32 protein-coding genes and 1 pseudogene are annotated in these 40,803 nt (G+C 58.1%); 24 read left to right on the top strand and 9 right to left on the bottom strand.

Annotated elements, in window-relative coordinates:
- Positions 1–33: 33 nt before the first annotated feature.
- Both ACM6J5_RS13310 and gabP read right to left on the bottom strand, forming a co-directional pair.
- Positions 34–1,149: a GlxA family transcriptional regulator gene (locus ACM6J5_RS13310; RefSeq protein WP_414928688.1), complete on the bottom strand. Its 1,116-nt coding sequence runs from the start codon at positions 1,147–1,149 to the stop codon at positions 34–36.
- Positions 1,150–1,260: 111 nt separating this feature from the next.
- Positions 1,261–2,661: a GABA permease gene (gabP, locus tag ACM6J5_RS13315; protein ID WP_414928689.1), complete on the bottom strand. Its 1,401-nt coding sequence runs from the start codon at positions 2,659–2,661 to the stop codon at positions 1,261–1,263.
- A gap of 499 nt (positions 2,662–3,160) precedes the next feature.
- On the opposite strand from gabP, the gene ACM6J5_RS13320 reads away from it, so the two are divergent.
- The 7 genes from ACM6J5_RS13320 to ACM6J5_RS13350 all read left to right on the top strand — a co-directional run bounded on the left by ACM6J5_RS13320 (position 3,161) and on the right by ACM6J5_RS13350 (position 11,743).
- Positions 3,161–4,438 (top strand): cystathionine gamma-synthase family protein, encoded by a 1,278-nt coding sequence (locus tag ACM6J5_RS13320; protein ID WP_095945812.1) that lies wholly within the window; start codon positions 3,161–3,163, stop codon positions 4,436–4,438.
- Between the two features lie 150 nt (positions 4,439–4,588).
- On the top strand, positions 4,589–6,019 hold the full coding sequence (locus tag ACM6J5_RS13325) for an amino acid permease (RefSeq protein WP_414928690.1): 1,431 nt from the start codon (positions 4,589–4,591) through the stop codon (positions 6,017–6,019).
- A 60-nt stretch (positions 6,020–6,079) separates the two neighbouring features.
- Positions 6,080–6,970: a LysR substrate-binding domain-containing protein gene (locus tag ACM6J5_RS13330; RefSeq protein WP_095945810.1), complete on the top strand. Its 891-nt coding sequence runs from the start codon at positions 6,080–6,082 to the stop codon at positions 6,968–6,970.
- Positions 6,971–6,986: 16 nt separating this feature from the next.
- On the top strand, positions 6,987–8,366 hold the full coding sequence (thrC, locus tag ACM6J5_RS13335; protein WP_414928691.1) for a threonine synthase: 1,380 nt from the start codon (positions 6,987–6,989) through the stop codon (positions 8,364–8,366).
- Between the two features lie 22 nt (positions 8,367–8,388).
- Positions 8,389–8,826 (top strand): Lrp/AsnC family transcriptional regulator, encoded by a 438-nt coding sequence (locus ACM6J5_RS13340; protein WP_008003746.1) that lies wholly within the window; start codon positions 8,389–8,391, stop codon positions 8,824–8,826.
- Positions 8,827–9,275: 449 nt separating this feature from the next.
- Complete coding sequence (locus tag ACM6J5_RS13345; protein WP_095945807.1) at positions 9,276–10,325, top strand: homoserine dehydrogenase; 1,050 nt, start codon at positions 9,276–9,278, stop codon at positions 10,323–10,325.
- A 5-nt stretch (positions 10,326–10,330) separates the two neighbouring features.
- The gene (locus ACM6J5_RS13350; RefSeq protein WP_095945806.1) at positions 10,331–11,743 is read left to right on the top strand and encodes an aldehyde dehydrogenase family protein; all 1,413 of its coding nucleotides are present in this window, start codon (positions 10,331–10,333) and stop codon (positions 11,741–11,743) included.
- 147 nt (positions 11,744–11,890) lie between these two features.
- Here the strand turns inward: ACM6J5_RS13350 and ACM6J5_RS13355 are convergent, their stop codons facing one another.
- Positions 11,891–12,766, bottom strand: a complete 876-nt coding sequence (locus tag ACM6J5_RS13355) for a LysR family transcriptional regulator (RefSeq protein ID WP_095945805.1) — start codon at positions 12,764–12,766, stop codon at positions 11,891–11,893.
- A 100-nt stretch (positions 12,767–12,866) separates the two neighbouring features.
- On the opposite strand from ACM6J5_RS13355, the gene ACM6J5_RS13360 reads away from it, so the two are divergent.
- From ACM6J5_RS13360 to ACM6J5_RS13375, 4 genes and pseudogenes are all read left to right on the top strand, one after another.
- Positions 12,867–14,036 carry a mandelate racemase/muconate lactonizing enzyme family protein gene (locus ACM6J5_RS13360; RefSeq protein WP_095945804.1) on the top strand — a complete coding sequence of 390 codons (1,170 nt, stop codon included), beginning with the start codon at positions 12,867–12,869 and terminating at the stop codon, positions 14,034–14,036.
- Between the two features lie 102 nt (positions 14,037–14,138).
- Positions 14,139–15,446, top strand: a complete 1,308-nt coding sequence (dctA, locus tag ACM6J5_RS13365; protein WP_095945803.1) for a C4-dicarboxylate transporter DctA — start codon at positions 14,139–14,141, stop codon at positions 15,444–15,446.
- Positions 15,447–15,570: 124 nt separating this feature from the next.
- On the top strand, positions 15,571–16,443 hold the full coding sequence (locus tag ACM6J5_RS13370; protein ID WP_095945802.1) for an isocitrate lyase/PEP mutase family protein: 873 nt from the start codon (positions 15,571–15,573) through the stop codon (positions 16,441–16,443).
- Positions 16,444–16,568: 125 nt separating this feature from the next.
- A pseudogene (locus ACM6J5_RS13375) lies at positions 16,569–16,685 on the top strand (IS66 family transposase); the annotation flags it as partial.
- Positions 16,686–16,742: 57 nt separating this feature from the next.
- Here ACM6J5_RS13375 and ACM6J5_RS13380 read toward each other — a convergent pair.
- From ACM6J5_RS13380 to ACM6J5_RS13390, 3 genes are all read right to left on the bottom strand, one after another.
- Entirely contained in the window at positions 16,743–17,285 is a 543-nt protein-coding gene (locus ACM6J5_RS13380) for a histidine phosphatase family protein (RefSeq protein ID WP_414928704.1), read from the bottom strand.
- Positions 17,286–17,364: 79 nt separating this feature from the next.
- Entirely contained in the window at positions 17,365–18,408 is a 1,044-nt protein-coding gene (locus ACM6J5_RS13385; RefSeq protein ID WP_414928692.1) for an SDR family oxidoreductase, read from the bottom strand.
- Between the two features lie 3 nt (positions 18,409–18,411).
- Positions 18,412–18,831: a nuclear transport factor 2 family protein gene (locus ACM6J5_RS13390; RefSeq protein ID WP_414928693.1), complete on the bottom strand. Its 420-nt coding sequence runs from the start codon at positions 18,829–18,831 to the stop codon at positions 18,412–18,414.
- Positions 18,832–18,948: 117 nt separating this feature from the next.
- Here ACM6J5_RS13390 and ACM6J5_RS13395 point away from each other — a divergent pair, with 117 nt between their 5' ends.
- From ACM6J5_RS13395 to ACM6J5_RS13440, 10 genes are all read left to right on the top strand, one after another.
- A complete protein-coding gene (locus tag ACM6J5_RS13395; RefSeq protein WP_414928694.1) occupies positions 18,949–19,836 on the top strand; it encodes a LysR family transcriptional regulator in 888 nt (295 codons plus the stop codon).
- A gap of 539 nt (positions 19,837–20,375) precedes the next feature.
- Entirely contained in the window at positions 20,376–21,833 is a 1,458-nt protein-coding gene (locus ACM6J5_RS13400; RefSeq protein ID WP_414928695.1) for a serralysin family metalloprotease, read from the top strand.
- 86 nt (positions 21,834–21,919) lie between these two features.
- Positions 21,920–22,324: an AprI/Inh family metalloprotease inhibitor gene (locus ACM6J5_RS13405; RefSeq protein ID WP_414928696.1), complete on the top strand. Its 405-nt coding sequence runs from the start codon at positions 21,920–21,922 to the stop codon at positions 22,322–22,324.
- A 111-nt stretch (positions 22,325–22,435) separates the two neighbouring features.
- Positions 22,436–24,211: a type I secretion system permease/ATPase gene (locus ACM6J5_RS13410; protein ID WP_414928697.1), complete on the top strand. Its 1,776-nt coding sequence runs from the start codon at positions 22,436–22,438 to the stop codon at positions 24,209–24,211.
- 11 nt (positions 24,212–24,222) lie between these two features.
- The gene (locus ACM6J5_RS13415; protein WP_414928698.1) at positions 24,223–25,557 is read left to right on the top strand and encodes an HlyD family type I secretion periplasmic adaptor subunit; all 1,335 of its coding nucleotides are present in this window, start codon (positions 24,223–24,225) and stop codon (positions 25,555–25,557) included.
- A gap of 2 nt (positions 25,558–25,559) precedes the next feature.
- Complete coding sequence (locus tag ACM6J5_RS13420; protein WP_414928699.1) at positions 25,560–26,927, top strand: TolC family outer membrane protein; 1,368 nt, start codon at positions 25,560–25,562, stop codon at positions 26,925–26,927.
- A 42-nt stretch (positions 26,928–26,969) separates the two neighbouring features.
- A complete protein-coding gene (locus ACM6J5_RS13425; RefSeq protein WP_414928700.1) occupies positions 26,970–29,951 on the top strand; it encodes an autotransporter domain-containing protein in 2,982 nt (993 codons plus the stop codon).
- A gap of 23 nt (positions 29,952–29,974) precedes the next feature.
- The gene (locus ACM6J5_RS13430) at positions 29,975–31,672 is read left to right on the top strand and encodes a polyurethanase (RefSeq protein ID WP_414928701.1); all 1,698 of its coding nucleotides are present in this window, start codon (positions 29,975–29,977) and stop codon (positions 31,670–31,672) included.
- A gap of 105 nt (positions 31,673–31,777) precedes the next feature.
- Positions 31,778–33,631 carry a polyurethanase gene (locus ACM6J5_RS13435; RefSeq protein WP_095945790.1) on the top strand — a complete coding sequence of 618 codons (1,854 nt, stop codon included), beginning with the start codon at positions 31,778–31,780 and terminating at the stop codon, positions 33,629–33,631.
- 279 nt (positions 33,632–33,910) lie between these two features.
- A complete protein-coding gene (locus tag ACM6J5_RS13440; RefSeq protein WP_095945789.1) occupies positions 33,911–34,192 on the top strand; it encodes an excalibur calcium-binding domain-containing protein in 282 nt (93 codons plus the stop codon).
- 67 nt (positions 34,193–34,259) lie between these two features.
- Here ACM6J5_RS13440 and ACM6J5_RS13445 read toward each other — a convergent pair whose 3' ends face one another.
- Positions 34,260–34,601, bottom strand: a complete 342-nt coding sequence (locus ACM6J5_RS13445; protein WP_095945788.1) for a hypothetical protein — start codon at positions 34,599–34,601, stop codon at positions 34,260–34,262.
- A 106-nt stretch (positions 34,602–34,707) separates the two neighbouring features.
- On the opposite strand from ACM6J5_RS13445, the gene ACM6J5_RS13450 reads away from it, so the two are divergent.
- Positions 34,708–35,016 (top strand): hypothetical protein, encoded by a 309-nt coding sequence (locus ACM6J5_RS13450; protein WP_414928702.1) that lies wholly within the window; start codon positions 34,708–34,710, stop codon positions 35,014–35,016.
- Here ACM6J5_RS13450 and ACM6J5_RS13455 read toward each other — a convergent pair.
- Positions 35,003–35,209, bottom strand: coding sequence for a hypothetical protein (locus ACM6J5_RS13455; protein WP_414928703.1), 207 nt, complete (start codon positions 35,207–35,209; stop codon positions 35,003–35,005). The genes ACM6J5_RS13450 and ACM6J5_RS13455 overlap by 14 nt on opposite strands.
- A 746-nt stretch (positions 35,210–35,955) precedes the next feature.
- On the bottom strand, positions 35,956–37,347 hold the full coding sequence (locus tag ACM6J5_RS13460) for an aldehyde dehydrogenase family protein (RefSeq protein ID WP_095945785.1): 1,392 nt from the start codon (positions 37,345–37,347) through the stop codon (positions 35,956–35,958).
- 100 nt (positions 37,348–37,447) lie between these two features.
- Between ACM6J5_RS13460 and ptrR the strand changes: the two genes are divergently transcribed.
- Together ptrR and ACM6J5_RS13470 are read left to right on the top strand one after the other, a co-directional pair.
- Positions 37,448–38,326 (top strand): putrescine utilization regulator PtrR, encoded by an 879-nt coding sequence (ptrR, locus tag ACM6J5_RS13465; protein WP_008047600.1) that lies wholly within the window; start codon positions 37,448–37,450, stop codon positions 38,324–38,326.
- Between the two features lie 77 nt (positions 38,327–38,403).
- The gene (locus ACM6J5_RS13470; RefSeq protein ID WP_095945784.1) at positions 38,404–40,608 is read left to right on the top strand and encodes an OsmC domain/YcaO domain-containing protein; all 2,205 of its coding nucleotides are present in this window, start codon (positions 38,404–38,406) and stop codon (positions 40,606–40,608) included.
- Positions 40,609–40,803: the final 195 nt, after the last annotated feature.

Here is a 40,803-nt window from a genome sequence, read left to right on the forward strand (position 1 = left end):
TTGCGGATGAATGGGGGTGGCAGGGAAGGCCGATCAGCACGATTGCGCCAATTTGGAACGATCAATCATTCGAACACTGGCAAAAGTCGATTCGTTGCGGGCCTGGTCCAGGGCTGTCAGCGGTCTGGTCGATGACTGCTGCGCAGTCGCAAGCGTTGCCGGTAGGCGACTCATTTCAGAGCCGGAACGCTCGTCGCTCGGTGGAACACCAAAGTACTCGCGGTAGCATTTGGAAAAGTGGGGTGTGGACACGAAACCGCAGACATACGCCAACTCAATGATCGACAGTGATGTTTGCTTGAGCAGTTGTCGCGCTCGAACAAGACGTAACCTCATGTAGTAGCGTGACGGCGTACAGTGCAGGTATTTCTGAAATAGCCGCTCTAGCTGTCGACGTGACAGATCAACGTATTGCGCAAGGTTATCCAGGTCGAGCGGTTCCTCGAGGTTGGCCTCCATCAACGCAACGATCTCCTGCAGCTTGGGCTGGTGAGTTCCCAACACGTGCTTGAGCGGAACGCGCTGATGGTCCTGTTCGTTGCGGATGCGCTCGTAGACAAACATCTCAGAGATGGCAGTCGATAATTCACGACCATGATCGCGACCGATCAGATGCAACATCATGTCCATAGGGGCCGTTCCGCCGGAGCTTGTGAAGCGGTTTCGGTCAAGGGTGAACAGACTCGAACTGAGCCTGACTCGCGGAAAAGCTTCTTGCATGGCGGCCAGAAACTCCCAGTGCACACTGCATTCATAACCGTCGAGCAGCCCGGCCTTGGCCAGTGCCCAACTGCCCGTGCACACGCCTCCCAGCCGTCTGGATTTACGCGCAAGGGCTTGCAGCCAGGTAATGTGCTCGCGGGTAATCACGTTCTGGATTCCAACGCCGCCGCACACGATTACAGTGTCCGCCACCAACGGATTGCTCCACGAAGCATCCGGAGTGATCGGCACGCCATCACTGGCCCAGACAGCCTCTCCACCGGGGCTGAACGTATGCCAGCGATACAGCTCTTGTCCCGACAACTGATTGGCCATGCGCAGGGGCTCTACGGCTGACGCCAGGGAAATCAGCGTGAATTTATCCAGCAGCAGAAAACCAACTGATTTTGTAGGGGTACTGTCGGACACGGTGGATTTCGATGACATCGGGGGGCATGCCCTCACAAAGAGCGATTACGGACTGAGACACAGGCGCTTGCAATACCCCCAGCCTTGGCGCGTGGGGGTATCAGGTTCGGCGCAACTACCGCCCTGTTTTTATCCCACCGACGTCGCCCTTGCATCCCGCGCAGGTTGACGCGATGTCACCAGACCGATAAAGGAAATTGCCAGCGCCAGGCCAATGGTCGAGCTCACTTCGCTACGGTGTTCCGGGGTGATCATCATCACCGCCAACGCTGCGCAAATGAACGCGATCACCAGCCAGGTGAGCCAAGGGAACAGCCACATGCGAAAGGCCAGTTCGACATTCCGCCGACGTAGCATCCGGCGCATCCGCAGCTGCGACACCGCAATGGCCAGGTACACCAGCAAGGCAATCGCACCGGAGCTGGCCAGCAGGAAGTCAAACAGCCCGGCGGGCATGAAGTAGCTCCACACGGTGATCGCTGCGCCCAGCACGGTGCTGGCGATGACGGCTGCCCGCGGCACGCCTTCAGAGGAGGTCGCCTTCAGCGCCTTCGGCGCATCGCCCCGACGGCCCAGCGAGTACAGCATGCGCGAGGCAATGTAGATCGAGGAGTTCATGCAACTGGCCACGGCGATCAGTACTACGACGTCCACCATGAACTTGGCGTGGGGAATGTTCATGATTTCCAGGGCCCGTTGATAGGAACCTACCGAGGCCAACAGAGGATCATTCCAGGGCACCACGGAGATGACCACGAAAATCGACAACAGGTAGAACACGCCGATGCGCCAGATCACCGAACGCGTGGCCTTGGCAATGTTCTGCGACGGGTTGTCGGATTCGGCGGCGGCGATGGTGACCGCTTCAGTACCAATGAAGCTGAACATGATGGTGATGAAGGCGCCGACTACCGCCGACAGGCCGTTGGGGGCGAACCCGCCATGTTCGGCCATCAGCCCGCTCAGTCCGCTGACTTCCCGATCGGGCACCCAGCCCATCAGCACGGCAAAACCCACGCCGATGAAACCGATGATCGCCACTACCTTGGCCATGGCGAACCAGAACTCGAATTCACCGTACTTGGAGACACTGAACAGATTGGTGATCACCAACGCAATGATCGACACCAGGGCGAACAGCCAGGCATCGATCTGGGGAAACCACTGGTTCAACACATGGCCGGCGGCCAGTGCTTCGATAGGAATCACCAGCACCCAGAACCACCAGTACAGCCAACCGATGGTAAAGCCCGCCCAACGTCCGATGGCCTGATCGGCATAGGTGGAGAACGAACCGGTGTCCGGGTTGGCCACCGCCATTTCACCGAGCATGCGCATGACCAGAACGACGAGCAGGCCTGAGAATAGATAGGCCAGCAGGACGGCCGGCCCGGCAGCTGCAATGGCATGTCCTGAGCCAACGAACAAACCGGCGCCGATGATACCGGCGATTGACAGCATTGTGACGTGACGAGGCTTGAAGCCCTGCGCCAATTGGCCACTCGAATCCTTGGAGCTCGGGCTGATCATTTTTTTTACTCTTTGGCGATCGACATTCAAGCGTTCTGAGTGAGGGGTGGGCGATCATGGGGGCTTGCTGTTGCCCCTCCTGAAAGCGACAGTCCTCAACGCTACTGTTCTAGAAGCTCTGTCACCGCGATGTGGCCACCGCAGTGAAAAGTTGCGCCACCTTACCCGGCTTGTCCGACAATCCAGATACCTGATCGCGCCACCTCCGTGCCTGATATCGACACGGGAAACTTTGCACTCGCCGTTGAGGCCGGGGGGGCGGAAGGCGCGCGCGACCAAGGAAAAATTCACGTTATCGGAGTATTGAATGCCGATGTCGCTCCTGAAAGAGATCGTTTCGCTGCCGCGACTGACCTGAATCCGCGCCATCACAGCCATTAAAAAAAGCGCCCCTTTGGCACCGATAACATCGTTTCTCGGCGGCGCTGCATTTCACTATATTGGCCACCAGATCCGGTGAGTGACTCAACATTCGCCACCCTCAGTGCGAGTAGTCTTTATGAATAAAAAACCAGACAACGCAGGGTTTGTTAATGCAGGTGCGGGAACCCGTGCCGTGTGGGGCGGGGAGCAGGTCAGGCATCCCTACAACGCCACTCAAACCCCCATCGTGGTCAGTGCCGCCTATGGTTATGACGACATCGATGTCTGGTACGACGTTGCGTTGGGTAAGGCGCCCGGCTTTATTTACAGCCGCATGAGCAACCCGACAGTCGAGACCCTCGAGGCAAAGATTCGCGAGTTGGAACTGGCCGAATCGGCCGTGGCTTTCAGCAGCGGGATGGCGGCGATCAGCAGCGTGCTCTACACCTTCCTGGCCCATGGCGATCGGGTGGTCTCGACCAGGGACAGCTATGGCGGCACCAACAAGATTTTCGAAGAGTTCCTGCCGCGCACCGGTGTGAACGTGACGTTGTGCGAGACGTTCGATCACGAAGAGATCGAATGCGAAATCGCCAAGGGTTGCCAATTGGTGTATCTGGAAACGCCAACCAACCCGACGCTGAAAATACTCGATATCGAGCGTCTGGTGGCTGCAGCCAAGCGCGTCGGTGCCATTGTGGTGGCGGATAACACCTTCGCCACGCCATTGAATCAGAACCCGCTGGCGCTGGGTGTGGACGTGGTCATTCACAGTGCCACCAAGTTTCTCAGCGGCCACGGCGACGTGCTTGGCGGCCTGGTGTGCGGTAGTGAATCACTGATGGCCAAGGTGCGTCATTACCGGGAAATCAACGGTGCGACGCTCGACCCGTTCTCCGCCTACATGATCATTCGCGGCATGAAAACCCTGGTGCTGCGCATGCGTCAGCAGCAACGCAGTGCCCGCGCGCTGGCCGAGTACCTCTGCGTCGAACCCTTGGTGGAGTCGGTCAATTATCCCGGTTTACCCGGCCATCCGAATCATGCGGTGGCGTGCGCGCAAATGTCCGGCTTCGGTGCCATCGTCAGCTTTGTCGTGGCGGGCGGCATGGACACGGTCAAAGTGCTCTTGCCACGACTGCGATTCGCCCACTGCGCGGGCAATCTCGGTGCGGTGGAAACCATCTACGGTCCGGCCCGCACCACCAGCCATGTCGAGAACACGCTGGAGGAACGCCTGGCTCTGGGTATTTCAGAGGGGCTGGTGCGGATCTCTGTCGGCATCGAAGACACCGACGATCTGCTCGACGACCTGAAACAGGCGTTCGCATTTGTCAGGGAGACGGGCAACGCACCCGCACCATCAAACACGCAATTTTCAATCGATGAAAGTTGCGCCGAAGCTGCAAACTGAAGCGTTAGCGTTAAACCTCACTGCAAGGATGTGAGTGGGGCGTTCATGAAGTGGAATAATAATAAAACTTAGTGGCGATCTGTTTTTTCTCTGCCCAGTCAGTCATCGCAGACGTTAATTCGCGCCCTAATAACTTTCATGAGAACAACCATGTCCATAAAAGAAGAACAACTTCATTCGCGTTCCGGTTTTAAACAGGAAATGCAAACACGGCATATTGTCATGTTGGCATTAGGTGGCGTCATCGGTACCGGGCTGTTTCTCACGTCTGGATATACGGTTAACCAGGCCGGTCCTCTGGGAGCGGTGATCGCTTACATCATTGGCGCGCTCATGGTTTACATGGTCATGATGTGCCTGGGCGAACTGGCGGTACAGATGCCGGAAACCGGTTCGTTCAGTACCTATGCCACCCGCTTTCTGGGGCCTGGCACCGGGTATACCGTCGCCTGGCTGTATTGGCTGACCTGGACGGTGGCCATCGGTTCTGAATTCACCGCCGCCGGTATCTTGATGGTGCGTTGGTTCCCGGATACACCGGTATGGATCTGGAGTGCGTTATTTGCCGGCCTGGTGTTTGTGACCAATGTGATTTCGGTGCGCTTGTTCGCTGAAACCGAGTTCTGGTTGTCTCTGGTTAAAGTGGTAACCGTCATCGTGTTTTTGATGATTGGCGGTGGCGCGATTCTCGGTTTGCTGCACATCGATCAGAGCCACAGCATCGGGTTGAGCAACTTCACTCGCGAAGGACTTTTTCCTACCGGCGTCATGCCGATCGCCATGACGTTATTGGCGGTGTCTTTTGCGTTCTCCGGTACTGAGTTGATCGGTATTGCCGCCGGGGAAACCAAGGACCCGCAACGCAACGTGCCGCGTGCCATCCGCACGACGGTGCTGCGCCTGGCGATCTTTTTCGTGGGGACCATTTTTGTCCTGGCGACGCTGTTGCCCCGTGAGCAGGCCGGCCTGGTAGAGAGTCCATTCGTGACTGTGTTCACCTACATCGGGATTCCCTATTCGGCAGACATCATGAACTTCGTGATCATCAGTGCCTTGCTGTCGGCCGCCAACTCCGGTTTGTATGCCGCGTCACGGATGATCTGGACGCTGAGTGATCAGGGTCACCTGCCCAAGCAATTCTCGGCACTGACGCGTATGGGCACGCCGCTCAACGCGATTATCATCAGCATGGCGGGCGGGGCTGCCTCGTTGCTCAGCAGTGTATTTGCCGCCGACACCATCTATCTGGCGCTGGTGTCGATCTCCGGATTGGCGGTGGTGGTGGTCTGGATGAGCATCGCCGCAAGCCAGATTGCTTTCCGCCGTCACTATGTGGCCAACGGCGGTGACATCCGCGACTTGAAATTCCGTGTCCGGGGTTATCCATGGGTGCCGTTGGGAGCGCTGGTCTGCTGCAGTCTGGCGTGTGTCGGGATTGCGTTCGATCCGGAGCAGCGAGTGGCGTTGTACTTCGGTTTGCCCTTCATCGCCTGGTGCTATTTCGTGTATTACATTACCCGCAAAAGCCGCGAGCGACGCTTGTCGGTTGCCCCCTTGGCACAACCGTCCGATGCGTTCTAGTCAGCGTCGACGGGATGGGCAAGCGTGCTCGGTGGAGGGGGCGTCCAAGAGGTTCAAGTCATGAAGCAAAAGACGCTACCCCCATTGAACTGGCTACGGGCATTCGAGGTGTCTGCCCGCTGCTTGAACTTCACCCATGCCGCCGAAGAACTGTTTTTGACCCAGGGCGCGGTCAGTCAACAGATCCGCCAACTGGAAAGCCACCTTGGAGTGGCACTGTTCAAGCGCTTGCCCCGTGGCTTGGGACTGACCGAGGAAGGCCAGGCTTATCTGCCGGTGGTGCAGGATGCGATCACGCGACTGGCCGTGGGGACCAACGAGATTTTTGGTCAGCACAAACGTCGACCGATCAAGGTGCGTGGCAGCCTGGCGTTCTTCGTGCACTGGCTGGCACCCAAGCTGGCGGGGTTCAGCCAGGCGCATCCGCATGTCGATATTCGCTACATCAGCAATATCTGGGTCAAGGAGCTGGACGGTGAAGATGACATGGAGATTCGCTGGGGCCACGGTCAATGGCCCGGCCTGGTGTCGCAGCGCCTGACCTGGGACACGTTGTTCCCGGTCTGCTCGCCGGACCTGATGGCAAGGTCGCCGCTGACGGTCCCGGCGGACGTGTCGCACCATCCGCTGTTGCATGTCCTGGGTTACGAAGAGGGTTGGGGTTACTGGTTGAACATGGTCGGAGCGGACAGCGTCGACTCCTCGACCGGCATGCAGTTCGACACATTGATTTCCACTTTGCGCATGGCCGAGTTAGGGCAGGGGATCGCCCTGGCGCGGTCCTCGATGGTGGAGGAGATGCTTCAGGACGGACGGTTGGTCGAACCCTTTACTCAGCGTATCGAAGCCAGCGAGTCTTTTTACCTTGTGCGCGGTTCCGGGGCCGAGCAGCACCCCGACGCGGTGATGTTTTCCACCTGGCTGGTCGAGCAGGCACATCGTTTCAAATGAATGGCCGGAGCCAACCATGCGTTATGTGAGTACCCGAAATTCGGCCGTGCAGGTCGACTTCGAACAGGTCGTATTGTCTGGCATTGCCCAGGACGGAGGGCTGTTCGTACCGCTGGAACTGCCGCTGTTTGAAGCGCAGGACATCGCCAACTGGTCGACCTTGCCCTATGACGAACTGGCCTACAGGGTGATCAGTCCGTTCGTGGGGGAGGCGATCTGCGAAACAGACCTCAAGCGCCTGCTCAAAGAGGCGGGCAGCCAATTCCGCCATCGATCCCTTGCACCTTTGCATCAGGTCGATCGTAACGAGTGGGTGCTGGAGCTGTTCCACGGACCGACTCGCTCCTCGAAAGATTTCGCCGCGCAGTTGCAGGCGCGGCTGGTGCCGTATTTTCTGCGCAAGCGCGGGCGTCGCGGGGTGGTGATCGGTGCCACCAACGGCGATACCGGGCTGGCGGCCATCGAGGCGTTCAAGCACTGCGAGGACACCTCTGTGGTGGTGTTTTACCCAGAGAAGGGCGTACCCCTGGACCAACTCCAGCATCTGCAAGCAGCGGCGCACCCAAGGGTTCATCAGTTTGCAGTGAATGGCAGCTTCGACGAGTGCCAGACCATCGTCACCCGGCTGTTCCGACAATGGCCGAATACGCAGCACGAGGCGATCAGTTTCAACTCCAGTAACTGGGTCAGTGTGTTGGCGCAACTGGTGTTCTACTTCCACGCCGTGTTGCAATTGGGAGGCGGCCAGCGACCGATTGGTTTCAGCGTACCGGCGGCGAGTTTTGCCGAGGTGTATGCCGGCTACACCGCGCAAAAAATGGGCCTGCCGATCACCCAGATGATTGTTGCGACCAACCAGAACGACGCGTTGCATCAGTTGTTCCAGAAGAACCACTACAGCAGGTCACGCGCCAACAAGACGCTTTCGCCTGCCATGGACCTGTCGATCTTTTCCAATCTGGAACGCTTCCTTTGGGAGCTCTACGGGCATGACGACCAGGCGGTGTGTGCGCTGATGGAGGGGTTCGAGTCCAGCGGCGAGATGGTCATCGCCAACGAGTTCTGGTTGCAGGCGCGGATGATCATCGACTCCTATGCGGTCAGTGATGAGCAGACGCTGACGGAAATCACTTCGCTGTATCGCGACACGGGATACGCCATCGATCCGCACACGGCCACTGGCGTGCTGGCCGCCAGGTTGTATCGGCGAAGCCTGGTGGCGCCCATGGTGACCCTGGGGGAAATCTCACCGGTCAAGTCGGCGGCACTGCTTGGCGAGTTGGGCATCAGTGTGGCGGGGCTGCACCCTGAGGTCGCGATGCAAGGACAGGCGCAGGTTTACCGGATTCAACCGGACGACCTCGATACCATCCATGAGCTGCTCGGCGCGCTGTGAAGGCGCGACAACAGGAGGCCAAGTGAAGCGAATTCTGGACCCTCTCGATGAACACATCATCGCTGAACTACAGCTCAATGCCAGGGCTGCACACGCCGAGCTGGCGGCCAAGGTCAATCTGTCACGCAATGCGGTGCGCCAACGTATAGAAAGACTCGAGCGCGACGGGGTCATACAGGGATATACGGTACGCACGGGGGAGGGGCGACAAGCCACGTCGAACATCAACGCGGTGATTTTCGTCTACCGCTACGACCGGATGCGGGGTGCGGAAGTGCTGCAAGCGTTGCGGGCCATTCCGGAAGTCATCCAGTGCGATGTCATGAGCGGCGAGTTCGACCTGATGCTGCGGGTGGGCGCTGCGAGCCCGCAGCGGGTACACAAGGTCTGGACTGAAATTGCCGCGTTGCCCGGAGTGGAAAATACCGTGACCTCCTTTGTGCTGTCGTCTGTCGTGTAGCGATTTTTCGTACCGCTAAAAGCCAACGTGTGTTGGCTTTTTTGCGTGCGCCCGATGGCTTCCAGGGCGCACAAGCCGGCGGACTCTGGCGTACCTGTAGGCAACGACGCGAGGCGTTGTAGCTTTCATCGAGTAACACTGACAGGCGTTGAACAGGCCCTATCTATAGGCCCAAAACCTGTAGGAGCGAGCTTGCTCGCGATGGTCGTCAACGATAACGCTGAAAGCCTGACACCCCGCGGCGTTCTCCGGTTTTTCGCGAGCAAGCTCGCTCCTACAGGGGGGATGTGGTGGTCAAGATTGGTCCGCCTCCTACCCGATTCCGAAGCTCTGTCCTGACACTGGTCAAAACGCCCACAAAATAGAGCAAATTGGCCTATTTCACTGCCTTGGGCCCAGCCCTAACCTAGTGCCCAACAACCCATCCCCCGGATCAAGGGCATAACAAAATGACTGAATACAAATTGGCGCTGGTTGGCTTTGGTGGTGTTAACCGGGCATTGGCTCAGCTGATTGCCGATCGTAACGAACAGTGGAAAACAGAACTGGGTTTCACCCTGAAAATCGTCGGTGTGACTGACTTGTTTCTCGGCTCGGTGATTGGCCGCGAAGGGCTGGATGCCAATGCGCTCGCCCAATTGCCGGCAGTCAAAGGTGCATTGGCGCAACTGTCGGGTGGCGACGTCACAGCCCTCAATGAAGCGGTGATCAAGGATTCCGGTGCGGACATTATTGTTGAAGCCACCTTCACCAACCCGGTGGACGGAGAACCGGCGACGACGTTCTGTCGTTGGGCGCTGGAGGGCGGCCAGCATGTCGTCACCACCAACAAGGGCCCGATCGCCTTGCACGGCGCCGAGCTCAAGGCACTGGCTCGACGCAAGCATGTCGCCTTTGAATACGAAGGCTCGGTCATGAGCGGCACGCCGGTTATCCGCCTGGCCCGGCAGGCGCTGGCAGGCAGCTCCATTGTCGGTTTTGAAGGCATTTTAAACGGCACGTCCAACTTCGTGCTCACCAGCATGGAAGGCGGCCTGGGGTTTGCCGAGGCCGTTGCCAAGGCTCAGGCGCTGGGTTATGCCGAAGCCGACCCGACAGCGGATGTCGAGGGGCATGACGTACGCCTCAAGGTGGTGATCCTGGCGAATGAACTGCTGGACGCGAAGCTGACGGTCAGCGACGTCACGTGCAGCGGCATTTCGTCCCTCAGCCTTGGCGATATCGAAAAAGCCCGGCAGGACGGTGCTCGCTGGAAGCTGATCGGGTCGGCGATGCGCCACGCCGACGGCTCGATCAGTGCCGGTGTCGAACCGCGGCTGTTGAACAACGACCATCCACTGGCCAGTGTTGGCGGCGCAACCAACGCGGTGTCGTTTACTTCCGAACTGCTCGGTGCAGTAACAGTTTCAGGGCCGGGAGCAGGGCGTACGGAAACAGCGTTTGCGCTGCTCTCGGACATCATCAGCATCCATCAATCCATTGCCCGCAACCAGGAGTAAACCCTGTGAAATTATCGCGCCTGGTTCTGGATATCGTGGAGCCGCCCATTGAAGTCTTTAACGCCTATGACGGTTCCGTCATCGGCAGCGTAACGAATGTCTGTGCGTCGCAAGTTCCGCAGTTGTTGGAGACAGGACGCAGTGGCGCACGAGCGTGCGCCGCGTTGGCACGTCATCGTCGGGCTCGCATTCTTGAGCAAGCCGCAATCGACATCGAACGTGATGCCGGCGTGTTTGCCAGGCTGATCGTCGACGAGGCCGGGAAGACCCTTAAACAGGCACAAAAGGAGGTCAAACGCTGCGTCAACACCCTCAAGCTGTCGGCCGAGGAGGCCAGGCGCAATGCCGGGGAGGTGGTGCCTTTCGACGCTTATGAAGGTTCCGAATCGCGTCAGGGCTGGTTTTCCCGTGAGCCTCTGGGTCTGATCGTTGCGATCACGCCGTACAACGATCCGTTGAACTTGGTGGCGCATAAACTCGGCCCGGCCATTGCCGGCGGTAACGCGGTGATTCTCAAACCCTCCGAGCTTGCGCCATTGTCGGCCATTAAACTGGTGTCTTATCTGGTCGCGGCAGGCTTGCCTGAATCAGTGGTCACCGTCGCCACCGGAGGCGCGGAACTGGGCAAGGCGTTGGTCGCCGCCCGTGAGGTGCGGATGATTTCCTTCACCGGCGGTTTCGTCACCGCAGAGCAGATCGCCCGCACGGCCGGGTTGAAGAAACTGACCATGGACCTGGGCGGCAATGCGCCGGTCATCGTCATGGGCGACTGTGACCTTGAGGCGGCTGTCGAGAGTTGCGTGTCCGGAGCCTTTTGGGCCGCGGGGCAGAACTGCGTAGGCACTCAGCGCTTGCTGATTCAGGCGTCGATTTATGAAGCGTTCCGGGAGCGTTTTGTCAGTCAGGCCCGTGCGCTTGTGGTCGGCGATCCATTGCTGGCCGACACCGATATCGGCCCCATGATTACTGCGCAAGCCGCGCAGAATGCCGAGCAAGTGGTGAACGAGGCCTTGCAAGAGGGCGCCACGTTGCTCTGCGGCCATCGGCGTGCGGGATCGTGCTACGCCGCCACCGTGTTGGAAAACGTCGACCACGCCAGTCGACTCTGGCGCAATGAGGTCTTCGCTCCGGTGGTGGTATTGCAGCTTTTCGAAACCTTCGATGAAGCCATCGCGTTGGCCAATGAACCCGAATACAGCCTGCATGCCGGGATCTTCACCAATGATCTGGCAACCGCGATGAGCGCCGCACGGAGGATCGAAGCCGGGGGAGTGATGATCAACGACTCTTCCGATTATCGCTTCGATGCGATGCCGTTTGGCGGTTCCAAGTACGGCAGCCTGGGCCGGGAAGGGGTGCGGTTTGCCTACGAGGAAATGACCCAACCCAAGGTGGTGTGCCTTAACACGTTGGGTTAGTCGATTCGCGGCCACGAGCGAAATCAGGTTACTAGCTTCAAACAATGGCGATTCAGTGATCAAACACTTCACGAATCGTGACGTATTGGAATTTCTTCGGCCCCAGAACGCCTTTGGTAAATGAAAACTGGAGGCAGCCAAATGGATCTAGTCGCCCAGCTTGGCCCAGAATTCTTCGGCAGAGGGGCTGATTGGGGCCGTGGGACGCGTGAGATGAATCTCCAAGGGAATATCCCAGCTTTCGTCGAGCGCCCTGACAAGCCGACCGTCAGCCATTTCTTGTTCTGTCAGGCTTTTGGGTAACCACGCAACTCCCTTGCTTTCCAAGGCCATGGACATCAGCACTGCTGCAAGGTGGCTACTAAAAAGAGGCTTGAGGTTAAGGTAGTCTTCCTTGCCGTGGAGTCGGTGAGCGACGATGCGGCCTAGACCCGATTCGTGGGTGTATGCCAAGTAGGGCAGTGTTTCTGGTGAGGTACCAAAATTGGCAGAGGCACTCGCCAATGGCACGAGTACATCCTCTCCAACTTTCTTCCCAATGAACTGATCAGGGGCTAGCAAGGGGGGGACGTCAGGATGGCGATGGCAAAGCAGGAACTGAACCTGGCCGTGAATCAGCATCTGCTCACAAACAGCCATGCTATCTGAGTGCAGTCGTACAGCATCTATCGGGGCGCCATTTTCCGTATTTCTCAGCCATCTCGGGAAGAAGGTGAATGACAGGGAGTGGGTGGCTGCGAATTGCAGCGTTTTGGCGGCCATCCCAGCCACCTCCTGTGCCTCTGTGCGCATCCTGTACAAGCGTCGTGCAGCCTCCTGAGCACTGGGCAAAATCTGCCTTCCAGCCTCGGTCAGAGTTGCTCCCTGAGGCGTTCGCACAAACAACTCCACGCCCATCCAATTCTCCAGTGAACGGACTCTGCGGCTGAAGGCCGGCTGAGTGACGTGGCGCGCTTCAGCGGCACGAACAAAGCTGCCGTATTCCGCAAGCGCTGAAAAATCTTCAAGCCAGACGAGTTCCAAGGGCAATGCCTCCTGTGCATAGGGCGCGGCATTAATAGCATTGGGCGGGTGTCATCGCAAAGCATAACGTGGGGGCCACCAACAACAAGAGGAACCCGTCATGCGTATCGTAGACATCCGTGAAAAAACCGTCTCTATCGCTTCTCCAATCGCCAATGCCTACATCGATTTTTCGAAAATGACCTGCTCGGTTGTCGCTGTCGTCACGGATGTAATTCGCGACGGTAAACCTGTCATCGGCTACGGCTTCAACTCCAACGGTCGCTATGGTCAGGGCGCACTGATGCGTGATCGCTTCTTGGCGCGTATCACGGAAGCTGACCCAGATACTCTCGTCGATCATGAGAACAACAACCTGGATCCGTTCGCCATCTGGAAAACCCTGATGACCAACGAAAAGCCAGGTGGCCACGGCGAGCGCTCAGTCGCAGTCGGTACCATTGATATGGCTGTGTGGGATGCCGTTGCGAAGATTGAAGGCAAGCCCCTGTATCGCCTGCTGGCCGACCGTTACCGTGGCGGCGTGGCAGATGACAAGGTTTGGGTCTACGCCGCGGGGGGCTATTACTACCCTGGCAAAGACCAGACCAAGCTCAAAGCAGAAATGCAGAGCTATCTGGATCGTGGCTACGACGTCGTCAAGATGAAGATCGGTGCGGTTCCTCTGGACGAAGATATCCGTCGCATCGAAGCGGTACTTGAAGTGGTCGGTGATGGTCGTCGACTGGCTGTCGATGCCAATGGCCGCTTCGATCTGAAGACAGGTATTGCGTACGCTGAAGCCATCAAAAAGTACAACCTCTTCTGGTACGAAGAAGTTGGCGATCCGCTGGACTATGAACTGCAGGCTGAGCTTGCAAACCACTATGAACTGCCCATGGCTACTGGTGAAAACCTGTTCTCCCATCAGGATGCTCGTAACCTGCTACGCCACGGTGGTATGCGCCCTGATCGCGATTACCTTCAGTTCGACTGCGCCCTGTCATACGGACTCGTCGAGTACATGCGTACCCTGAAAGTGATGGAAGAAATGGGTTGGTCTTCCCGCCGCGTAGTTCCGCATGGTGGCCACCAGATGTCCCTGAATATCGCAGCGGGCCTGCACCTGGGCGGTAACGAATCGTACCCGGACGTGTTCCAGCCTTTCGGCGGTTTCGCTGACGGGATTCGTGTGGAAAACGGCTATGTCGGTCTGCCGGATATTCCAGGTGTCGGCTTCGAAGCCAAGTCAGCCTTGTACGCAGTGATGCGTGAGCTGGGCGAAGGCTGATAGCCCTCGAACTGCGGTCTTTTTCAAGAGGCCGCAGTTATCAGGCGTCACCCACTGACGTTACGCCACATGCCCATCACAAAAATAAAATGAGGTGCTTCCGTGGAAATCTCCAAGACTCGCTGGTACAGCCAGCTGTATGTGCAGGTGCTGATCGGTATCGTAATCGGTGCAGCGATTGGTCACTTCGAACCGCAATTCGGAGCCAAGCTTCAACCTTTTGCAGACGGCTTTATCAGACTCATCAAAATGCTGTTGGCCCCTATTATTTTTGGCACCGTGGTTGTCGGTATCGCCAAGATGGGCAGCATCAAAGAGGTAGGGAGAATTGGCGTTAAATCGCTGCTCTACTTCGAGATTCTTTCAACCATCGCCCTGGTCATCGGCCTTGTTGTGGTTAACGTCGTAAAGCCAGGCGTTGGGATGAACATCAATGTTGACGCACTGGATGGCAGTGCCATCGCCAAGTACAGCCAAGCTGCCAGTGAGCAGGGTGGCACCGTCGATTTTTTCATGAACATCATCCCTCAAACTTTTGTCGGCGCGTTTTCGAATGGCGTCATGCTCCAGGTCATCCTGCTTTCGGTCTTGATGGGGGTTGCCCTGGTTCAAATGGGGGAAACCAGCAAACCGCTGATCAATACGATCGACCTGTTCCTGCAAGGGCTGTTCAAAATCGTGGCAATGGTCATGCGGCTGGCTCCACTTGGTGCCGGTGCCGGTATGGCATTCACTATCGGCAAGTACGGGATCGGTACGCTACTGTCGCTCGGCCAGTTGCTGATTGCGCTCTACGTCACCACCCTGATCTTCATTGTGGTGGTGCTTGGAACGGTTGCCCGATGGTCAGGAATGCCTTTATTACAGTTTCTCCGGTACTTCAAGGACGAGATTCTCATCACGCTCGGAACCTGCTCGACTGAGGCTGTGCTTCCGCGAATGATGGTGAAACTTGAAAAGCTGGGCTGCAAGAAGTCGGTGGTTGGCATGGTGCTGCCAACTGGATACACCTTCAATGCGGATGGCACCTGCATTTACCTCACCATGGCGGCGATTTTTATCGCACAGGCAACCAATACGCCGCTGACGTTTATGGATCAGATGATTCTGTTGGGTGTTTTCCTGCTGACGTCGAAAGGCTCGGCTGGTGTGGCGGGTGCCGGGTTCATAACCCTTGCGGCAACACTTACAACCATCCACTCCATTCCGTTGGTAGGCCTTGTCCTGCTCTTGGGCATCGACAGGTTCCTCAATGAAGCGCGAGCAGTTACCAACCTGATTGGCAACGGTATCGGCACCATCGCCATTGCCAAGTGGGACAACTCGTTCGATGTAGAAGCCTGTGAGCGTGAAATCGCCGCGATGAAAAACGCAAAGGCGGAGCGTAGAGCGTTAGCAATGCAAAAGTAATCAACATCGCTTACCCGGTCATTCCTCTTCGGATAGGGCGCAATGACCGGTAGCTATTCGATGCCTCGTTCACATAGAACCATTCAAGCGAAGTTCTCAGTTGAATTGCGATGGAGCCGAAAAAATGATTGAGCGATCCCATCACGAACTACGTAAGGCGTTCGGTGATTTGCTTCATGGAACAGTCTGTAAATTTGCCGCATCCGTGTTCGATCCGATCTCCGTTCGAATGGCTTCTGACCTTGGTTTTGAGGTCGCTATCCAGGGTGGATCCGTCGCCTCGCTTCAAGTGCTTGGTGCCCCTGACATCTCGCTGCTCACTCTCGATGAATATGCAGAGCAAGTTTCCAGGGTTGGTCGCGCCAGCCAAATCCCAATCATTGGGGACGCTGACCATGGATTCGGAAATGCGCTCAATGTGATGCGAACAGTCACCGAGCTGCAGAAGGCCGGTGTTGCCGCGCTTACGCTAGAAGACACCCACCTACCGGCCAAGTACGACGAGCAATCGAACGTGCTCATCAGTATGGAGGAGGCCGCGAGCAAGATTTACGCTGCACGATTTGCCCGGTCAGATGATGCACTTAGCATCATCGCCAGGACGAATGTGGCCGTTACCACTTTGGAAGATTCCGTTGCACGCACCAAGGCCTATCAAAAAGCTGGAGCCGACGCGATTTGCCTCGTCGGAGTAAAGGATTTCCAACACTTGGAGGCGCACACCTCGCATCTTTCAGTGCCAATCATGCTGATTAATTATGGAAACCCTGCACTGAGCGATGTTGAGAAGCTGAGCGCAGCCAATGTGCGGATCGTGGTCAATGGGCATGCCCCATTTTTGGCTGCGATCAAAGCAAGTTACGAGGCATTGCGCGAGCAGAGCGGATTCAAAGGCGCAGAGCTATCCCTTCCAGAGCTGCTTTCAAAGTACACACTCTCGGACAATTACCGAGAGTGGGCAAAGACCTACTTGAAGTCAGAACACGATTCGAATTGAGCTTGAAACTGATGAAATAAAGCGTCATGAAAAAGACAGTCCTGGCCTTCAGCCGCGTCTCACCCAGCCTGCTTGTAGTGGTCAACTAATCCCGGACACGACGTTAAGTTTTTCTTCGGCCCGAGCCGGTACCGGTGCTCGTCATCGACAAAGGCCTGCCGACAGCGGGTCTGCTAGCCCACGTCTTGATGACCAGGTTCGCCGACCATCTGCCGTTGCATCGCCAAGACGGTTTACCCGGATGACGATGAACGCATTGCTGCATTTAACAGGCATCTCCGCCGACCCGTTGGCGCCTCTTACACACTGCTGTACCGAAACACGGTCGCACTCCAATACTGGTTGCCGGTACCTTTTTGGCGAACCCATCCTTCGGCTACCAGTTGATTGGCGATCATTCGATTCATGATGCCATGACCGAGCAGCAGAACCGGTCCATCGCTGGCAAGGGACTGCAATCGTTTGGCTGCCACACTGGCGCGCATCCTCGCAGTGCCGGCGGATTCGACGTTGCGTGAGTAACCGCACAGCCATAAGACTCGAAGGATAAATGCCCAGGTAAACGGCGATAGCCGCGGCCGTTTCCAATGACCACAAGGCAGTTGTGCTTCGCAGAAAAGTGCGGCGACCAGTGCAGGCTTCAGGCCGAGCGCCTGGACGGAGGTCAGCGCACGAGGCGCGCTGCTTGAAACAATCACCGTGGCGGTTGCGGCGAGTTGCATGCTGGCAGGCGGGACCGGGTGGTGGGTAATTTCGGATCGGTTGTATTGCTCGATCCAGTCTTTCATCTCGAGCGCTGAGATTTTGTCGGTTGCGGCCAGTTTTGGCTGGCCGTGACGCATCAGGATTATTTCCCGGTTCACAAATTTACGTCCTTGTTCTGGCGTGTGGTAAATGACCAGGAAGTGCGGTCTCGGGAACTCAAGGTACGCCTCGCGTGCCAGCACTGTGCTTTTCAAACCAGCCGTGATCGCGGTACCACGCCACGGTGTCAGTAATTGTCAGCTCCAGCGCCCGGAAACTCAGGCCAAGCTCATGCTCGCTCTTTCGGTGGTTGAAGCAGGTGCGCTCCTCCTCTCGTATTAACAGGCGCAACGTAGCCATGCTTAGCAGAATGGGCTTGCCGGTCAGGCGCGCATAGATCTCCTGCACAGCCGCCAAAGTGTATAGAAAGGGCAGCGGTAGTTGTCGAACGGGCGTCTTGACGCCAGCGATACGTCCTAGAACAGGGACCAGCTGACCCATCGTCATATGCCGGCCCGCCGCGAGATAGCGCTCACCTCGTCGGCCGTGTTTGGCGGCAGCAATCAGCGCCCATGCCACATCACGGGCATCGACAACGGAGAAGCTGCCAGGGATCAGCCCGGGCAACTTGCCGTTCACGACATCGTTGACCAATTGTCCCGAGGAGGTTGGGCCAATATCGGCAGGGCCCCACATCCAACCGGGCAGGACCATGCAGGCATGCATCTCGGGATGTGCTTCCAGGAACGACAGGACGACACGGTCGGCGAGGATCTTGCTGCGGTAGTAGTCATCCGCGTCGGCATCGGCCCGCAGGCATGTCTCATCGATGGACGCGCCAGGTGCGCCGTCGAGCACGGCAATGGAAGACGTATGGATGAACCGTCGTATACCGGCGCGGTAGGCCTGGTTAAGCAGGTGCCGCGTACCAGACACATTGATCTTTTCGAGTTCTTTCCAGTGGCTGCCACCCTTGTAGTTGTCGCGAAAGAACGCTGCGGTGTGAAACACCGTATCGCAACCTTGCAGCGATGCCGCGAAAGCGTCGACATCGGCCATGTCGCCCACGACCAGCTCCACCCCCGGCAGATCGTTGAACTGCTGTTCACCTTTGGCTCTTGAGCGGACCAGGCCTTTGACCGTGTAGCCACGAGCGACCAATTCACGCACCAGGTTGTTGCCCAGCAAGCCGGTTGCTCCAGTAACAAATGCGCTACGCATGGCTCAATCCTCACCCTGTTCGGCTAACGGCATCAACACCGCACTGTCGAAGAAGACCTCTTCACGGATGGCCAGTCCGTCTTTGAAGGTGAGGTGTGCGGCGTAGTGCACGGTAATATGGCGTCCATGGGGTGCAATCACCCGGCCTGGCAGCACCAGGGGTGCGGCGAAGGTGCCGGTCAGTAAGGCCGTCAGCGCCAAAAGATCGTCAGCGACCATGAATGGGGTGAAGGCCACCTGGGCATCGGGGAACGCGTAGAACAGCGCAGTCTCTCTTTTGCGCATGGCGTCGCGACCGGTTTGAATCCCCATGCCGTCGAGGTAGATGAAGTCTTCGCTAACCAACGCAAGCATCGCCTCCACATCACGGCAATTGAAGGCGCTTGAGGCGCGTTGCGCATAGTCGTTGGGGCCAGTCGTCATTACAGTCCATTCCATTCGTTTCGAGGGCCTGTAGATATACCTTTGAGGCCTCTGCCGAAAAACAGCGACTACTGCATAATGGATTTGCACATATGCAGACCAGGGAGGAAAGGACGCATGGCGTTGCAAGCAAATTGGGACGATCTTCGTCTGCTGTTGGCAGTCTCGCGGCGTGGCAGCTTCCTTCAAGCTGGCCAGTTGCTGGGTATTGCGGCGTCTACCGTGTCCCGCCGCCTGACCCAACTTGAGGTCGCACTGGGCGAGCCGCTCGTTGAGCGGGGCGTTGAAGGATGCTGGTTGACCTCGCGGGGCCAATCCCTCGTGGAAGTTGCCCAGGCGGCGGAAGCGGGCTTGAGGCGTCAAACCGCTGCTGGCCTATCCGAGCTACACACAGAGCTGTCTGGCAGTGTCCTGGTCAGTGCAGGTGAGGGGTTCTCGTCTTGTGTGCTGGAAGCCGCGAGTCGTTTCACTTCTGTACACCCGCGTTGCTCGGTGGAGCTGATGGTCACCGCCGACTTTCACAAGATCGTCCGCGGCGTGGCAGACATAGCTGTACGTACAGCTCATCTGGGTGAGCCGTCGCTGATTTATCGACCCATAGGCCGGCTCGCCTACGGCGTCTTCGCTGATGCAGGTTATCTGAAGCGGTTTCCAGGGGTGACCCCGGCCACTGCACTCAATATTGCCTTGCTTCCCCCGCTGGACATGTTGCCGCAAATGCGTGCGGCAAAGGCCGGTGGTCTGGACCGCGCGCAGATCAGCGTGAACTCGTTCGCCGTGCAGCTCGAATCGGTGAGGCGAGGCATGGGGGTGGCCGTACTGCCCCGTATAGTGGCGAAGGATCTGATCGGGTTGTTCCCGGATCTCCACCTTCCGGATATGGAAGTCTATCTGGTGACCCGGCCTCAGGCATTAAAACAGGCCCACATCAAAGGTTTTTTTGCCATTCTGGAGCAGGTGCTGCTCGAAACCCTGTCCATGGAAAATGTCGAAGGGTACCTCTGAGGGGGGTGATCCGTGAGTATCGGAACAATAACGATCTCTACTGCGTCCGGGCCACCGTGCAATAGCCTGGGTTTTGCGATGAGCGTGGAGCGCTTATCGTAATGCAGTGTAAGGCAGTGCGCAAAACCCGCCACATCCAGGGTGAAATGAGGGGTTCGCAAGGTGTTGGATAGAACACCACCGAGATAACTCACTAAACGTTTAATCCAATGAAAAGAGTGTGCGGGCACATCTAGAATAAATGTGAGAAGTGCGAAGTAGTCTACAAAATAAATTTACCATTATTTAATAATTAAATTGTCGATTGTCAGACAATTATTCCGCTCCGCCTATTTTTAGATAACAGGGCCTACATCATGCCTATTGTTTCCGGGCATTTGCTTGGGCAACACAATTTGACGTCAAAAAAGTAGTAGACGTTTGATTTCGAATTGTGTCAGTTTTCTTTCGCCTTCAATGGGCGAGTGATAAGGCAATCTCGCCAGAGATTGTCGCTATCTGACAAAAACTGTTCCATAGCTAAACAAGGAAGTGTGTTTATGTCGAAAGTAAAAGTCCACGCTATTGATTCCGCCGAACAGGCATTCCAGCCATTGCAAGCATTGGCTGTAGCCAGTTCGGCTTTCAACCAGATCAATAGCTTCAGCCATCAATATGATCGGGGTGGCAACCTCACGGTCAATGGCAAACCCTCGTTCTCCGTCGACCAAGCCGCCACCCAATTGCTGCGCGACGGTGCTGCCTACCAGGACAAGGACGGCAGCGGCAAAATCGAACTCACCTATACGTTCCTGACCTCGGCCTCGTCGAGCACCCTGTACAAGCACGGGATTACCGGGTTCAGTCAGTTCAGCGCGCAACAAAAAGCCCAGGCTGTGCTCGCCATGCAATCCTGGGCGGACGTGGCCAATGTCACCTTCACTGACAAGACTGCCGGCGGCGATGGTCACATGACCTTCGGTAACTACAGCGGCGGCCAGGATGGCGCAGCGGCGTTTGCTTACCTGCCTGGCACGGGCGCCGGTTATGACGGAACTTCCTGGTACCTGATCAACAGCAGCTACACGCCCAACAAGACCCCGGACCTGAATAACTATGGCCGGCAAACCCTGACCCACGAAATCGGTCACTCCCTGGGCCTGGCCCACCCTGGCGACTACAACGCCGGCGAAGGCGCGCCGACCTACAACGACGCGTCCTACGGGCAAGACACCCGCGGCTACAGCGTCATGAGCTACTGGAGTGAAAGTAATACCAGTCAGAACTTCAGCAAGGGGGGCGTCGAAGCCTATTCGTCCGGCCCGCTGATGGACGATATCGCAGCCATTCAGAAGCTCTACGGCGCCAACACCACGATCCGTACCGGCGACACCACCTACGGCTTCAATTCCAACGCCGGACGCGATTTCCTCAGCGCGTCTTCATCGTCGGATAAAGTGGTGTTCTCGGTGTGGGACGCGGGCGGCAAGGATACTCTGGATTTCTCCGGTTTTACCCAGAACCAGAAGATCAACCTCAATGAAGCCTCGTTCTCCGACGTTGGCGGCATGGTGGGTAACGTCTCCATTGCCAAGGGCGTCACTGTCGAGAACGCTATCGGCGGTTCGGGCAGCGACCTGCTGATCGGCAACAACCTGTCCAACGAGCTGAAGGGCGGTGCCGGCAACGACATTCTTTACGGCGCTGGTGGTGCGGACAAGTTGTGGGGCGGCGTCGGCTCGGACACTTTCGTGTTCGCGGCCAGCAGCGACTCGAAACCCGGTGCGGTCGACCAGATCCTCGATTTTGTCAGCGGCCTGGACAAGATCGACCTGACCGGCATCACCAACGGCGCAGGCCTGCACTTTGTCAGCGCATTCACCGGTGCGGCAGGCGATGCGGTGTTGAGCAATTCGGGCGGTAACAGCCTGTTGTCGGTGGACTTCTCCGGGCATGGCGTGGCTGACTTCCTGGTCAGCACCGTGGGCCAGGCGGCGTACTCTGACATCGCGGCGTGATGTGACGTGAGAAAGGAGGACGGCGCTTCATGCGCCGCCCTCTGTCCTCGCTGCGAACAAAGTTACGGTGGGGAGTAAAACGTCCTATGACGCAACGCGTCTTTACCTGCAAAAAAAGCGTATGGCTTTCGGCGACGCTGATGATGTTTTTTGGAGATGTAACCATGGCAAACAGCCTGAAATTAGCGGACCCGTCGGAACTCGCCGGAAAATGGCAAGTCCGGGAAGGCTCGTCCGCGTTGTTGCAGGACCGACAGTCAAATGGTTGCCTGATTGAATTGAAACTGGACCATACGCTGGGCGGGCAACTCGATTGTATGGTGCGCTGGCTGGGGCAGGCTCCCTCCGGCTGGTTTCCCGAGCCGGACGGGATTGCGTTGACTAACCATGAAGGTTCGAAAACAGCATTTTTCAGTCGACAGAAGAGTGAGTTTTATAAGCTGACATTGCCTGTTGGATTCAATGTGTCGCTGCAGCGAGCACCAGAGTAAAAGCATCAGGTCAAGTTGGCGGCCCAATGCCTCTATCTAAAAAGCGGGTCTGTTCGTTTAACGAATGGCGTAATGGGTTGTGCCTGTGAGTAATCAACTCAAGGAAGATTAATGAAGATGGCGAAGACCACTCCTGCTGCACCGCTAGTTCGAGCGCTTGGTGATTACAAGGGTATTTTGATTAGCGTCGCCAGTTTCACCGCACTGATCAATGTTCTGATGTTAGTGCCCTCTATTTACATGCTTCAGGTCTATGATCGGGTCTTGTCTTCGCAAAATGAAACGACATTGGCCATGTTGTCGCTGATGGTTGTCGGGTTCTTTGCCTTTATCGGTTTGCTGGAAGTTATTCGCAGCTTTATCGTCATCCGTATTGGCAGTCAGTTGGAGCGGCGCTTCAACCTGCGGGTCTATCAGGCGGCTTTCGAACGTAATCTTTTCAAGGGCGAGGGTAACGCAGGGCAGGCATTGGGCGACCTGACGCACATCCGTCAGTTTGTCACCGGCCCGGCGTTGTTTGCCTTCTTCGATGCGCCTTGGTTTCCGGTCTACCTGTTCGTGATCTATCTGTTCAACGTCTGGCTCGGGGTCTTTGCCACGGCGGGTGCGGTGCTGCTGATCGGGCTGGCCTGGCTCAATGAGGCGATGACCAAAAATCCCTTGGGCGAAGCGGCGGGTTTTTCCCAGAAGTCCAGCCAACTGGCCACCAGTCACCTGCATAACGCCGAAACCATCCAGGCCATGGGCATGCTGGGGGCTTTGCGCAACCGCTGGTTCCAGGTGCATTCAGCTTTCCTCGGCCTGCAGAACCTGGCCAGTGACACGGGTGCCGTTATCAGCTCCTTGAGCAAAACCCTGCGCCTGTGTCTGCAGTCCCTGGTACTGGGCCTTGGCGCCTTGCTGGTGATCAAGGGCGACATGACTGCCGGGATGATGATTGCAGGTTCCATCCTGATGGGCCGCGTCCTGAGCCCCATCGATCAGTTGATCGCCGTGTGGAAACAGTGGAGTGGCGCCAAACTCGCTTACCGCCGTCTCGATGCCTTGTTGCAAGCGTTTCCACCGAGTGACGAAGCCATGGCGCTGCCGGCGCCGAAGGGCCAGATCAGTTTCGAGCAAGTCAGCGCAAGTCCTCCGGGGCAACGTGCGGCGACCCTGCATATGGTCAATTTCAGCCTCGCTGCGGGGGAGGTGCTGGGGGTGCTCGGCGCTTCGGGTTCCGGCAAGTCGACATTGGCCCGGGTGCTGGTCGGTGTCTGGCCGACCCTCGGCGGTACGGTGCGGCTCGACGGTGCGGATATCCATCGCTGGAACCGCGACGACCTCGGTCCCTACATTGGGTACCTGCCACAGGACATCGAATTGTTCAGCGGCAGCATCGCGCAAAACATCGCGCGGTTCCGCGAAGCCGATGCACATAAAGTCGTTGAAGCCGCGCAGCAGGCCGGCGTCCATGAACTGATCCTGCGTTTGCCCCAGGGCTACGACACCGTACTCGGCGAGGACGGCAGCGGTTTGTCCGGTGGGCAGAAACAACGCGTGGCGCTGGCCCGTGCGCTGTATGGCCAACCGAGCCTGGTGGTGCTGGATGAACCGAACTCCAACCTCGACACCGTGGGCGAAGCGGCCCTGGCCGGTGCGATCGCACAAATGAAGGCCCAGGGCACCAGCGTGATTCTGGTCACCCATCGCTCCTGCGCGCTGGCCCAGGCCGACAAGCTGCTGGTGCTCAATGACGGTCGCTTGCAGGCATTCGGCCCGAGCCAGGAGGTACTCAAGGCACTTTCCGGCGTCCAGGAACAGCAACGTGAAAAAGCTGCACAGACGCCGGGCGGGCTCAGCATGAGCCGGCAGTATCAGCCCACGACAAGGAACTCGGGTGTATGAGCCGCGCACACATGAACAGTCAAAATGAAGCCACGATGGAACACGATTACCTCGCGGAACGTCCTGAGCGCGACGCACGTTACTTTGCCCGGCTGGGCTGGATTCTGGCGATCGTCGGCGCTGGCAGTTTCTTCGCCTGGGCCAGTCTGGCGCCGCTCGATCAGGGCATTGCGGTGCAAGGCACGGTGGTGGTGTCGGGCAAGCGCAAGGCGGTGCAATCGATGAGCAGCGGCGTCGTTAGTCAGATTCTGGTGCGCGAAGGTCAGGTGGTGAAACAGGGCCAGCCGCTGTTCCAGCTCGACCGGACCCAGGTCGCCGCCGACGTGCAATCCCTGCAAGCGCAATACCGCATGGCCTGGGCCAGCCTGGCGCGTTGGCAGAGCGAGCGGGACAACCTTAAACAAGTGAGTTTCCCCACCGAGCTGAGCAACGATCCCGATCCGCGCCTGGCGTTGGTGCTGGAAGGCCAGCGCCAGTTGTTCAGCAGCCGCCGCGATGCTTTCTCCCGCGAACAAGCGGCCCTGCGTGCCAGCATCGAAGGCGCTGGCGCGCAATTGGCCGGCATGCGCCGCGCCCGTACCGACCTGAGCGCCCAGGCCAACTCGCTGCAACAACAGCTGAGCAATCTTCAACCCCTGGCGGACAACGGCTACATCCCGCGCAACCGGCTGATGGAGTACCAGCGGCAGCTGTCGCAAGTTCAACAGCAATTGGCAGAAAACACCGGTGAAAGCGGTCGTGTGGAGCAGGGAATCCTCGAATCGCGCCTGAAGTTGCAACAACACATCGAGGAGTATCAGAAGGAAGTCCGCACCCAACTGGCCGATGCGCAGCTCAAAAGCGTGACCCTGGAGGAGCAACTGACCTCCGCCGGATTCGACCTGCAACACAGCGAGATCCTCGCCACGGCCGATGGTGTCGCGGTCAATCTTGGGGTTCACACGGTCGGCGCGGTGGTGCGCCAGGGCGAAATTCTGCTGGAGATCGTGCCCCAGGGCACGCGCCTGGAAGTGGAAGGGCACTTGCCGATCAACCTGGTCGACAAGGTTGGCACGCACTTGCCGGTGGACATCCTGTTCACAGCGTTCAACCAGAGCCGCACCCCGCGAGTACCAGGCGAAGTCAGCCTGATCTCCGCGGACCAGATGCTCGACGAGAAAACCGGCGCACCGTATTACGTGCTGCGCAGCAGCGTCAGCGATCAGGCCATGGAAAAGCTCAACGGTCTGGTGATCAAACCCGGCATGCCGGCGGAAATGTTTGTGCGCACCGGTGAACGTTCACTCCTCAACTATTTGTTCAAACCGCTGCTCGACCGGGCAGGCTCCGCGTTGACCGAGGAATAAGGATGTTCGGTTGTATGAATAAGCTTTCCATACTTGGGGCGACACTCCTGCTGCTGGCGGGCAACCCGGCAGTAGCGGCCATGGGGCCGTTCGAGATTTACGAACAGGCGTTGCGCAACGACCCGGTATTCCTCGGCGCGATCAAGGAACGCGACGCCGGCCTGGAAAACCGCGCCATCGGCCGCGCCGGGCTGTTGCCGAGACTGGGTTACAACTACAACAAGGGCCGCAACTCTTCCAAGGCCACCTACTTGAACGAGCACCGGCAAAACCAGACCGATGACCGCCACTACAGCAGTTACGGCTCAAGCCTGACCTTGCAACAACCGTTGCTCGACTACGAGGCTTACGCCGCTTATCGCAAGGGCGTGGCGCAGGCGTTGTTCGCCGATGAAAACTTTCGCGGCAAAAGCCAGGAGTTGCTGGTACGGGTGCTGGAAAACTACACCAAGGCCTTGTTCGCCCAGGACCAGATCGACATTGCCCTGGCCAGGAAAAAAGCCTTCGAGCAACAGTTCCAGCAGAACGAGCAGATGTTTCGCCAGGGCGAAGGCACGCGTACCGACATACTCGAAGCCGAGTCGCGCTATGAACTGGCAACTGCCGAGGAAATCGAGGCGCGTAACGAACAGGATGCGTCCTTGCGCGAACTGGGTGCGCTCGTCGGCGTGCCCACGATCGACATCGCTGATCTGGCACCGCTGGAGCAAAACTTCCAGACCTTCACCCTGCAACCGGCCAATTACGACACCTGGCACGAGATGGCGGTGGCCAATAACCCGAACCTGGCCTCCCAGCGTCAGGCGCTGGAGGTGGCGCGCCACGAAGTCGAGCGCAACCGCGCCGGGCACCTGCCCAAGGTCAGCGCCTACGCCACGGTGCGCCAGAACGAGTCCGAAAGCGGCAACACCTACAACCAGCGTTACGACACCAACACCATCGGCATCGAAGTCAATGTGCCGTTGTATGCCGGCGGCGGGGTCTCGGCTTCGACCCGGCAGGCCAGCCGTGCGATGGAGCAGGCCGAGTACGAATTGGACGGCAAGACCCGGGAAACCCTGATCGAGCTACGTCGGCAGTTCAGCGCCTGCCTGTCGGGGGTGAGCAAGCTGCGGGCCTATCAAAAAGCCCTGACTTCCGCTGAAGCGCTGGTGGTGTCGACCAAGCAAAGCATCCTGGGCGGTGAGCGGGTCAACCTCGATGCGCTGAACGCCGAACAACAACTGTTCACTACCCGCCGAGACCTGGCCCAGACCCGCTACGACTACCTGATGGCCTGGACCAGGTTGCATTACTACGCGGGCACCTTGAGCGAGCAGGATTTGGCTCGGGTGGACGAGGCGTTTGGCCAGGGGCCGAGGACTCGGTAACACCGCAGAACCTACACAAAAACAAAAAAGTGAGTGTTCAACATGGACGTACGCATCAAACCGGCCCCGGTCGGCATGCTGTTGCTATTGATTGGCGCGGGCTCGGAACCGGCCGCCGCGGCCTGGCTGGATACCGGCACCCTCGGCGATCCCGCCAGTTGGCGCAGCGCCGAGTTTCAACGCGACTGGGGTCTGGGCAGGATGCAAGCCGATCAAGCCTACGCAGCGGGTATCACCGGTAAAAACGTGAAGATCGGCGCCCTTGATTCCGGCTTCGATTCCACCCATCCCGAATTCGCCACTGACCGATATCACGCGGTCATGGCCAGCGGTACTTATGTTGATGGCTCAGCGTTCAACGTCGACGGTTCGTTCAACGCCAACAACGACTCCCATGGCACCCACGTGGTCGGCACCATGGGCGCCTCCCGCGACGGTTTCGGCATGCACGGCGTGGCGTACAACGCACAAATCCATGTCGGCAACACCAACAGGAACGACAGTTTCCTGTTCGGCCCCAACCCCGATCCGCGCTACTTCAGCGCGGTGTACAACGCCCTGGCGGATGCTGGCGTGCGGGCGATCAACAACAGTTGGGGCAGTCAGCCGCCTGACGTCAGCTACCGTACACTGGCCGATCTGCACAACGCCTACGCCCAACACTGGAATAAAGGCACCTGGCTCGATGCCGCTGCCGATGTGTCCCGCCGTGGCGTGATCAACGTGTTCAGCGCTGGTAACAGTGGCTACCCGAACGCCAGCGTGCGTTCGGCGCTGCCGTACTTTAAGCCGGATCTCGAGGGCCATTGGCTGGCGGTGTCGGGGCTGGACCAAAGCAATCGGCAGAAGTACAACCAGTGCGGCATCGCCAAATACTGGTGTATCACCACACCGGGGGCGAAGATCGACAGCACCATTCCCGGCGGCGGTTACGCGATCAAGTCCGGCACCTCGATGGCTGCGCCGCATGCCACTGGCGCGCTGGCACTGGTGATGGAACGCTACCCGTATATGAACAATCAGCAGGCACTCGAAGTGTTGCTGACCACCGCCACCCAGCTCGATGGCTCGGTCACTGATGCGCCGGGCGGGCAGATAGGCTGGGGTGTGGCCAACCTGGGCAGGGCGATGCGCGGGCCAGGGCAATTGCTCGCGACGTTTGACGCTAACCTGGAGGCAGGGCAGAGCGATGTCTGGAGCAACGACATCTCTGACAAGGCGCTGATTCAGCGGCAAAGCGAAGAGCTCGCCGAACACAACGCCTGGCAGCAAACCCTGCAAGACAAGGGTTGGCAGCATGGCGTTGCGGCGGGTGCCGGTCAGCAGGAGCAGTCCGACTACGCGGTCGGCATGGCCCGTGATGCAGCGGCAGCCAACCGGCTTTATCAGGGCAGCCTGATCAAATCCGGCGCCGGTCGCCTGATTCTCACCGGTGACAACACCTATCGTGGCGCGACCACGGTCAATGGCGGTCTGCTGACAGTCAACGGTTCGCTGACGTCGGCCGTTACCGTCAATGACCGCGGCACCCTCGGCGGTTCCGGGCGGATCGGCGCGCTGACCGCGAACGGCGGCGGTACCGTGGCGCCGGGCAACTCCATCGGCATCTTGAATGTGGCCGGTGACGTGACCTTCGAACCCGGTTCGACCTATGCGGTCGAGCTATCGCCAACCCGCAGCGATCAGATCATTGCGGGCGGTAAAGCAGTGATTGAAGGCGCCACCGTCAGCTTGGCGCTGGAAAACAGCCCGACGCTGCTGACCACCAGCGAGGCGAAATCCCTGCTCGGCATCCAGTACAACATCCTGCAGGCGGCTGATGGCATCGAAGGGCGCTTCGGTGAGGTGGTGCCCAATTATGTGTTCCTCGGCGGTACCCTCGACTATTCGGCGAACGGTATTCAACTGGCGGTGGAACGCAGTGCCGCGTCGTTCGCCAGTGTCGGCCTGACGCCGAACCAGCGTGCCGTCGGCGCGGCTGCCGAGCATTTGGGCGCGGGCAATCCGCTGTACGAAACCTTGCTGCTGTCGCCAACCGCAGCCGTCGCGCAACAAGCCTTCCAGCAATTGTCCGGCGAGATTCACCCGGCGATCGGCACGCTGCTGATCAACGACAGCCGTTACCTGCGCGATGCGGTGGGCGAGCGTCTGCGTGAGCGCGATCTGTTCGATACCGGCGCACCGACCGATGATCGCAGCAACGCCTGGCTCAAGGTGCTCGGCGCCTGGGGCAAGAGTGACGGTGGGCATGACAATGCCGATTCCACCAGCTCCATAGGCGGTTTGCTGGCCGGTGTCGACGGCTTGATCGCTGAAGATACCCGGCTCGGTTTTGTGACCGGCTATAGCGACAGCTCGCTGAGTATGGGCGATGGCACGCACTCGTCGGCCTCGGTCGACAGCTATCACCTGGGTGCATACCTGGGGCATGAAATCGATGCCCTGCGTCTGAGCGTCGGTGGCGCTTATAGCTGGCATCGCATCGACGTCAAACGCGACCTGCAATTGGGCGCGGTCAGCGGCCAGCAGAAATCCAAACGCGATGGGACCACCGCGCAGCTGTTCACCGAAGCGGCGTATCGCCTCGATCTGCAACCGTTGGCGCTGGAGCCGTTCGCCAATCTGGCCTTCGTGCACTTGCACAGCGACAGCTTCACCGAGAAGGGCGATGCCGCCGCGCTGAAGGGCGGCGAGGACAATCGCGACGTGCTGCTGTCGACGCTCGGCGTGCGGGCCGGCAAGGCCTTTGCGTTGACCGGGGACAAACAACTGGAACTGGCGGCAACGCTTGGCTGGCAGCACAACCTGAGCAATACAAGTTCCGAAAGCCACCTGGCTTTCGCCAATGGCAACAGCGGTTTCACCGTGCAGAGCGTGTCGCTGGATCGCAATGCAGCGTTGGTCGGCGCTCGGGCCGGTCTGGCGCTGGGCCGCGATACCCGGTTGAGCCTGGACTACAACGGACTGCTTGGCTCAAAGGAAAAGGACCATGGTGTAGGCCTGACCCTGGCCTGGCAGTTCTGACTTGAAGGAAGAGAGCGCACAACATGGGACTGTTTGATTACAAAAATGCCGGCAGCGAGGCGGGCAAGGTGTTGTACAGCGATGCCATCGCCCTGACATTGTATGCCTACGCACCTACCGGCCAGTCATTACCGGCCAACGGCTGGGCGCCGATCGGCGCCAATGCCCTGGGTTATCAAGGCAAGGTCGGGGCGCAGGGCACGTATTTTGGCGAGAAGGACGGTTTCACCAGCGCCGAAGCCGAAGTGCTCGGCAAGTACGACGCCGCCGGAGATCTGATCGGTATCGGCATTGCTTTTCGTGGCACCGGCGGGCTCGGCTACAACGACACGTTCGGCGATATGAAAAACAACCTGTTGGCGGCGGTTGGACCAGTGGATTACGCGACCCACTACGCAAAAAACGCCTTCGATACGCTGCTCGGTAAAGTGGCTGCGTTTGCCATCGCCCATGGCCTCGGTGCCGAGGACGTGCTGGTCAGCGGTCACAGCCTCGGTGGCTTGGGGGTCAACAGCGTCGCCGAGTTGAGCGGGAACAATTGGGGTGGCTTCTACAAGGATGCCAGTTACGTAGCATTCGCTTCGCCAACCCAGAGCTCCACTGGCAATAACGTGCTGAACATCGGTTACGAGAACGATCCGGTGTTTCGGGTACTCGACGGCACCACCTTCAGCAGCGGCTCGCTGGGCAAACATGACGCTCACCAAGCGTCGGCCACCAACAACATCGTCAACTTCAACGATCACTACGCGTCCACTGCTCAAAACCTGGTGCCATTCAGCATTCTCAATCCGTTGAACTGGTCGGCCCATGGCTCGCTGGGCTACGCCGACGGATTGAACCGGGTGATCAACTCGCGCTTCTACGAGTTGACCGACAAGGATTCGACCCTGATCGTCTCCAACCTGTCGCAGTCGTCACGGGGTTCGACCTGGGTCGAGGATCTCGGACGCAGTGGCGAACCACACACCGGCAGCACGTTCATCATCGGTACCGACAGCGGTGACCTGCTCAAGGGCGGCCTCGGCAATGACTTCATCGAAGGCCGTGACGGCAACGACCGTTTCCGTGATGACGGCGGCTTCAACATTCTGTCGGGGGGCAAGGGCGTCAACACCTTCGAGCTGCAGAAACCGTTGCAGAACTTCAGCATCGCCAATGACGGCGACGGCACGCTGTTCGTGCGCGACGCGTATGGCGGCATCAGCATGACCCGGGACATCGGCGCGCTGGTGGGCAAGGAGGCCGGGTCGTGGTGGGGGAGCAAGGAAGTCACCTACAGCGTGACTGCCAATGGTCTGCTCAATGACAGCGAATTGACCCACTACAGCCATTCGCTCAACGGTGACGCTTTGGGCAACACGCTGGTGGCCAGTGTCGTGGGCGACTGGCTGTTCGGTAACGGGGGGGATGATTTGCTGCGCAGCGACATGGGCCATGTGACCTTCGTCGGCGGCGCCGGCAACGATGTGCTGCATTCCGGTGGCGGCAGCAACATGTTCCTGTTCAGCGGCGCCTTCGGGTTCGATGCGATCAATGGCTACCAGGGCAGCGACAAACTGGTGTTCATGGGCGTGGAAGGCGCGGGGCAGGGCTACGACTACCGGCAGCATGCGTCACAGGCCGGTCAAGACACGCTGCTTAAGGTCGGCGACTTTTCCGTGACCCTGGTAGGCGTCGGGCTGGATACCCTTTCGGCTTCCGGGTTCGTGTTTGCGTAACGGGTTCAAACAACTGCACTGGATGCTCCGGGGCGCCTCGTAATCAAGGCGTCCCGGTCGTGAGCTATCTCTGACAATTCCAACAAAGAGAGAGAGGCAATACCCATGGGTGTATACGACTACAAAAACCTCGGCACAGCAGACGCCAAAGCGTTGTTTACCGACGCGATGGCAATCACGCTGTATTCCTATCACAACCTCGACAACGGCTTTGCCACCGGTTACCAGCACAACGGATTCGGCGCAGGTTTGCCGGCAACCCTGGTCACGGCGCTGATTGGCGGCACCGATTCCCAAGGCGTGATTCCCGGCATTCCCTGGAACCCCGATTCCGAAAAAGCCGCGCTGGATGCGGTGCAGAAGGCCGGCTGGACACCCATCACCGCCACGCAGCTGGGCTATGACGGCAAGACGGATGCGCGCGGAACCTTCTTTGGTGAAAAGGCCGGGTACACCAGCGCTCAGGTGGAGATCCTCGGCAAGTACGATGCGCAGGGTCATCTCACGGAAATCGGCATCGCCTTTCGCGGCACCAGCGGCCCTCGGGAAAGCCAGATCAGCGACTCCATCGGCGATGTGATCAATGACCTGCTGGCGGCATTGGGTCCCCAGGATTATGCGAAAAACTACGCAGGCGAGGCCTTCGCAAAACTGTTCGGCGACGTTGCTGCGTTCGCCAGCGCCAATGGCCTGTCAGGCGAGGACGTACTGGTCAGCGGGCACAGCCTCGGCGGGCTGGCAGTCAACAGCCTGGCGGACTTGAGCAACGATAAATGGGGCGGTTTCTTCAAGGACTCGAACTACGTCGCTTATGCCTCACCGACCCAAAGCGCCACCGATAAAGTGCTGAATATCGGCTATGAAAACGATCCGGTGTTCCGTGCGCTCGACGGTTCATCGTTCAACCTGGCGTCGGTCGGCGTACACGATGCCCATCAAGACTCGGCGACCAACAACATCGTCAGCTTCAACGACCACTACGCGTCGACGGCGTGGAACCTGCTGCCATTTTCCATCCTCAACATCCCGACCTGGATTTCGCACCTGCCCACCGCTTACGGCGACGGCATGACCCGGGTGCTGGAGTCGAAGTTCTACGACCTCACCAGTAAAGACTCGACGATCATCGTTGCCAATCTTTCGGACCCGGCACGCGCCAACACCTGGGTCCAGGACCTGAACCGCAATGCTGAAACCCACAAAGGCAGTACCTTCATCATTGGCAGTGACGGCAGCGACCTGATTCAGGGTGGCAAGGGCAATGACTATCTGGACGGCGGTGACGGCAACGACACCTTTCGAGACAGCGGTGGCTACAACATCCTGCTGGGCGGCAAGGGTAATAACGTGTTCGATTTGCAGCAGTCGGTGAAGAATTTCGATTTTGCCAATGACGGCGCCGGCAACCTGTACATCCGCGACGCCAATGGCGGCATCAGCATCACCCGCGACATCGGTAGCATCGTGACCGAAGAGCCGGGTTTCCTGTGGGGACTGTTCAAGGATGACGTGACCCACAGCGTGACCGCCAATGGCCTCGCGATCGGCAATCAACTGACACAGTACGCCTCAACGGTGAAGGGCGGTGCAGGGGCCGATACGCTAAAGGCACAGGCTGTTGGTGATTGGTTGTTTGGCCTGGACGGCAACGATCATCTGATCGGTGGCAAGGGCAACGACGTGTTTGTCGGCGGGGCAGGCAACGACCTGCTGGAGTCAGGGGGCGGGATCGATACGTTCCTGTTCAGCGGCGCGTTCGGCCAGGACCGGGTGGTTGGGTATCAGGCGAACGACAAACTGGTGTTTCTCGGGGTTCAGGACGTGACGCCGAACGACGACTTCCGGTCCCATGCCTCGGTGGTGGGGCAGGATACCGTGCTGACGTTTGGCAATGACTCGGTGACGCTGGTTGGCGTGGGGCTGGACAGTCTGTCCAGCGGCGGGATCGTTATCGCCTGAGTGTGATGCGGCTTCTGCAGGGCCTCATCGTGAGCAAGCCTGCTCCCACAGGATATGCGTCAACCTTGTGGGAGCAGGCTTGCCCGCGATGAACGATATGGAAAACTGCCCACACCGAGTGGGCAGAGGAGAGTGACATTGCGATCCCGGCCTTTTTTCTTCCTTCCGTCCCGCGTAGCAGTTTGCAGCTACTCTGGCAGGCTGTATGTGAATTATTGGGTTACGCTGAAAGCAGGCAACGTGTGAACACAAACGGTCTCTCATCATGGATGGATCAAGATGAAACTGATTTTGGTTGTGCTTGTTGTTGGTCTGTTGGCTTGGAAGTTTTCCCCTCAATTACAGTCCTGGGCTGAAGCTCGGCTATCGAGTCCCCAAATCACCGCTACGCTCGTGACTGCGCCAAAGCCTGTTTCGGCCCCAGTCAAATGCGATGGGCGCAAATATTGCTCGCAGATGACCTCGTGCGCAGAGGCCACAAACTTTTTGCAAAATTGCCCAGGAATGGAAATGGATGGCGACAACGACGGGATACCTTGTGAGAAGCAGTGGTGTCGGTGATTACTCGCTGCTCATCGGCAGGCTGCATGTGTCTCTGGTACAGGTCAGCATCAGCGGTTGCGATGATCTATGCCTGAATTCCCATGTCACCCTGTGCAGCTTGTAAGGCTCGCTCTTCGGTCAGCGGCATGAAAACTGGCTGTGTTCCACTGGCCTGGAAATAAAGAAAGTAGTGCCCGGAATCGTCTAACAATATCCGGTGCAGTTCTGATGACCGAAAGTTGTTACCGATATAAATACTTTCCTTGATGATCTCGAATGACTTGATCCCATGCTCGCGCATTGTAGTTTCAAAGGCTTCGTAAAGACTTTCTCTGCGGCGTCGATTGTTTCGAGCATTTAGCTTGAAAAAAACCACCATCAGCACGGCATAGCTGATGATGAGTATCACAAGGGTGCTAGTGCGCATGAGTGGAGCCCCATGTCCTCTCAATCGTTGTACATCTCAGTGTAGGCGCGTTCCTGGTGTTGATCGCCGAGTGGCAAGTGTCGCGACCTGCTACGAGGATATAGACATGGGCAATCTGTGTGTTATGACCGGCACGCTTCTCATGCCCGGTGCGATCTGCGCCATTGCAGGCTGGGCGTTCGACGGCGAGGAACTTTGCTATGCCGGGTACAGCGAGACGGATGGCCTTTGCAAAACGCCAATCTGGCTCGTAAGGCCGTACGTCATTGGTAGCGGTTCGGATCAGGCGATGACCGCGATGGATATGGGCGCCACCGCGGCTGAGTCAGTCGAGATGGCGAAGAAGCGGGGGGATACTTCAACTGGCGGCGTGGTTCGGAAGCTCTTCGTGGCGGATCATCCTACAACCAGGTAACCCGGACGTTTTTGAATTTCATGAGCTCCAGCGATTCCTGCAGCGACTTTGTCCCGAAGATTATTGGGCCATCTTTACCGCCCACTCCCAGCAATTCCAGCAGCAACTCATGGGCGTCTATTCGCTCAGGCGCCTGGCCGGTTTTGGTTTTTGGTGTGTTGATGTGCTCATAGCTCAATGTGTACTTATGCATTGTTCGTCCCTGTAAGATCAAATCGGTGGTAACGGGTGAACCTTAACGATGCCGGCAATCCGCCATTATTTTAAGTTACAGAGATAACTATGACAACAAGGCAACCCGACTGGAAGGCGTTCCAACGGGGGGCGATTGGTCATTGGGCGTTGCGATGGCGATGATCATGGCTTCACCGTGATCGGATGCGACAGATGAGTGGGTGATTTTTTCGGGTTGGTCTAAGCTTTTGACTACGATGCGCAAACGCACGCCGGGGGAGATTCTGGAAGCCGAGGATTACGGATCGAGCGGGTCGCGTGAATGCCTGTTGACATCAATGAGTGGAAGAGCGAAATTAATTTAATCCTGTCATTTCTATGTGTTTAGGAATGAGCCGAACAAAGCCTCGCCAGAGAAATCTGCCGGGGCTTCGTCGCATTCGGCTTAGGAGAAAACCATGTCTAGAGCTCAACGACGACACGATACGCGCCGCATAAAGGCTCGCTTCTATTTAAAGCAAAAGGCGTATGAATGCTGGTCAACCAGCGAGAAAAACGCAGGTCTTTTTGCAAACCATGGGAAGGTATGTTCCTGCTGGATGTGTGGCAATCCCAGAAAGCTGGGATTGCTCACCATGCAGGAACTGCGAGCTGACCTTCCCATTCAAGAATGAAAACAGAACCCGGCCACCGAGCCGGGTTCTTTACTTCTGAGCTCCAGAGAAACAGTCGGCAAGTTGAGCCAGTTCGGAGCACTACGCTCCCTTAACGCCGATCCAGCCAAACCGTCTGTGCATTACAGAATTCGCGTACCCCGAAGTGCGAGAGCTCCCGGCCAAAGCCGCTCTTCTTCACGCCACCAAAACTGACACGCGGATCGCTGGCGCTATAGCCGTTGATGAACACGCCGCCGGTTTCAAGTTCGCCTGCCATCTGCCGGGCAAGTTCGGCATTGCGCGTGTAGAGGGTGGCGGTGAGGCCGAACTCGCTGTCATTGGCCAGTTCCAGCGCATGGGCGGCGTCTCGGGCTGTGATGATTGAGGCCACAGGGCCAAACAATTCCTGCTTGAATGAAGTCATCTGATCGGTCACGTCGCCGAGTACGGTGGGCTCATAGTAGTTGCCAGGGCCTTCCGTCTTGTTTCCACCCAGCAGCAAGGTCGCGCCTTCTTCCAGTGTGGCTCGCACCTGTTGATCCAGTTCGTCGCGCAGATCGAAGCGAGCCATCGGGCCGATATAGGTGGTGGTAGCCCGCGGATCACCGACGACCAGTTGTTGGGTGGCTTCGACGAACTTGCGGGTAAACTCCTCGACAACGCCTTGCTCGATAATCAGGCGTTTGGCAGCGGCGCAGACTTGCCCGGTGTTTTGATAACGTCCGATCACGGCGGCTTTCACAGCCTCATCGAGGTCCGCGTCGTCGAGCACGATAAAGGGGTCGGAGCCACCCAGCTCCAATACACATTTCTTCAGTGCGGCTCCGGCCTGAGCACCGATGGCCATGCCCGCACGCACGCTACCGGTGAGGGTGACGGCCGCGATGCGTGGATCGGCGATCGCCCTGGATACACCTTCCGGGGTGACGTTGATGACCTCGAAAACTCCTTCAGGGAAGTCCGCTTGCTTGAAGGCCTCCAGCAGCAGGTAGGCGCTGCCCATGACGTTGGGCGCGTGCTTGAGCACGAAGGTATTACCGGCGAGCAATGTCGGGACCGCGCCGCGCAGGACTTGCCAGATGGGGAAGTTCCACGGCATCACGGCGAGGATCGGGCCGAGGGGGCGATATTCAATGTGTGCCTTGCCGCCTTCCACCTGGGTTGGCTCCGGGTTCAGCATGGCAGGGCCGTGTTCGGCGTACCACTCGCAGAGCTGCGCGCATTTTTCAATTTCGCCGCGGGCCTGAGCAATCGGCTTGCCCATTTCCAGGGTGATCATGTTCGCCATGGCCTCTGCATTGTTGCGCAAGGCCTGGCCGAGGTTGATCAAAAGCTGCGCGCGCAGTTCAACCGGTTTGCTGCGCCAGGCGCGAAACCCGGCAGCGGCCCGCGTCAGCGCGGCCTGTAATACCGAATCGGACTCGAAAGGGTAATGGCCGATCTGCTCGCCCGTGGTCGGGTTTATCGAAATGGCGTGGGTAAGGCTGGGTACGTGGGTCATGGCACCGTCCTGCGAGGTAGGAATGTGCTCAGGGTATGGGGCTGTATGTTTTCTGGAAACTGAATAATACTGAGCGTAACGTTCACGTTTGGAGAATGACTTGGATCTGGTTCAGCTCGAAATTTTCAAGGCTGTCGCCGAGCACGGCAGCATCAGCGTGGCTGCTCAGCATATCCACCGGGTGCCATCGAATCTCACCACCAGAATCAAGCAGCTTGAGTTGGATCTGGGTGTGGACCTGTTTATCCGCGAGAAGAGTCGTCTGCGCCTGTCGCCGGCCGGATGGAGTTTTCTGGATTACGCTCGTCGTATTCTCGACCTGGTTCAGGAGGCGCGCGCGACAGTGGCGGGTGAAGAACCGCAGGGGGCCTTCGCCCTGGGTTCGCTGGAAAGTACTGCGGCGGTACGTATTCCAGAGCTATTGGCCGCCTATAACCAGAAGCACGCCAAGGTCGAACTGGACCTGTCCACCGGCCCCTCCGGGACCATGATCGATGGCGTGCTGTCGGGGCGACTGGCCGCTGCATTTGTCGATGGTCCGGTGCTGCATCCGGCGCTGGAGGGCGTGCCGGCTTTCGAAGAGGAAATGGTCCTGATCGCACCGCTCAACCATGAGCCGATTCATCGGGCCAAGGATGTGAATGGCGAAAACATCTATGCCTTCCGCTCCAACTGCTCTTATCGCCACCACTTCGAAAGCTGGTTCGCCAATGGCGCGGCGGTGCCCGGCAAGATTTTCGAAATGGAGTCCTATCACGGCATGCTGGCCTGCGTCAGCGCCGGTGCCGGTCTGGCGCTGATGCCCCGCAGCATGCTCGAAAGCATGCCTGGTTGCACGACGGTCAGCGTCTGGCCGTTGTCGGAGTCGTTCCGCTATTTACGCACCTGGCTGGTGTGGCGCAGGGGGACGGTGTCGCAGAGCCTGACTATGTTTGTGCGCTTGCTTGAGGAGCGCGGGGTGGTGTTGGTCGAAAAATAGTGGAAAGTTAACGGTCTGTGCTGAAAAACCGGATAATGGCGGCCAAATCGTATAGCTCGTTATTCTGGTAAGCACGCATGGAAATCAAGGTCAACTTTCTCGACAACCTTCGACTTGAGGCTAAGTTCGACGACTTCACGGTGATTGCCGATCAACCCATTCGCTACAAGGGCGATGGCTCGGCACCGGGGCCGTTCGATTACTTCCTGGCTTCGTCGGCATTGTGCGCGGCGTACTTCGTGAAGTTGTATTGCGAAACCCGCAATATCCCCACCGAAAATATCCGCCTGTCGCAGAACAACATTGTTGATCCGGAAAACCGCTACAACCAGATTTTCAAGATTCAGGTCGAATTGCCGGCGGACATTTCCGCCAAGGACCGTCAGGGGATCTTGCGCTCCATCGATCGTTGCACGGTAAAGAAGGTGGTGCAAACCGGGCCTGAGTTCGTGATTGAAGAGGTCGAAAACCTCGACGCCGATGCCCAGGCGTTGCTGATGCCGCACTCGACTGGCGAAGCGGGCACCTGCATTGTGGGCAAGGACCTGCCGCTGGAACAAACCATCGCCAACATGTCGGGCATTCTGGCCGACCTGGGCATGAAGATTGAAATCGCTTCGTGGCGCAATATCGTGCCCAATGTGTGGTCGCTGCACATCCGCGATGCGCACTCGCCGATGTGTTTTACCAACGGCAAGGGCGCGACCAAGGAGGGTGCGCTGGCATCGGCTCTGGGCGAGTTTATCGAGCGGCTCAACTGCAACTTCTTCTACAACGATCAGTTCTGGGGCGAGGACATCGCCAACGCTGCATTTGTGCATTACCCGGACGAGCGCTGGTTCAAGCCGGGCCCGAAGGACGAACTGCCGAGTGAAATCCTCGACGAGTACTGCCTGAAGGTTTACGACCGGGATGGCGAGTTGCGTGGCTCGCATCTGTACGACACTAACTCTGGCAACACCCAACGGGGCATTTGCTCACTGCCGTTTGTGCGCCAGTCGGACAATGAGGTGGTGTACTTCCCGTCCAACCTGATCGAAAACCTGTTCCTGAGCAATGGCATGAGCGCTGGCAACACGCTGGCCGAAGCCCAGGTGCAGTGCCTGTCGGAGATCTTCGAGCGCGCGGTCAAGCGCGAAATCCTCGAAGGCGAAATGGCCCTGCCGGATGTGCCGCAGCAAGTGCTGGCGAAATACCCGGGCATTCTGGCGGGTATCCAGGCCCTGGAAGAGCAGGGCTTCCCGGTGCTGGTCAAGGATGCATCGCTGGGCGGGGAGTTCCCGGTGATGTGCGTGACCTTGATGAACCCGCGTACCGGTGGCGTGTTTGCCTCGTTCGGCGCGCACCCAAGCCTGGAAGTGGCGCTGGAGCGCAGCCTGACGGAACTGCTGCAAGGCCGCAGTTTCGAAGGCCTGAACGATCTGCCTCAGCCGACCTTCGAAGGTCAGGCGGTGACTGAACCGAACAATTTCGTCGAGCACTTTATCGATTCCAGCGGTGTGGTCTCGTGGCGCTTCTTCAGTGCCAAGCCGGATTTCGAATTCGTTGAGTGGGATTTCTCCGGTCACGGCGAAAACTCCAATGCCGAAGAGGCCGCGACCTTGTTCGGCATTCTCGAAGACATGGGCAAAGAAGTGTACATGGCGGTCTATGAGCACATCGGCGCCAAGGCCTGCCGCATTCTGGTGCCGGATTACTCGGAAATTTATCCGGTAGAAGATTTGATCTGGGATAACACCAACAAAGCGCTGCAGTTCCGCGCCGATATCCTGAACCTGCACAGCCTGAGCAAGGTCGGCCTGAGAACGCTGGCCAAGGGTCTGGAAAACAGCGAGCTGGATGATTACACCGACATCACCACCTTGATCGGCATCGAGTTCGACGACAACACGCCCTGGGGCAAGTTGACGATCCTGGAGCTGAGGTTGCTGATTTATCTCGCCTTGCAGAAGTTTGACCAGGCCAAGGATCTGGTGGAAGCCTTCTTGCAATACAACGACAACACCGTCGAACGTGGCTTGTTTTATCAAGCCGTGAACGTCGTGCTGGAAATGCAGCTGGACGATGATCTGGAACTGAGCGACTACGAGGTCAACTTCCGCCGGATGTTCGGCAACGAGCGGATGGACGCGGCGATAGGGTCCGTGGATGGCAGCGTACGTTTCTATGGTCTGACGCCGACGAGCATGAAACTGGAAGGTCTCGACAGACACCTTCGCCTGATCGACAGCTATAAAAAGCTGCACACGGCGCGGGCGAGGGTGGTGGCCTTGTCTAGCTGATAGCGATAACAAAAAAGCACCTTGGGTGCTTTTTTGTTTTTTGGCTATGACATGGGCTGTGGCTGCCTATGAGGAAGCTCTTCTATATAGAGGGGCGTTCTGGTCCTTCTATACAGGCGTCCATTGGGGCGCTTTGCTGTTTTTTGCAGCTTGTTGATAGAAAGCCTGAATCAATGCTTGACGGCAGATTACAAG

The sequence above is a fragment of the Pseudomonas sp. IT-P74 genome (assembly GCF_949768175.1).
GTDB lineage: Bacteria > Pseudomonadota > Gammaproteobacteria > Pseudomonadales > Pseudomonadaceae > Aquipseudomonas.

What these genes read in the sequence shown, in the direction of transcription:
- ACM6J5_RS13345 (WP_095945807.1), top strand. Translation starts at nt 9,276, where the DNA reads ATGACTGAATACAAATTGGCGCTGGTTGGCTTTGGTGGTGTTAACCGG.
- thrC (WP_414928691.1), top strand. Translation starts at nt 6,987, where the DNA reads ATGCGTTATGTGAGTACCCGAAATTCGGCCGTGCAGGTCGACTTCGAA.
- ACM6J5_RS13395 (WP_414928694.1), top strand. Translation starts at nt 18,949, where the DNA reads ATGGCGTTGCAAGCAAATTGGGACGATCTTCGTCTGCTGTTGGCAGTC.
- ACM6J5_RS13445 (WP_095945788.1), bottom strand. Translation starts at nt 34,601, where the DNA reads ATGCGCACTAGCACCCTTGTGATACTCATCATCAGCTATGCCGTGCTG.
- ACM6J5_RS13310 (WP_414928688.1), bottom strand. Translation starts at nt 1,149, where the DNA reads ATGTCATCGAAATCCACCGTGTCCGACAGTACCCCTACAAAATCAGTT.
- ACM6J5_RS13455 (WP_414928703.1), bottom strand. Translation starts at nt 35,209, where the DNA reads ATGCATAAGTACACATTGAGCTATGAGCACATCAACACACCAAAAACC.
- ACM6J5_RS13400 (WP_414928695.1), top strand. Translation starts at nt 20,376, where the DNA reads ATGTCGAAAGTAAAAGTCCACGCTATTGATTCCGCCGAACAGGCATTC.
- gabP (WP_414928689.1), bottom strand. Translation starts at nt 2,661, where the DNA reads ATGATCAGCCCGAGCTCCAAGGATTCGAGTGGCCAATTGGCGCAGGGC.
- ACM6J5_RS13430 (WP_414928701.1), top strand. Translation starts at nt 29,975, where the DNA reads ATGGGACTGTTTGATTACAAAAATGCCGGCAGCGAGGCGGGCAAGGTG.
- ACM6J5_RS13320 (WP_095945812.1), top strand. Translation starts at nt 3,161, where the DNA reads ATGAATAAAAAACCAGACAACGCAGGGTTTGTTAATGCAGGTGCGGGA.
- ACM6J5_RS13330 (WP_095945810.1), top strand. Translation starts at nt 6,080, where the DNA reads ATGAAGCAAAAGACGCTACCCCCATTGAACTGGCTACGGGCATTCGAG.
- ACM6J5_RS13440 (WP_095945789.1), top strand. Translation starts at nt 33,911, where the DNA reads ATGAAACTGATTTTGGTTGTGCTTGTTGTTGGTCTGTTGGCTTGGAAG.
- ACM6J5_RS13450 (WP_414928702.1), top strand. Translation starts at nt 34,708, where the DNA reads ATGGGCAATCTGTGTGTTATGACCGGCACGCTTCTCATGCCCGGTGCG.
- ACM6J5_RS13405 (WP_414928696.1), top strand. Translation starts at nt 21,920, where the DNA reads ATGACGCAACGCGTCTTTACCTGCAAAAAAAGCGTATGGCTTTCGGCG.
- ACM6J5_RS13360 (WP_095945804.1), top strand. Translation starts at nt 12,867, where the DNA reads ATGCGTATCGTAGACATCCGTGAAAAAACCGTCTCTATCGCTTCTCCA.
- ACM6J5_RS13460 (WP_095945785.1), bottom strand. Translation starts at nt 37,347, where the DNA reads ATGACCCACGTACCCAGCCTTACCCACGCCATTTCGATAAACCCGACC.
- ACM6J5_RS13410 (WP_414928697.1), top strand. Translation starts at nt 22,436, where the DNA reads ATGAAGATGGCGAAGACCACTCCTGCTGCACCGCTAGTTCGAGCGCTT.
- ACM6J5_RS13425 (WP_414928700.1), top strand. Translation starts at nt 26,970, where the DNA reads ATGGACGTACGCATCAAACCGGCCCCGGTCGGCATGCTGTTGCTATTG.
- ACM6J5_RS13325 (WP_414928690.1), top strand. Translation starts at nt 4,589, where the DNA reads ATGTCCATAAAAGAAGAACAACTTCATTCGCGTTCCGGTTTTAAACAG.
- ACM6J5_RS13470 (WP_095945784.1), top strand. Translation starts at nt 38,404, where the DNA reads ATGGAAATCAAGGTCAACTTTCTCGACAACCTTCGACTTGAGGCTAAG.
- ACM6J5_RS13380 (WP_414928704.1), bottom strand. Translation starts at nt 17,285, where the DNA reads ATGCGTCACGGCCAGCCAAAACTGGCCGCAACCGACAAAATCTCAGCG.
- ACM6J5_RS13420 (WP_414928699.1), top strand. Translation starts at nt 25,560, where the DNA reads ATGTTCGGTTGTATGAATAAGCTTTCCATACTTGGGGCGACACTCCTG.
- ACM6J5_RS13415 (WP_414928698.1), top strand. Translation starts at nt 24,223, where the DNA reads ATGAACAGTCAAAATGAAGCCACGATGGAACACGATTACCTCGCGGAA.
- ACM6J5_RS13385 (WP_414928692.1), bottom strand. Translation starts at nt 18,408, where the DNA reads ATGCGTAGCGCATTTGTTACTGGAGCAACCGGCTTGCTGGGCAACAAC.
- ACM6J5_RS13390 (WP_414928693.1), bottom strand. Translation starts at nt 18,831, where the DNA reads ATGACGACTGGCCCCAACGACTATGCGCAACGCGCCTCAAGCGCCTTC.
- ACM6J5_RS13370 (WP_095945802.1), top strand. Translation starts at nt 15,571, where the DNA reads ATGATTGAGCGATCCCATCACGAACTACGTAAGGCGTTCGGTGATTTG.
- ACM6J5_RS13435 (WP_095945790.1), top strand. Translation starts at nt 31,778, where the DNA reads ATGGGTGTATACGACTACAAAAACCTCGGCACAGCAGACGCCAAAGCG.